Origin of the sequence: Rubrivirga litoralis, from assembly GCF_031846415.1 — a bacterium.
GTDB lineage: Bacteria > Bacteroidota > Rhodothermia > Rhodothermales > Rubricoccaceae > Rubrivirga > Rubrivirga litoralis.
The window spans coordinates 1-57671 of the sequence record NZ_JAVRHT010000006.1 but is presented as its reverse complement, the minus strand read 5'-3'; the positions used below and the strand labels follow the sequence as shown (position 1 = coordinate 57671).

General features: G+C 73.0%; 44 protein-coding genes and 1 pseudogene (1 of these 45 running past the window's edge). 18 read left to right on the top strand and 27 right to left on the bottom strand.

The annotated features are described in order from the left end of the window. The 4 genes from RM540_RS04150 to RM540_RS04135 all read right to left on the bottom strand — a co-directional run. On the bottom strand, positions 1-266 hold the 5' portion of the coding sequence (locus RM540_RS04150) for a hypothetical protein (protein WP_311662269.1). The gene continues 40 nt to the left of window position 1, outside the view; only the first 266 of its 306 coding nucleotides appear in the window; the start codon lies at positions 264-266; its stop codon lies beyond the left edge, outside the window. A gap of 179 nt (positions 267-445) precedes the next feature. After that, complete coding sequence (locus RM540_RS04145) at positions 446-2107, bottom strand: isovaleryl-CoA dehydrogenase (RefSeq protein WP_311662268.1); 1662 nt, start codon at positions 2105-2107, stop codon at positions 446-448. 348 nt (positions 2108-2455) lie between these two features. Continuing rightward, positions 2456-3562: a D-Ala-D-Ala carboxypeptidase family metallohydrolase gene (locus RM540_RS04140; protein WP_311662267.1), complete on the bottom strand. Its 1107-nt coding sequence runs from the start codon at positions 3560-3562 to the stop codon at positions 2456-2458. 12 nt (positions 3563-3574) lie between these two features. After that, on the bottom strand, positions 3575-4774 hold the full coding sequence (locus tag RM540_RS04135; protein ID WP_311662266.1) for a L,D-transpeptidase family protein: 1200 nt from the start codon (positions 4772-4774) through the stop codon (positions 3575-3577). 174 nt (positions 4775-4948) lie between these two features. On the opposite strand from RM540_RS04135, the gene RM540_RS04130 reads away from it, so the two are divergent. From RM540_RS04130 to smc, 3 genes are all read left to right on the top strand, one after another. Then, on the top strand, positions 4949-5233 hold the full coding sequence (locus RM540_RS04130) for a hypothetical protein (protein ID WP_311662265.1): 285 nt from the start codon (positions 4949-4951) through the stop codon (positions 5231-5233). A 72-nt stretch (positions 5234-5305) separates the two neighbouring features. Then, positions 5306-5830: a hypothetical protein gene (locus RM540_RS04125; RefSeq protein WP_311662264.1), complete on the top strand. Its 525-nt coding sequence runs from the start codon at positions 5306-5308 to the stop codon at positions 5828-5830. A 62-nt stretch (positions 5831-5892) separates the two neighbouring features. Continuing rightward, positions 5893-9489 carry a chromosome segregation protein SMC gene (gene smc, locus RM540_RS04120; protein WP_311662263.1) on the top strand — a complete coding sequence of 1199 codons (3597 nt, stop codon included), beginning with the start codon at positions 5893-5895 and terminating at the stop codon, positions 9487-9489. Between the two features lie 151 nt (positions 9490-9640). On the opposite strand, the gene RM540_RS04115 is transcribed toward smc, so the two are convergent. Then, the gene (locus RM540_RS04115) at positions 9641-10579 is read right to left on the bottom strand and encodes a haloalkane dehalogenase (protein WP_311662262.1); all 939 of its coding nucleotides are present in this window, start codon (positions 10577-10579) and stop codon (positions 9641-9643) included. A gap of 437 nt (positions 10580-11016) precedes the next feature. On the opposite strand from RM540_RS04115, the gene RM540_RS04110 reads away from it, so the two are divergent. The 3 genes from RM540_RS04110 to RM540_RS04100 all read left to right on the top strand — a co-directional run bounded on the left by RM540_RS04110 (position 11017) and on the right by RM540_RS04100 (position 13642). Then, positions 11017-11436, top strand: coding sequence for an HIT family protein (locus RM540_RS04110; RefSeq protein WP_311662261.1), 420 nt, complete (start codon positions 11017-11019; stop codon positions 11434-11436). A gap of 73 nt (positions 11437-11509) precedes the next feature. Beyond that, on the top strand, positions 11510-13456 hold the full coding sequence (locus RM540_RS04105; protein ID WP_311662260.1) for an ABC1 kinase family protein: 1947 nt from the start codon (positions 11510-11512) through the stop codon (positions 13454-13456). A 21-nt stretch (positions 13457-13477) separates the two neighbouring features. Beyond that, entirely contained in the window at positions 13478-13642 is a 165-nt protein-coding gene (locus tag RM540_RS04100) for a hypothetical protein (protein WP_311662259.1), read from the top strand. Here RM540_RS04100 and RM540_RS04095 read toward each other — a convergent pair. The 17 genes and pseudogenes from RM540_RS04095 to RM540_RS04020 all read right to left on the bottom strand — a co-directional run bounded on the left by RM540_RS04095 (position 13600) and on the right by RM540_RS04020 (position 39244). Then, entirely contained in the window at positions 13600-14157 is a 558-nt protein-coding gene (locus tag RM540_RS04095; protein ID WP_311662258.1) for an Fpg/Nei family DNA glycosylase, read from the bottom strand. The two genes, RM540_RS04100 and RM540_RS04095, sit on opposite strands and share 43 nt — an antisense overlap. 18 nt (positions 14158-14175) lie before the next feature. Next, on the bottom strand, positions 14176-14736 hold the full coding sequence (locus RM540_RS04090; RefSeq protein ID WP_311662257.1) for a DUF421 domain-containing protein: 561 nt from the start codon (positions 14734-14736) through the stop codon (positions 14176-14178). 84 nt (positions 14737-14820) lie between these two features. Further along, entirely contained in the window at positions 14821-15942 is a 1122-nt protein-coding gene (locus RM540_RS04085; RefSeq protein WP_311662256.1) for a DHH family phosphoesterase, read from the bottom strand. Positions 15943-16100: 158 nt separating this feature from the next. Continuing rightward, positions 16101-16375, bottom strand: a pseudogene (locus RM540_RS16480) (transposase); the annotation flags it as partial. A gap of 328 nt (positions 16376-16703) precedes the next feature. Next, the gene (locus RM540_RS04080) at positions 16704-17933 is read right to left on the bottom strand and encodes an alginate lyase family protein (protein WP_311662255.1); all 1230 of its coding nucleotides are present in this window, start codon (positions 17931-17933) and stop codon (positions 16704-16706) included. Beyond that, a complete protein-coding gene (locus RM540_RS04075) occupies positions 17930-19618 on the bottom strand; it encodes a hypothetical protein (RefSeq protein WP_311662254.1) in 1689 nt (562 codons plus the stop codon). The genes RM540_RS04080 and RM540_RS04075 overlap by 4 nt, the downstream gene beginning before the upstream one ends. 53 nt (positions 19619-19671) lie before the next feature. Beyond that, positions 19672-21507, bottom strand: coding sequence for a chondroitinase-B domain-containing protein (locus RM540_RS04070; protein ID WP_311662253.1), 1836 nt, complete (start codon positions 21505-21507; stop codon positions 19672-19674). Next, complete coding sequence (locus tag RM540_RS04065; protein WP_311662252.1) at positions 21504-23387, bottom strand: T9SS type A sorting domain-containing protein; 1884 nt, start codon at positions 23385-23387, stop codon at positions 21504-21506. The genes RM540_RS04070 and RM540_RS04065 overlap by 4 nt, the downstream gene beginning before the upstream one ends. Before the next feature lie 64 nt (positions 23388-23451). Then, positions 23452-25044, bottom strand: coding sequence for a T9SS type A sorting domain-containing protein (locus RM540_RS04060; RefSeq protein ID WP_311662251.1), 1593 nt, complete (start codon positions 25042-25044; stop codon positions 23452-23454). A 269-nt stretch (positions 25045-25313) separates the two neighbouring features. Continuing rightward, the gene (locus RM540_RS04055; RefSeq protein WP_311662250.1) at positions 25314-26996 is read right to left on the bottom strand and encodes a T9SS type A sorting domain-containing protein; all 1683 of its coding nucleotides are present in this window, start codon (positions 26994-26996) and stop codon (positions 25314-25316) included. 109 nt (positions 26997-27105) lie between these two features. Then, the gene (locus tag RM540_RS04050; RefSeq protein WP_311662249.1) at positions 27106-30171 is read right to left on the bottom strand and encodes a TonB-dependent receptor; all 3066 of its coding nucleotides are present in this window, start codon (positions 30169-30171) and stop codon (positions 27106-27108) included. 294 nt (positions 30172-30465) lie between these two features. Further along, positions 30466-32943: a glycoside hydrolase family 2 TIM barrel-domain containing protein gene (locus RM540_RS04045; protein ID WP_311662248.1), complete on the bottom strand. Its 2478-nt coding sequence runs from the start codon at positions 32941-32943 to the stop codon at positions 30466-30468. A gap of 13 nt (positions 32944-32956) precedes the next feature. Beyond that, positions 32957-35245, bottom strand: coding sequence for a DUF4861 family protein (locus RM540_RS04040; RefSeq protein ID WP_311662247.1), 2289 nt, complete (start codon positions 35243-35245; stop codon positions 32957-32959). Next, positions 35242-36033 (bottom strand): gluconate 5-dehydrogenase, encoded by a 792-nt coding sequence (locus RM540_RS04035; protein ID WP_311662246.1) that lies wholly within the window; start codon positions 36031-36033, stop codon positions 35242-35244. Before RM540_RS04035 ends, RM540_RS04040 begins: the two co-directional genes overlap by 4 nt. After that, positions 36030-37238 (bottom strand): alginate lyase family protein, encoded by a 1209-nt coding sequence (locus RM540_RS04030; protein WP_311662245.1) that lies wholly within the window; start codon positions 37236-37238, stop codon positions 36030-36032. Before RM540_RS04030 ends, RM540_RS04035 begins: the two co-directional genes overlap by 4 nt. Beyond that, the gene (gene kduI, locus RM540_RS04025; protein WP_311662244.1) at positions 37238-38080 is read right to left on the bottom strand and encodes a 5-dehydro-4-deoxy-D-glucuronate isomerase; all 843 of its coding nucleotides are present in this window, start codon (positions 38078-38080) and stop codon (positions 37238-37240) included. The genes RM540_RS04030 and kduI overlap by 1 nt, the downstream gene beginning before the upstream one ends. 114 nt (positions 38081-38194) lie before the next feature. Further along, positions 38195-39244, bottom strand: a complete 1050-nt coding sequence (locus tag RM540_RS04020) for a LacI family DNA-binding transcriptional regulator (protein WP_311662243.1) — start codon at positions 39242-39244, stop codon at positions 38195-38197. Between the two features lie 264 nt (positions 39245-39508). Between RM540_RS04020 and uxaC the strand changes: the two genes are divergently transcribed. From uxaC to RM540_RS03975, 9 genes are all read left to right on the top strand, one after another. Beyond that, on the top strand, positions 39509-41071 hold the full coding sequence (gene uxaC / locus RM540_RS04015) for a glucuronate isomerase (RefSeq protein ID WP_311662242.1): 1563 nt from the start codon (positions 39509-39511) through the stop codon (positions 41069-41071). Further along, on the top strand, positions 41068-42078 hold the full coding sequence (locus RM540_RS04010; protein ID WP_311662241.1) for a TRAP transporter substrate-binding protein: 1011 nt from the start codon (positions 41068-41070) through the stop codon (positions 42076-42078). The genes uxaC and RM540_RS04010 overlap by 4 nt, the downstream gene beginning before the upstream one ends. Beyond that, the gene (locus tag RM540_RS04005) at positions 42075-42701 is read left to right on the top strand and encodes a TRAP transporter small permease (protein ID WP_311662240.1); all 627 of its coding nucleotides are present in this window, start codon (positions 42075-42077) and stop codon (positions 42699-42701) included. Before RM540_RS04010 ends, RM540_RS04005 begins: the two co-directional genes overlap by 4 nt. After that, on the top strand, positions 42698-44041 hold the full coding sequence (locus RM540_RS04000) for a TRAP transporter large permease (RefSeq protein ID WP_311662239.1): 1344 nt from the start codon (positions 42698-42700) through the stop codon (positions 44039-44041). The genes RM540_RS04005 and RM540_RS04000 overlap by 4 nt, the downstream gene beginning before the upstream one ends. A gap of 43 nt (positions 44042-44084) precedes the next feature. Further along, complete coding sequence (locus RM540_RS03995; RefSeq protein ID WP_311662238.1) at positions 44085-44924, top strand: SDR family oxidoreductase; 840 nt, start codon at positions 44085-44087, stop codon at positions 44922-44924. A 2-nt stretch (positions 44925-44926) separates the two neighbouring features. After that, on the top strand, positions 44927-46009 hold the full coding sequence (locus tag RM540_RS03990; protein WP_311662237.1) for a mannonate dehydratase: 1083 nt from the start codon (positions 44927-44929) through the stop codon (positions 46007-46009). A 55-nt stretch (positions 46010-46064) separates the two neighbouring features. After that, a complete protein-coding gene (locus RM540_RS03985) occupies positions 46065-46739 on the top strand; it encodes a bifunctional 4-hydroxy-2-oxoglutarate aldolase/2-dehydro-3-deoxy-phosphogluconate aldolase (RefSeq protein WP_311662236.1) in 675 nt (224 codons plus the stop codon). A gap of 86 nt (positions 46740-46825) precedes the next feature. Then, the gene (locus tag RM540_RS03980) at positions 46826-47878 is read left to right on the top strand and encodes a PfkB family carbohydrate kinase (protein WP_311662235.1); all 1053 of its coding nucleotides are present in this window, start codon (positions 46826-46828) and stop codon (positions 47876-47878) included. A 131-nt stretch (positions 47879-48009) separates the two neighbouring features. Further along, complete coding sequence (locus RM540_RS03975) at positions 48010-48996, top strand: polysaccharide lyase (RefSeq protein WP_311662234.1); 987 nt, start codon at positions 48010-48012, stop codon at positions 48994-48996. A 412-nt stretch (positions 48997-49408) separates the two neighbouring features. Here the strand turns inward: RM540_RS03975 and RM540_RS03970 are convergent, their stop codons facing one another. Both RM540_RS03970 and RM540_RS03965 read right to left on the bottom strand, forming a co-directional pair. Further along, positions 49409-51190, bottom strand: a complete 1782-nt coding sequence (locus tag RM540_RS03970) for an ATP-dependent DNA ligase (protein ID WP_311662233.1) — start codon at positions 51188-51190, stop codon at positions 49409-49411. Further along, complete coding sequence (locus RM540_RS03965; protein WP_311662232.1) at positions 51183-52208, bottom strand: DNA-formamidopyrimidine glycosylase family protein; 1026 nt, start codon at positions 52206-52208, stop codon at positions 51183-51185. Before RM540_RS03965 ends, RM540_RS03970 begins: the two co-directional genes overlap by 8 nt. Before the next feature lie 254 nt (positions 52209-52462). On the opposite strand from RM540_RS03965, the gene RM540_RS03960 reads away from it, so the two are divergent. After that, positions 52463-52954 (top strand): hypothetical protein, encoded by a 492-nt coding sequence (locus RM540_RS03960; protein WP_311662231.1) that lies wholly within the window; start codon positions 52463-52465, stop codon positions 52952-52954. 127 nt (positions 52955-53081) lie between these two features. Here RM540_RS03960 and RM540_RS03955 read toward each other — a convergent pair whose 3' ends face one another. Together RM540_RS03955 and RM540_RS03950 are read right to left on the bottom strand one after the other, a co-directional pair. Beyond that, the gene (locus RM540_RS03955) at positions 53082-53801 is read right to left on the bottom strand and encodes a carboxylesterase family protein (RefSeq protein ID WP_311662230.1); all 720 of its coding nucleotides are present in this window, start codon (positions 53799-53801) and stop codon (positions 53082-53084) included. A 275-nt stretch (positions 53802-54076) separates the two neighbouring features. Then, the gene (locus RM540_RS03950; RefSeq protein ID WP_311662229.1) at positions 54077-54805 is read right to left on the bottom strand and encodes a hypothetical protein; all 729 of its coding nucleotides are present in this window, start codon (positions 54803-54805) and stop codon (positions 54077-54079) included. Between the two features lie 124 nt (positions 54806-54929). Between RM540_RS03950 and RM540_RS03945 the strand changes: the two genes are divergently transcribed. Then, positions 54930-55874 carry a diacylglycerol/lipid kinase family protein gene (locus RM540_RS03945; RefSeq protein ID WP_311662228.1) on the top strand — a complete coding sequence of 315 codons (945 nt, stop codon included), beginning with the start codon at positions 54930-54932 and terminating at the stop codon, positions 55872-55874. Positions 55875-55936: 62 nt separating this feature from the next. Continuing rightward, complete coding sequence (locus RM540_RS03940) at positions 55937-56485, top strand: 2TM domain-containing protein (RefSeq protein ID WP_311662227.1); 549 nt, start codon at positions 55937-55939, stop codon at positions 56483-56485. A gap of 24 nt (positions 56486-56509) precedes the next feature. On the opposite strand, the gene RM540_RS03935 is transcribed toward RM540_RS03940, so the two are convergent. Next, positions 56510-57499: an RsmB/NOP family class I SAM-dependent RNA methyltransferase gene (locus tag RM540_RS03935; protein ID WP_311662226.1), complete on the bottom strand. Its 990-nt coding sequence runs from the start codon at positions 57497-57499 to the stop codon at positions 56510-56512. Between the last annotated feature and the right edge of the window lie 172 nt (positions 57500-57671).

Here is a 57671-nt window from a genome sequence, read left to right as displayed (position 1 = left end):
GTCACGTCCTGGACCGCGAACCACCCCTCGCCCTCCCCGCCCGCCGAGTTCTTGTACGGGACCGGCTCGCCGTCTGCCCCCCGCCCCGGCTCGATGCCGACGACGTAGACGAGGTCTTTGCGGATGTCCCGCCCCGCCCCGTCCTGGCCCACCACGACGCCGGCCGAGGCGTCGGCCACGCGGCCCTCGATGGCGGCCAGCAGCTGCCCCTCGCGCGTGTACAGGTGGACGCGGACGCGCTTGCCGATAAAGTCGTAGTCAGACACGGGCTCGCTCGGTAGGCCGGTGAGTCAATGGGTCAGAAAGTTGGCAGGTGCCCCGCCCGTGCGTGAGGGCGGGGTGGGCGGCTCCAGGATACCCCCCGGAACGGCCCCCACCCCGCCCACGCGAGCGGGGCGGGCACGCACGGATCTAGCGGGGTCCGCTGCCCTACGAATCCACCGGCTCACGCCAATGGCGGCCACGCGCGCTCCACGACGGCGCGGGCGTCGGCCTCGGGCGGGAGCGTCCCGAAGGCGAGGCCGCCGCCGCCCAGCCGCGCCGCGCAGAAGGCGTCGGCGACGGCGGGCGGAGCGTGGCGGACGAGGAGCGAGCCCTGGAGCCCCAGCGCGAGCGCCTCGACGAGCCGCCGCGCCTGTCCCTCCGCCCCGCCCGGGTCGGCCGCCGCCGCGGCCAGGTCGCGGGCGAGGCGCCCGGCGTGGGTGTCCAGGTGCCGGTTGCCGCCGCGCGCGAGGGCGATCTCGGCGAGCGCGGCCTCGACGGCCTCGGGCGCCTTCTGCGCCGTCCGCAGCACGTCGAGGCACTGGACGTTCCCCGAGCCCTCCCAGATCGCGTTGACCGGCACGTCGCGGTACAGGCGCGGCATGCCCGACTCCTCGACGTAGCCGTTCCCGCCCAGGCACTCGACGGCCTCGGCCACGCCCGCCGCGGCCCGCTTGGTCACCCAATACTTGGCGACGGCCGTGGCGAGCCGCGTGAACGGCGCCTCGGCCTCGCCGGCGTCGAACCCGCGCGCGAGGCGGAGCGCGAACGCCGTCGCCGCCTCGCTCTCGAGCGCGAGGTCGGCGAGCACGTTCTGCATCAGCGGCTGCTCGGCGAGCGGGCGCCCGAACACGTGCCGGTGCGCCGCGTGGTGGGCCGCCTCGGCGAGCGCCCGGCGGAGCGTGGCCGCGCTGCCCAGCGCGCAGTCCAGCCGCGTGTGGCGGACCATCTCGATGATCGTCGCCACGCCCCGCCCCTCCTCGCCCACGAGCCGCGCCCACGCCCCGTGCAGCTCGACCTCGGACGACGCGTTCGAGCGGTTGCCCAGCTTGTCCTTGAGCCGCTGGAGCCGGAGCGCGTTGACCTCGCCGTCGGGCGTGAACCGGGGGAGCCAGAAGCACGAGAGGCCGCCCGGCGCCTGCGCGAGCACCAGGAAGGCGTCGCTCATGGGCGCCGAGCAGAACCACTTGTGCCCCGTGATCCGATACGCCTCGCCCGGGCCGCCCCGCCCCTCGGGCTCGGCGCGCGTGACGTTGGCGCGGACGTCGGTCCCCCCCTGCCGCTCCGTCATCGCCATGCCGACCGTCGCGCCGCGCTTGTCGGGGGCGGGGCGGAAGCGCTCGTCGTAGTCGGTCGAGAGCAGGCGCGGCTCCCATTCGTCCGCAATCTCGGGCTGGAGCCGGAGCGTGGGGACGGCCGCGAACGTCATCGTGATGGGGCAGGTCGTCCCCTCGTCGGCCTGGTGGCGGAGCATGAGGGCCGCCCCACGCGCGACGTGGGCGCCCGGGCGCGGGTCGGTCCACGGGCGGCCCGCGAGCCCGGCCCCGATGCCCAGCCGCATGAGGTCGTGGTAGGCCGGGTGGAACTCGACGGTGTCCAGCCGCGCGCCGTAGCGGTCGTGCGTGCGCAGGACCGGCGGGTGATCATTCGCGAGCCGGCCCCACGTGAGCACCTCGGCGCTCCCGCACCGGGCGCCGAACGCGTCGACCTCGCCGTCGGCCCACCCCGCCCCCTCGCGGGCGACGGCCTCGCGCAGCGCGGCGTCCTGGGCGTACGGGTTGTAGTCCTCCAGCGGCGGCGGCTGGTTGAGGACGGCGCGGACGGGGTCGGGGGCGACGACGTGCATGGCTGGATGGAGGAGGTACTCGGTACAGGGTACTCGGTACGGCCGGGGCGCACCCGCTACTCTTCGTTTCGTGCCGCGTGCGGGCGGGGCGGCTCATACCAGTTTCGGAGGTTTGTGCCTCACCTGAGCCACCCCGCCCACCCACCACCCCTAGCCCCTCCTGGCTGCGCCGACCTGACGGTTGTCCAGGAGGGGGACTCCCCGGCCGGTCTCGGCGCCCGCCCCGCCCGGCACAGTAGCGGCTTGGCAGAGCACTCAGACCGAGCCCGTAGGTCGAACGGTCTCCCCCGCCCAAGCTCACGCGCCGACGAGTAGCCCCGGCCGCCGCCCCGGCCGCCGCCCCGGCCGCTACCAGCGTACGCGGGAGCCGCGCGTGTCGAGGTGGACGAACGGGCCACGGTGCGGGGCGGGGCCGTAGATGCCCACCCCGCCCACCAAGCGCGCGTTGTGGGGCACCGCCTCGACGCCGTCGGCGAGCGCCGCGAGCCACTCGGCGTCGGCCTGGTCCACGACGCCGTCGCCGTTGAGGTCGTCCATGCGGCCGTCGCCGTCCTCGTCGACGAAGACGTCGGCGGCGTCGCCGTAGAGGTGGCGGCTGTAGACCGTCGTGTTGCCGATGGCCGCGTTGTAGGCCGGCGTCCGGTAGCCGGACATGACGGTGAGGTCGCGGGCGGGAACGCCGGCCTCGTTCACGGCCGCCAGCAGGCGCTCCATCTTGATCAGGAGGTGCGGGCTGAGCGCGACGTACTTGGGCCACCCCGACGCCTGCTTCGCCAGGAAGTCGCCCAGCGTGAAGTTCGGCGAGACGGGCACGTCGCGCGTCTCGGCCGTCACGGCCACGAACCCGAGCGGCTCGTCGTAGGCCGAGTCGCCGCCCATCGGCTCGTCCTGGTAGTCGCCGATCTCGTACGCCCCGATCCGGTCCGTGGCGTGGTCGAACGGCGTCAGCGCGAGCGCCTGGAGCACGACGGCCTCCCCGCCCGCGTCCGCCACGCGGACCTGCGAGAGGCCCGGCGTGGGCGGGGCGGTCCAGGTCCACGCGCGCGGGCCGGTCCGCCGGATGGCCCCGCCCGAGGCCGTCGCCTCGGCCTCGCCGGCGACGTAGAGCGCTTCGAGCGCGAGCGTGTCGCCGGGCAGCACGACCACGGCGAGCGTGTCGAACGGGACGACGACGTCGCCGGCACGGACGGCGAACGCCGCCCCGCTCCCCAGGAGCCCGGGCGGGGCGGGGTCGGCCGGGGCCACGCGCGCCGGCAGCGCAGGCGGCGGCGGGGACGTCAGCGCGAACGCGACGGCGACGGCCACGAGCACGGCCACGACCGCGAACGCCGGGCGGAGCCGGCTCGCACGCCCCCCGGGCGGGGTGGCCGCCCCGCCCTCGGGCCGCGTAGAGCCGTCGGGCGCCGCGGCGGCGCGCTCTGCCGTCTCGTCTCGTGTCTCCTGTTCGCGTGCCACCGGTCCCTCTCGTTAGTTGATCTCGTCGTAGACGTCCTGGGCAAAGTGGACCGCCCCGCCCGCGTCGGCCCAGACGGGCAGGTAGACGATGTAGACCGGGATCTCCTCGTCGAGCACCACCTTTTCGCGGTCGCCCGTCGTCATGTTCTCGCGGACGCGGGCCTCGTCCCAGCCCTGCGGGCCGAGCACCCAGGCGCCGAACTCGGCCGGCCTCTCCAGGCGGATGCAGCCGTGGCTGAACGCGCGGTCGGCCTCCTCGAACAGGTGGTCGGCCGGCGTGTCGTGGAGGTAGACGGCGTGCTGGTTGGGGAACATGTACTTCACGAGCCCGAGCGCGTTGTCGGGGCCGGGCGTCTGGCGGATCCGGAGCTCGCCGTCCCCGACGCGCCGGAGGTTGGCCCACGTCATGGGGTAGACCTCCGCGTCGGCGTTGTAGTTCGCGGCGATCTCGAACCCCTTGCCTTCGAGGGCCGACGGCCCCTGCGACACCAGCTCCTCGCTCGCGATCGACGCCGGAACGCCCCAGTACGGGCGGAAGATGACGTGCTCCATCTTGTCGTGGAAGAGCGGCGTCTCGCGCCCGTCGTACGACGCGCCGACGACGACCTCCATCTGGAGCGCCTCGCGGCCGCCCTCGAACGCGCGCACCCGGAACTCGGGCACGTTGACGACCACGTAGCGGGCGTCCGGCCCGGTCGGGAAGGCGGGGAGCTCGTCCCACCGCGCGAGCGTGGACTGGATCTGCTCGACGCGCCGGTCCGCGCTCTCGTTGAGGGCCGCGCGCGTGTTGCCACCGAGGAGGCTGTCGACCGCGAGCCCGTGCGTCGCCTGGAACCGGGCGAGCGCGCCGACGAGGGCGCCGTCGTAGACGTCGCCGGCCGGGTCCGCCCCGCCCAACTCGCCCGACGCCGCGAGCCGGTCGCGGAGCGCCTGCACCTGCGTCGCCGCCGTGTCGCCGGGCTCGACGAGGTCGCCGTCGGGGACGGTCGACCAGCCGCCGCCCTGGGCGACCTGCTGGTACCGCGCGAGCGCCTCTTCGAGCCGCTGCCGGGCGGGAACGGTCGAGTCGGCCGGCGCCCCGCTCGCGGGCGCCGCCGTCGCCGGGGGCGGGGTGGCGGCGTAGGCCGGGTCGCCGCAGGCGACGAGGAGCAGGGTGAGGACGAGGACAGAGACGGCGGTGAGGCCGAAGAGCGTGAGTGACAGTCGGTTCATGTGGGGACGGAGGGGTGAGCCGCAGAGACAACGCAAACGGCGCGCCACGGATTGGCCCGGCGGGGGCACCCAGGGTTTCCCCCATGCCCCGCCCCCGCCCCGCCCCCGCCCGAACCCGAGCGGGCGGGGCGGGTTGGACCGGCCTCCCCTCCCGCCCCGCCCGACGCTCCCGCCATGCCCGCCGACGCCACCCCGCCCGACCCCAACCGCCGCCCGTCCGACGAGTCGCGCGCGCCCGAGGCCCGCGAGCCCGAAGCCGACCAGCAGGTGGAGGGCGTGGACCTGGAGCGCGACGCGGCCCCGGCCGCGACCGAGGTCGACGACGGCGAGGCCCGCGTCGCCGAGGCTGGCAACGCCTACGTCGGCCGACAGATGTCGGACCGCCTCAAGGCCAACCCCCGCGTCGAGGACGGCGACGAGGCGGTCGACGAGGACCCATCCACGCCAGAAGACGACTGACCGGGTAGTCCTCCTGCACCAGGGAGGCCGCGGGGCGGGGCGGTACGATGCGGCCCCTCTTCCACCCCGCCCGTGCCTGCTCCGCTGCTCCGCCCCGCCCCCGCCGGCCTCCTGGTTTTCGCCGTGTGCGCCCTCGCCGGGTGCACCCACATCCAGCCCGCCCCGCTCGCGTCCGCCGGCGGGCGGTCCGACGTCAACGACCGCGCCCGGACGGCAGACGCCACGGTCATCCTCGCGGGCGGGGAGCGCGTACGGGCGCGGGCGCTCCACCTCGCCCCCGACCTCGCCACGTGGACCGATCCCCAGACCGGGGCCGCCCGCTCGGCGCCCACGGCCGACCTCCTCTCCGTCCGCTTTGTTGACCGGGCGCGGGGCGGGGCGGAGGGGGCCGGGCTCGGCCTGCTCGCGGGCGCGGGCGTCGGGCTCGCCCTGAGCGCGCTCGTCGTCGCGAGCGGCGACACGGGTCCCCTCGAACCGGCCGAGGGGACGGCCCTGATCACGTCCGCCTTCGGCCTGATCGGCGCCGGCGTGGGCGCGGTCGGTGGCCTCGACCGAGGCTCGCAGGCGGTGTACCGCCCGGTTCCGGGCGCCGACTGACGCCGCCCACGGCGGGCAGGGCGGGGCGGTCGGTATCTTTGGGCTCCCCCCGACGCGCCCGCATGTACCTCAGCCGGCTCGAGCTCCACGGCTTCAAGAGCTTCGCCCAGAAGACGGCCGTGTCGTTCTCGCCGGGCGTGACGGCGATCGTCGGGCCGAACGGGTGTGGAAAGTCGAACGTGATCGACGCCGTGCGGTGGGTGCTCGGCGAGCAGCGCGCGCGGCTCCTGCGCAGCGAGTCGATGTCGGGCGTCATCTTCAACGGGGCCGCCGAGAAGCGGGCGCTCGGGATGGCCGAGGTCTCGCTGACGGTCGAGAACAACCGCGGTGTGCTCCCGACCGAGTACGCCGAGGTGACGGTCACGCGGCGGCTCTACCGCAACGGCGACTCGGACTACCTCCTCAACGGGACCGTCGTCCGCCTCCGCGACGTGCTCGACCTGTTCATGGACACGGGCATGGGCGCCGGGGCGTACTCGGTCATCGAGCTCTCGATGGTCGAGGACATCCTGAGCGAGAACGCCGACGACCGGCGACGGCTGTTCGAGGAGGCCGCCGGCGTGACCAAGTACAAGCGCCGCCGCGCCCAGGCCCTCCGCCGCCTCGACGCCACGCGCGCCGACCTCACGCGGCTGGACGACATCGTGGAGGAGGTCGAGAAGCAGGTCCGCTCGCTCTCGCGCCAGGCGCAGAAGGCGGCCCGCCACGAGCGGCTGGCGGGGCGGCTCCGGCGGATCGAGCTGGCGCTCGCCGCCCACGACGTGGCCCGCCTCCAGACCGAGCGCGACGCGCTCGACGCCAGCACGCGCGCCCAGCGAACCGAGGCCGAGGGGCTCGGCGCCCAGCTCGCTGGGGGCGAGGCCGACCTCGAAGCGGCCCGCGCCGCCCTCGTCGACCGCGAGGGCGAGATGGCCGACCGCGCCCGGGCGCTCCAGTCCCACGCCGAGACGGTGCAGCGGCTGGAGGCCGAGGCGCGCGTCGCCGCCGAGCGCCGTGACGCCGCCCGCCGTGCGCTCGACCGGATCGCCCGCGAACGCGAGGCCGACAAAACGCGCGCCCGCAACCTGGACGCCGAGCGTGAGCGGGCCGCCGCTCAGATCGAGGCCGCCGAGGGCGGGGTGGTCCAGACGCAGGCGGCCCTCGACGCCGCCCAGGCCGCCCGCGCCGAGGCCGCCGACCGGGCCGCCGCCGCGCGGCAGGCGCTCCAGTCCGCCCGCGCCGACGCCGGCGACGCCGCCCGCGCGCTCCGCGAGGCGCAGTCCGCCCGCGACCGCGCCGCCGACCGCCGCGCGTTTTTGGAGGCCGACCGCGAGCGTGCCCAGTCCGCCCGCGCCGCGCTCGCCGCCCCGCCCGCCGACGGCGCCGCCCCGCCCGAGGCCGCCCCGCCCGAGGCCGCCCCGCCCACCCCGCCCGATGACCTGGAGGCGGCCGAGGCGGAGCTTGAACGAGCCGGCGCCACGCTCGCCGAGCGCGTGGGTGCCCGGGACGCCGCGCGGGCCGCGTTCGACGCCGCGCAGGGCGCGCTCCAGGAGGCGCGCACGGCCCGCAACACGGCGCGCGCCGAGCTTGACCTGCTCCGCGCGTTCGTCGCCTCGGGCGAGGGCGCGGGCGGGGCGGTCGCCTTCCTGCGCGCGCAGGCGGGGTGGACGGCCCCGACCGTCGCCGACGTGGTCGGGGCGGACGAGGCCGACCGGCCCGCGCTCGACGCCGCGCTCGGCGCCTACGCCGACGCGCTCGTCGTCGGCACCGCCCGCGAGGCCGAGGCCGCCGTCCGCGCGCTCCGCGACGCCGACGAGGGCCGCGCCACGTTTTTCGTGCTGGACCGCGTAAAGGCGCCCGCCCCGCCCGCCGCCCCGCCCGGCGCGGTGCGGCTCCTCGACCGCGTCCGCGTGTCGGAGACCCGGTTCGAGCCACTCCTCGCCGCGCTCCTGGGCGACGTGTTCCTCGTCGACGCGCTCCCCGAGCGGGCGCCGCGGGCGGGGCGGCTCGTCACGCCGGACGGGGCGTGGGCCGATGGCCGGGCCGTCCACGGGGGGAGCCCGGCGACGCAGGAGGGGGCGGGGCGGTTCGGGGCGCGCGAGCGCCAGGACCGGGCAGCCGAGGCGCTGGACGCGGCCGAACGCGCCCTGGCGTCCGCCGAGTCCGCCGCGGCCGACGCCCGCGACGCGCGCGACCGCGCCGAGGCCGACCGAGCGGACGCCGAGCGCGCCCGCGACGCGGCGCGCGAGGACCGGGACGCGGCGCGCAGTGTCCGCGCCCGCGCCGCCGCCGCCGAGGCGGCGCGCGAGGCCGAGGCCGCCGCGCGGCGCGCCGAGGCCGCCCGCCTCGACCAGCGCGTGCAGGAGATCACGGACGCCCTCGGTGCGCTCCCCGCCCCGCCCGCCCTGGACGCGGCCGTCGCCGAGGCCGAGGGCGGGGCGGAAACGGCCGAGGCCGCGCGTGCCCGCGCCGAGGCGGCGGCCGACGACGCCGCGCGCGAGGGCGCCGCGGCCGAGGCGGCGTGGAGCGACGCCCGCCTCGCCCACGCCCGCGCGCAGTCGGCCGTCGAGGCGGCGCGCGCCGACCGCGACCGGGCCGCGCGGTCGCTGGACGAGGTCGCCCGGCGCCAGGCCGAGCGGGCCGCCGAGGCCGAGCGGCTGGAGGCGGGGCTCGCCACGGGCGACGCCGACGACGGCGGGCGGGGCGAGCGGATCGGCGCGCTCCGCCGCGAGACGGACGCGCTCCAGACCGCCGCGGCGGACGCCGAGAGGGCCGTGCTCGACGCCCGCGCCCGGATCGCCGACGGCGAGCGCGCGCTCCGCGACCTCCGCGCCGCCCGCGAGCGCGTGACGACGGCGCTCGCGGACGCCGAGCGGCGCCTCGTCGAGATCGCGACGCGGCAGGAGACGACGCTCGAACGGCTGGCCGACGAGCACGGCACGACGCTAGACGACGCCACGGACGAGCTCGACCGGCTGGGCGAGGAGGCCCCGTTCGAGCCAGCGGCGGCGCGCGCCGAGGTGCCCACGCTAAAGGAGAAAATCCGGGCGCTCGGGGCCGTCAACTCGCTCGCGCTCGAGAGCTACGAGGAGGAGCAGGACCGGCTCGAAACGCTGACCGCGCAGCGGGCCGACCTCGCCGGCGCCGAGGCGTCGCTGCTGGAGACGATCCGCGAGATCAACGAGACGGCGCGGCGCCGGTTCGACGAGACGTTCGGGGCCGTCCGCGAGGCGTTCCAGAAGATCTTTGCCGACCTCTTCGGCGGCGACGCGGCGGCCGACGTCCGCCTCGACGGCGACGACCCGCTGGAGGCGCCGGTCGCCATCACGGCGCGGCCGAAGGGGAAGCGGCCGGTCTCGCTGGCCCAGCTCTCGGGCGGCGAGAAGACGCTGACGGCGACGGCGCTCCTGTTCGCGATCTACCTCGTCAAGCCGTCCCCGTTCTGCATCCTCGACGAGGTCGACGCCCCGCTCGACGACGCCAACGTGGGCCGCTTTATGCGCCTCATCCGCTCGTTCGCGGACTCGACCCAGTTCATCCTCGTCACCCACAACAAGCTGACGATGGAGGCCGCCGACCGCATGTACGGCGTGACCATGCCGACGCCGGGCGTGAGCCGCCTCGTCGGCGTCCGCTTCGACGGCGGCGACGGGGCCGAGGTCGAGGCGGAGCCGGCGTGAGTCGGTGAGTCGGTAGGTCGAAAGATGCCCACCCCGCCCGCGCGGCACTGGGGGCGGGGCGGGGCGTTGTCCGATCGTTGTCCACCCCGCCCTCGCCCGCTGCGGGCGGGGCGGCGCTCTGGACCGGCCGACGCCCGGCGCCCCCGGTGCGTTACGTCGGCCTGCCCGGCCGGGTCTGCTCCATGAACCGGAGGACGTAGCCTGCGATCTCCGCCCCGCTCTTGTCCTGGAGAAAGTGCCCGCCCCGGACCTCAACGGCCGGGCCAGCGGTCGGGATCAAACGTTCAAAATGGCGAGCCACCCCGCCCAGGATCGGGTCCTGCGGCGACCACACGAGGAGCGCCGGCTTGTCCCACCGCGAGAGCGCCTCGCGCGCCGCCGTCATGTGGGCCGCCACTGGCCTTCCGGGCTCGGTGGGCACGAGGAGCGGCCACGCGACGGCACCGGCCTTCGAGGCGCGCGTCGGGAACGGGGCTGTGTACGCCGGGACGAACCGGCGCTGGCTGGCTGGCAGCGCGAGGCGCATGAGCGGCCCAACGGGCAGCCACGTCCGCACGACGCCCACGCCCGCTTTCCACGCGCGGAACGCCAGCGACGGCGTCTCCTCGCCGGTCGGCAGGAACGTGTTCATCACGACGAGCCGGGCCACGCGGTCGGGCACGTCGAGCGCGGCGGTTGGCAGCCCCACCAGCCCGCCCCAGTCTTGAACCACGAGCGTGACGCCGCGGAGGTCGAGCGCCTCCATCACGCCGAGCAGCGTCCGCCGGTGGAGCTCGTAGGTGTAGGCGCCGACGCTGGTCAGCTTGTCGCTCCGCCCGAACCCGACGAAGTCGAACGCGACCACCCGGTGCCCGGCGGCCACGAGCGGCGGGATCATCCGGCGGTAGAGGTAGCTCCACGAGGGCTCGCCGTGGAGCAGGAGGACGGTCTCGGCCGCGTCGCGCGGCCCCTCGTCGACGACGTGGATCGAGAGCGGGATGGGCGCGCCGGGCAAGCCGTCTAGCGTGAGGTACGTCGGAGTGAACGGCCACTCGGGGAGCCCAGCGAACCGGGCATCGGGCGTGCGGACGACGGGGGCGGGGTGGGGCATCGGGAAGGCGGAAGGCGGAAGGCGGAAGGCGGAAGGCGGAAGGCGGAAGGCGGAAGGCGGAAGGCAAGATGCGCCACCCCGCCGGCGACGTGGGCGGGGCGGGCACCGTAGGGGCGACCGGCGGTCGCCTGTCCGGGCACGGCGCGTGATGCTGGGCGAGGCGGCATCGGGCGGGGCGGTGGCATCCCGGACCGTCCCGCCCTCGTCGTCCACCACCCCTATCCCCTCCTGGCTGCGCCGACGCTGCGCGGTGGCCAGGAGGGGGACTGCCGCCGCTCGCGGCCCGCGTCGGCGTCCACTTCCACCGCCCCGCCCAGGTATAAACGGGCGGGGCGGAACAAATCCAGCGCCACCCCGCCCACTTTCCACTTTCCACTTTCCACTTTCCACTTTCCACTTTCCACTTTCCACTTTCCACTTTCCACTTTCCACTTTCCATGCCCGACACCATCTTCGACCAGATCGTCCGCGGCGAGGCGCCGGCCCACCGCGTGTGGGAGGACGACGGCTTCCTCGCATTCCTCGACACGCGGCCCTCGCGGCCCGGCCACGTCCTGCTGATCCCGAAAGAGGTCCCCGACGACGGGGGCGACGACGTGTTCGCGCTCCCGCCCGACGTCTACGCGGCGCTGTGGGAGCGGGCGCGGCGCCTCGCCGGCCCGATCCGCGAGGCGATGGACGCCCGCCGCGTCGGGGCCGTCGTCGAGGGGTTCGGCGTGGCCCACGCGCACGTTCACCTGATCCCGCTCGACGACGTGGGCGACTTGGCGCCGCAGGCGGAGGAGCCGGTCTCGCACGGCGAGCTGGCAGCGGTCGCGGCGAGACTCCGGGCGGCCGTCGAGGCGGCGGGCGTGTAACACGACGGGCGGGCTGTCGGGGCCAAGAGTCTGCGGGGGCGGCACCCGAGCGCGCGCCGCCCGTTCCGGCCCCATGCTCGCCAAGACCGCCGCCCCGCCCCCGAACGCCTCTCCCGGCGCCATCCCCGTCGCCCGGCCGGCGCGGCGGCGGTTCCGCCAGACGCGGGCGTACGCGGCGGCGCTCCGCGTGGCCCTCAGCTACCTCTGGTTCGACGCCGTCGCCCGCGTCCGCGGACCGCGGTGGGCGGGGCGGCGTCGGACCGCGCTCCACCGGCGGAACGGGCGCCGCGTGCGCGAGGCCGTCCTGCGGCTGCGGGGCCTGTTCATCAAGGCGGGCCAGCTGGCGAGCGTGCTCACGCAGCTTCTCCCCGAGCCCTTCCGCGAGGAGCTGGAGGGGCTGCAGGACCGGGTGCCCGCCGGACCGCCCGACGCCGTGCGCGCGCGCATCCGCGAGGAGCTGGGGGACGAGCCCGAGGCGCTGTTCGCGTCGTTTGGCGACGCGCCCGTTGCGAGCGCGTCGCTCGCCCAGGTCCACCGCGCGCGGATGCCGGACGGGCGCGACGTGGCCGTCAAGGTCCAGCACGTCGACATCGAGGCGATCGCCCGGATCGACTTGAAGGCCATCGAGACGATCCTGCGCGTCGTCGGGCGGTGGTTCGGGGTCCGCGGGCTCCGCGAGCAGTTCCGGGAGATCGAGTCGGCAGTCCTGGCCGAGCTCGACTTTGAGCAGGAGGCGGCGTCGGCCGAGGCCATCGGCGCCGTGCTCGGGCCGGGCGTCTCGGTGCCGGCCGTCGTCCGTGAGCGGTCGACGCGGCGCGTGCTGACGACCGAGTATGTGGACGCCGTCAAGGCTGGCGACCTGGCAGCGCTCGACGCGGCCGGCGTCGACCGTGCGGCGCTCGCCGAGCGGATCCTCGACGCCTACGGCGGGATGATCTTCCGCGACGGGCTCTACCACGCCGACCCGCACCCGGGTAACCTCCTGGTCCAGCCCCTCCCCGCCCCGCCCGCGAGCGACCAAGCTGACGCCACCCCGCCCGACGCCGCCCCGCCCTCGGGCGACGGATCGGCGGGCGACGCACCGGGTCCGCTCTCCCCCACCCCGCCCCCGGCCGGCGAGCGGGGAGGCGAGGCGCCCAGCCCCCTCCCGGCCGACCCGCCCGCTGTCGGCGAGGGAGACGCGGGCGGGGCGGCCTCGTCGGGGGCGGGGCGGCCCTTCGAGCTCGTGTTCCTCGACTTCGGCGCCGTCGCCCGGCTCACGCCCGAGATGCGGAGCGGGTTGGCGGAGATGATCGCGGGCGTCCTGGCCCGCGACGCGGGCCGCGTGACGGCGGCGCTCGGGCTCATGGGGTTCGTGGCCGAGCGCGGGCGGGGCGGGGCGGCCGACGCCGCCGTGCTCGCCCTCGTCGAGCGGGTCCACGAGCGCGTGCTCCAGGGCGTCGACCCCGACGCGTTCCGCCTGGGCGACCTCACGCTCGAGTTCGCGATGGAGACCCACGCCGACACGTTCGGCGACATGGCCGACCTCGGCGTCTCGGTCGGCGACCTCGCCAGCGCCTTCCGCGTGCCGCGCGACTGGATCCTGCTGGAGCGGACGGCGCTCCTCCTCATCGGCCTGTGCACGACGCTGGACCCGGACGCCAACCCGCTCCGCGTGCTCCGCCCCCACATCGAGCCGCTCGTCGGAGACCTCGACGTGGGCGGGGTGGCGGCCGACCGCGCGCAGAGCGCCCTGCGGACGGCGCTCGCCCTCCCCGCCCGCCTCGACCGCGTGCTCACGGCGGCCGAGGCCGGCACGCTCGCCGTCCGCGCGCCCGACGCGCTCCGGGCGGCGGACCGCGTCTACGCCGGGCTCCGCCAGGTGGCCTACGCCGTCGGCGCGACGGGCGCGGGCGGGGTGGCGTACGCGGCGCACGTCGGGGGCGAGGGCGGCCTCGCGCTGGGGCTCGGCGTCCTGAGCGGGGCGTGCGCGCTCGGCGCGCTGGGCTCGGCGCTGAGGGAGCGCCGGCGGGCGGGGTGAGGCAACGGCGGCGTCCCGACCGTGTCTTGGAAGGACCACCCCGCCCCGCTCGCCATGCTCCTCGTTCCCTTTTCCGTGCTCCTCGTTGTGATCGCCGCGGCCGCCGTCGTTGCCAGCCCCGCCCTCCGGCAGCCGCGGCGGCCCTACGCCTGGCAGACGGGGCAGAGGTACGTCGCCCGGTCATAGGGCGGCAGGCGCACGAGCTCGACCGGCGTCCCGCACACGAGGCACGGCTTCCCCTTCCGCTGGTACACCCAGTGCGTCTCGCCCCGCTCCTGCATCGCGGGCGGGGTGGTCTGCGTCCGCCCCCACCGCGTCGTCCCGTCCCACATCATCGGGTGGACCGTGCCCCACAGGGCGCCGAGCTCGGCGTCGGTCACGCTCTGGGCGGGGCGGCACGGGTCGACGCCGGCCAGGAACAGGCCCTCGCTCGCGTAGATGTTGCCGACGCCAGCCACCATCGTCTGGTCCAGGATCACCGGATTGACGGGATCCCCGCCCCGCCCGCGGATGCGGCGCGCGGCCTCGGCGCGGTCGAAGGTCCCGCCCCGCTCCAGGGCGTCGGTCGGCGCCATGATGTCGGGGCCGAGCGCGTTCAGCCGCTCGTGGTGCTCCAGCTCGTCCAGCGCGAGCAGCCCGACTTCGGCATCTGGACGTGCACGAGCGGCCGGCCCACGGGCGGGGCCAGCCGGCGCGCCCACCGGATGACGGCGTGGCCCTCAGCCACCGCCCCGCCCGCCGCGCTCGACGGTCGCCACGCGGTCGGCGTCGCGGACGCCGCGCAGGAGGCCGGCTTCGAGCGCTGGCCCGTCGGGGTCGCCGTGGAGCACCGAGATGTCGCCGGTCGTCTCGAAGACGACGGCCCGGACCTGGTCGAGCGTGAGCACGTTCGCCTCGCGGAGCTTGCCCCGGAGGTCGGCCTTGGTCACGCGCGCCCGCTTGAGGTTGTCCTCCAGGACTTCGGCGCCGGCCATGAGCACGAGCGGCTCGTTGTCGAGGACCGAGAGCCCATGCCGGCGGCCCCACGACACGGCCGCCTGGAGCGCGAACAGCGCCGCGAGCGCGACGACGCCCTGGAGCAGCGGCGGGCTCTGGTTGAGGAGCGTCGACGCGAGCACGGCGCCGGTCGTGATCGTGAGCGCGAAGTCCACGCTCGTCATCTTCGAGAAGCTCCGGAGTCCCACGAGCCGGACGAGCACCACGAGCGCGACGTAGACGCCAAGCGTCGAGAGCACGACGGCGAGGAGGCTCTGGGGGGAGGCGACGAACCAATCGGCCATGCGGGGCGGGGAGGCAAAGCGGGCGGGGAGGCCGGAGGGTACCACCGCCCCGCCCGCGTTTGGCGGGCGGGGCGGGGCGGGGGGCTACGCGTCCGGGACGTGGGCGTCGGGCTCGAACCCGAGCGCGTCGAGGACGCCGTTGAACACGTCCGGCGGGAGGTGGCCGCCCGAGGCCTGGTCGTGGCCGTGGCCCCAGCGCCCGTTCCACGCGCCCGTGTCGATGGCCTGGTACACCTCGGGGAGCGAGACGTCGGTCCGCGACGACCGGGTCGAGAACGCGACGAGCCCGTCGAGGTAGCCCGTGTTCGCGCAGATCACGGGGTACCCCTTCAGCCGCCCCCGCCACTGCTGCGCGATGAGCGGGTGGACCTGCGCCGGGCTGTGCACGCGGACGAGCGCGAACCGGAGGTCGTCGGGCGCCACCCCGCCCTGGGCGGGGCGGTCCGAGAAGACGGGCGCCGCCTTGCGGGCCTCGGCGACCTCAGCCTTGACCACGTCGCGGGCCTCGCGGAGCCGCTCGGCCTCGGGCGTCTCGGCCGTCGCCAGCGCCTTCGGCCCGTCGAACGTCATGAGCGCGTCGAGCGCCGCCTGCGCGTCGAACGTGGGCGCGCGGCGGGCGGCGTTCACGAGGACGACGGTCTCCTTCAGCCACTTGGCCGTGTGGCGCGTTTTGGCGTCGGCCAGGAGCGGCCACGGCGCCTTCTCGCCCAGGTCCGAGATCACGCCGACGGCGGCGATCCAGTCCAGCTCGCGGAACTCGTCGACGTCCGGCGCGGCCCCCTCCAGCAGCTCGTAGGCCAGCCACGCCGAGCACGGGATGGGGTCCCAGTCGTAGCCGCTCACGACCGCCCCGCCCTCAGGCTCGCCGCTCGGCCGGTGGTGGTCGACGTAGAGGACGGGCACGCCGTCGGCCTCCAGCGTGCCCCGCTCGTTCACGCCCAGGTCGGTCACGACGAGCGCGTCGGGCGCGAGAGCGCGGAGCCGGTCGCGGGCCTCGTCCGAGAACGCCGACTCGCTCCGCCCCGACGGCACGACCACCACGTCCTCGAACCCGAGCAGCGGGAGGCCGCGCCCGAAGAGCGCGCCGGCGCCCAGCCCGTCGGCGTCGAAGTGGCAGAACACAACGGTCCGCCCCGCCCGGTCGACGCGGCCGAGCCAGTCCCGGAACGTGGTCTGGGCGGCGGCGAGTTGTTGGTCGAACGTCATGGGCGGGGCGGCGGTGGGCGGGGCGGTCGTCACGGGGCCTCCGTCTACCTCTCAAGGCCGGACCGGCTCCGGCCTTCCGGCACTGGGTGGCTCCCGGTCAAGTAGCGAGTCCTGCGGGTTGGTGAAACAGGGCGTGGAGGGGGTCCATGTTCAGGTACCAGCGGCCCAGTCCTCCGAGACTCGGTGAGGGACAGCATCTCGCGCACTCGGGAAATGCGGATCTGCTCGATGTGATCGGCGGTGGTCGTGAGCGCGCAGCCGTAGTGGCCGTCCCGCTCGCCGCGTCGGCGCTCGGTCCGCTCGCGGTGCTCGGCTCGGAGCTGGGTCGTCATCTCCTCTTCCATGACCTGCTCCAGCACGTCCTTGAGGCGTCGCGGACGCGGCCTTCGAGGGAGGCGGTGGCCTCGTTGGCGAAGTCGTCGTGGGCCATCATCGGCTGGGATGGCTGAACCCACAAGACTCGCCACGCCACCTCCAGAATCGGCCCTCGCGGCTCGGAGAGATTTTTTGGAGAGACCTACCCGCCCTGTCGACTGCCTGCGCTTCGCTACGACCAGATCGTCTCGAAGCGGTTCGTCAAGCGTTAGCAGATGCAACGGGCGCGGCGCAGAACGCACCTGTTCTTGCAGACACGGACGCGGGTGCTCGACGGAGAGCTCGCACTGCGCTTCCGCGAGTGGTACTCCCGCTTCTCGGTCGACGAGCTGAGCGGAACCATGCTCCGGCTGGCCGCCTGATCGACCGACAGTCTTCCGTGCTCTCTACCCTTGAGAAGTCGCGGGCAATGGCAGCCTCGGCGGCTCCCACAGGAGCGGCTGCCGGACCGGGAAGTTGCGGACCACCTCGGCCTCCGTCGGGTCCGCCTCCAGCGTCGTCCACAGCGCGACGTACGCCGGCTCGTCCAGGGCTAGCCCGCCGAACAGGAGGGCGGGGTGGCGGACCGGCCACGCATCATCGTACATGACGTCCGGCGGGAGCGGCCACGCGGACTTGTCGGCGACGTAGGGCGCCATGTAGTCCAGCGCCCGCTCCATGCCCCGGCCGTCCGGGAGCGCGAACGTCCACAGGTCGTCGTCCGGTGTCGAGGCGATCTCGGCGACCATTCCCAGCATGTCGAGGTTGAAGAGCGCGTAGCCGTAGGGCTTGGTCCGCTCCATCTCCTGCGGGAAGCTCCCGTCCGCCGCCATCTGGTCCGGCAGGAGGACCGTCTTGAACCGGCGCCGGACGTCGGCCAGCACCGCCTCGTCGGCGACGAGGCGCGCGAACGCCGCCGCCTGGAGCGCCCACGCGCTGCTGTGGTTGTTGCCGTGGTCGCGCTCGTCGGTCCCGTACTCGTGCGTCGTCATCCAGTCGAGGTAGTCCGCGAACCACGCCTTGACGGGCCGTGCGGCCTCGGCGTCCACCCCGCCCTCCGCCTCCAGCACGCGGACGGCCTGGGCGACTTCCACAAGGTGGACCGTGTCGATGATGCCGATGCCCCGCCCCGTCACGCGGCCGCTGATGGCCTGGGCGTAGAGGAGGTTCGGGGTCATCCGCGTCGATTCGTCCACGAACCAGGCGTCGAGGTGGCGGCGGGCGTGGGCGGCGTAGCGGTCGTCGCCCGTGAGGCGGTACGCGGCCGCGAGCGCCGGCACGATCACGCTCAGCCGCCGCATGGCGTCGCGGTGGGCGACGAAGTTGTCCGGGTTCGTGAGCCCGTCGCGGCGGACGTACGGGCCGCCGGGGTCGTCCGGGTTGGGCCACCAGTAGTCGCCCTCGGAGTAGAAGTCGTGGCGCCCGCCCGCGCTCCGCTCCGCGACGGCCGCCGTGACCGTCACCGGCGGCTCGTCCAGGTACGCGTCGGCGGCGGACAGGACACGCTCGCGCTCCAGGTCGGCGAGCGTCACCGCCCCGCCCGCCTCAACGGACGCCGCCCCGCCCGGCGCGCAGCCGGCGAGGGCCAGCACGAGGGCGAGCCCAACAGAAAGGGCGGGGCGGGGCGGGGTGGTCATGGCGTGGAGCGGTCGGCCGCCTCGTGCGCGAGGCGCCGGCGGAGCTGGTACTCGTAGAGCGACGGGACGGCGATCTCGGGCCGGTTCAGCCCCTCGACGTAGGCGTCCGGGCCGTAGCTCAGGGTGATCGGGCGGTTCGCGCGTAGGCCGACGATCCGGGCCGCCGGCCCGTCGTCGAGGCCCTCGACGGCGACCGCCCCACCCCCGGAGTAGAGGGGCTCGGGGTAGAGGAACTCGAAGCGGACGTTCCACAACACCGGGTAGGCCGCGTGCGACGGCTTCCAGTAGCTCGCCCCGCCCCCCGTGATCGGGCCGTGCTCCGGGTCGTCGAGGTAGAGGACGAGGTCGTCGAACAGGTTCTGGTAGTTGAGCCCGCTGTGCTGGTCGAGCACCGGGCCGTCGGTGGCCGTCGAGTGCGTGTAGACGCACATCCGCGAGCCCGTGTTGAACGTGAACGTGTGGACGACCGGCGCCGCCACGTACACGTCGCGCGCGAGGACGTTGTAGCAGTCGCCCATGTGGACGCCGTAGTGGTACGTCCGCCCGTAGACGCCGACGTCCTCGATCGTCACGTTCGAGCACACGTCGGTCAAGATCCCGCTGTCGCCGTTGACGACGTCCACGTCGCGGACCCACGAGTGGGCCGTGTTGGTGAGGTAGACGGCGTTGTTACCCGGCTCGACGTGGTGGACGTTGTACTCGTCGTAGAGGAACTCGAACCGGATGCCCTCGATGCCCACCTCGGTGATCGGCTCCCACGCCGTGAGCGTCGGCGTCCACGCCGGCCGGAGGTCGTGGAGGAGCGGCTCCTTGATCGTCACCCGGTCCCCGTCGACGGCCAGTACCGTCACCTCCTGGCGCGTCAGCGGCATGTCGGGGCTCTCCCAGTGGCGCTCGCCGATCGCCAGGTCGCCGGCGCGGCCGGCGTAGAGGTAGTCGAGGAGCGACCCGTCCGGCCCCTCCCGGTTGAACCAGTTGACCTGGATGATCTGGCCCGGCGCGACGTCCGCCCCGCCCTCGGCCGTGACCACGTGGGTGCCGCGCGCGCCGCTCAGCCCGGTCGCGAGCGTGGCCGGCTCGCGGTCGTAGCGGGCGAGGTACGGCTTGCCGCGCCCGCCCGGCGTGTTCGTCCAGATGTAGCCGCCCGACCACGAGTAGAGCGAGTAGGGCTCGTCGATGCCGCGGTCCCGCTCGCGCTGGCGCTTGTCGTTCGAGACCAGGTACTCTTCGAGCTCGGCCATCGGCGCCGGCGTGGGGAGCGCGCCGAGCGGGGCGGGCATGTAGAGCGTCGTGCCGTCCGCCCCGCCCCCGGCGCCCTGGAGCACGAAGTCGCTCCGCTCGATGTACAGGATGTCCGTGAGCACGAGCCGCCCCGCCGGGAGGCGCACGAGCACCGGCCCGTCCGTGTCGTGGGCCGCCGCGAACGCCGCCCGCAGCGACGCTGTGTCGTCGTCGCCGTCGTCAGGGACCGCGCCGTAGGCGGCCGCGTCGAGGACGGCGTGGCCGTCGAACCGCTCGGGCAGCGGCTCCTCGCCCCAGCGGTAGCCGGCATAGGAGAAGTCGGGGAGGTAGTGCTCGTCCTGGACGGCGTCCGACAGGATCTCGGGCGTCCACGCCTCCTGCGCGGCGGCGCTCGACGTCAGCGCGACCAGGAGAACGGCGGCGAGCGGGGCGGGGCGGGTCATGGTACAGGGGGGTCTGGGACCACCCCGCCCTACCTGGGCGGGGCGGGGCGGCGTCAGTCGCGGCGACCGGCCACGACGACGGCCCGGCGGGCGACGTCGGCGCCGGCCTGCGCGACGACGAGGTAGCGGCCGGCGGGCACGCGCGCGGCGTCCCATGCGAGGCGGTGCTCACCGGCGGCGACCGGGCCGTCGACGAGCACGGCCACCTCGCGGCCGAGCACGTCGTACACGCGCACGGCAACGTGGCCGGCCGCGGCGAGCCGGACCGGCACCGTCGCCCGTCCCAGCGTCGGGTTCGGGTAGGGGAGGCCGAGCGCGAGGGCCGCCCCGCCCGCCGGGTCCTCCCCGCTCGCCGTCGGTCCCGACCCGCCGCCGGACGACGGGCGCTCGCGCGGCCCGACGTCCTCGGCCGTGAGGGGCCGGCGGAGGACCGGCGCGTCCGAGCGCTCGTCGGCCCCGATGTCGGGCGTGGCGTCGCGCGGCTGGCCGTCCACGTCCAGGGCCACCGCGAAGGCCGGGTCGGCGGCGTCGAGGAGCGGGCTCCCCGCCGCAGGCCGGAGGAGGCCGTCGTCGCCGGCCACGAGCTCCGGGTCGGCCACCGTCACCCCGCCCGGGTTCTCGATCCCCAGCGACCCGCCGTAGGCGACGTTCGCCTCCCAGACCATGTCGACGGGCTCGTCGTCCTGGCGGATGATGGAGCCGCCGATCGAGGTGAGGACGTTGTTGGCGAACGTCACGTTCTCGGGCGGGAGCGTCCGCTCCGAGTTCTCGCCCGCTCCGATCACGAGCGGGGCGGTGCTCTCGACGACCGTGTTGTGCGCGATGACGACGTTCTTGACCTGGAAGTAGCGGTTGAGCGGCGAGTTCGGGACGCCGTTCATGATCGAGATCCCCGCCCGGAACCCGCTCCCGCGCAGGTTCTCGAGGTAGTTGTTGACGACCACGTGGTCCTCCCCGATCACGCGGATGCCGCCGGTGTCGGGGAGCCGGTTGCCGAGGAAGAAGTTGCCCTCGACCCGCGCGCCGTTCCCGTGGCGGAGCGTCAGCGAGCCCCTCGTCGAGAGGAAGGTGTTGGAGCGGAAGACGTTCTTGCCTGACTTGTTCGAGATCGTCTCGATCTCGCCGTCGCACTTTTCGAACAGGTTGTACTCGACGGTCGTCTCGGAGTCCTGCATGGAGCGCGCGCTCGTCCCGATCCGGATCGTCTCGCCGCCGTTCTCACCGAGCGGCGGGCGCGGCCCGAAGTGGTTGTGGTCGATCCGGTGGCGGTTCGGCTCGTGGTCGGGCTCGTCCTCCAGCCACACCACGAGCGTGGTCCCCGCGTGCGTCTTGCCCGCGAAGTAGTTGTGGTCGACGCGGTTGTCCGTCCCGTAGAGCGAGACCCACTTGTAGTCCGTCGACGTCGAGGGCGGGTTGTAATCGACGATGGTCGTGTTCGTCAGCCGGCTGTGGTGGGCGGGGCTGGACGAGTTGGCGCGGAACTCGATCACGCTGCCGCCTCCGATCGCCCCGCCCTCGAACCGGAGCCCGTCGACCACGAGGTAGTCGCCGCCGATGCGGAGCCGCGAGGAGCCGTCGAGGATCACCCCGCCCGGCGTCTCGGCCTGGAGCCGGATCGAGTCGCCCTCGACGCCGTTCGCGGAGAACGAGATGATGGTGTCCGTCCACCGCTGGTCCGCCATCGTGATGACGTCGCCCGGCTGGGACTGCGAGATGGCCGTCGCCAGCTCGAACCTCGTGGTTACGTAGCGCTCGGTCGGCTGCGCGCTGAGCGGGGCCGCCCCGCCCACGGCGAGGGCGGCGAGGGCCAGCCACCACCCCGCCCGCCGCGCAGGCGGGGCGGACGGCGGCGGGGCGGGGCGGAGACGGCGGGCGGGGCGGGAGGTCATCGGACGACGGTGAGTGGCTGCGTGGCGGTGGTGGCTCCGGCCGCGGTCGCCACGTCGAGGCGGGCGAGGTAGAGGCCGGCGGGGAGGGCGCGGGCGTCGAGCATAGCCTCGTGCCGCCCCGCCCCGAGCGCGCGGTCCACGAGCACGGCCACCTCGCGGCCGAGCACGTCGTAGACCGCGAGGCGGGCGTCCCCCGGCGTTGCGATCTCGAAGCGTAGCCGGCTCCGGCCTGTCGCCGGGTTGGGCGCGGCCGGGAACAGGCGGAGGACCGCTGCGGCGGGCGCCGGCTCGCCCGCGACGGCGAGGCCGCGGTCCTGGAGTTGGCGGAGGTAGAGCGAGCGGGGGGCGAGGGCGGGGCGGTTCGTGCCCTCGATGTAGGCCGGCGTCCGCACAAAGAAGGGACCCCGGTTCGTCACGTAGCCCTGCGTCCCGATGGCGTAGTTCTGGGCCGTCGGCGGCTTCTCGACGATGACGAGGCTCCCGTTCATCTCGGCGTTCCACACCACGCAGTTCGCGCACGACCACCCGTGGGCGGTCCCAAAGTCGCCCCGGTTGCCCAGGTGGATCCGCCGGTCGGAAATCTCCACGCCGCGCGACCCGATTTCGGTGTGGTTGTCGAAGAGGAAGCCCGTCGCCCATCGCCGGTGCGCCTCGCTCGACGTTGAGGCGTCGCGTGACGTGTTGTCCAGGAAGACGACCCCCGAGTCCAGCGTCTCCCCGTTGCCGACGTAAGCGTGACGGGCCTCCGACGCTTCGTTCCCCTGAAATAGGACGAGCTGCGACCGGGCCACCTCGAAGTTGTACCGCCGCCCGCCCGTGACCTGCGAGTGCGGGTCGAGCGCCCGCGAGTCCCGGACCGTCACGTAGCGCGAGTTCTGCACGGAGACCCCGGCGTGCCAGAAGTGGAGCGCTGTCACGCCGCGCACCCACCCGTTCTCGACCAGGTGGAACTCGACGGCGTTCTCGGCCTGCGTCTCGTCCGTCTCCGACGCGGTCTCAATGTCGATCCGCAGCCCTTCGACGCCGACCTCTTCGATCACGTCGTCCCGGTCCCGCAGGTAGATGTACGACGGAGAGACGCTCTTGACGAGCCGCGCGAACACGGGCGCGTCGACCGTCACCGTCGCGCCGTCGACGGCCTCGACCGTCCGCGCGTACCCGATGGGCATTTCTGAAACGGCCCACGGCGGGTCGTCGGCCGTCCCGCCCCCGTCGACCGACTGAATCCAGGCCGCCGTGGCGGGGTGGTAGACCACGACCGGGTCGCCCGCGCGGTACCGCTCCGGCCGGTCCACGCTGAACGAACGCGCCCCGATGGGCACCACGTCGTCGGTGATCGTCGCCGCCCCCCGCGCGTCGTCACGGCGGATGATCGCGTCGCCGCGGCTCCGGCTCCGGCCCACCCGGACGACCGGCGCCGTGTTCTCCCCGCTCCGGCGGAGGACCGTGTTCGAGGCCGGGTCCTCACCGTCGCCGGCGCCCCGGAGCACCACCCCGCCCACGCGAAGCGCGAGGGTCCCGGCGACCTCGTAGGTGCCCGCTTCGAGCACGACCGCGCCGCGGACGCCGTCGGCGTCGGGCGTCCGAGCACCGACCGCGTCGATGGCCGCCTGGATCGAGGCCGTGTCGTCGCCCTCGACGGGCGCGACGGTCTGGACCGCCGGCACGTCAGGCAGCGCCACCCCGCCCCCCCGGTACCCCGCCCGCGAAAAGTCGGGGACCCGGTTGCCCTCGTCGTCGGAGACGTACACGAGCTGGCCGTCGGCGCCCTCATAGACGATGTCCGACTCCCACGCCTCCTGCGCACGGGCGGGGTGGGCGAGGAGGAGGGCGCAGGCGAGCGCGACCCCGACGAACGAGGCCTGTAGCGGATGGTTCATGCGAGGTCGGGTCGAACCTCCGCCCCGCCCGTGGTGGGGCGGGGCGGTCTGGAAGCGGGGGCGCTCAGCGCGCGAGCGTGAGCCGGCCGGTCTGCGACCGGAGCGAGCCTCCGGTCTCGGCCGTCACCCGGTACAGGTATAGGCCCGCCGGGAGGGCCGAGGCGTCGAGAGAGACCAACTGCCCCGCCCCCGCACTCACCGCCTGGGGCGGGGAGGACAGCACCTCGCGGCCGAGCAGGTCGAACACCCGCGCCGACACCGTCCCCGGCGCGTCGAGGTCGAAGCGGACCGTGACGGCCCCCGCCGAGGGGTTCGGGTACGTCCCGTGCAGGGCGAACCCGCTCGCGTCCGGTCCGCCCTCCGTCGGGACAGCCCCGCCGCCGGCCTCCCACGCCGCCTTGCGCTCCGGGAACCAGTTGAGGTCGCCGACGGGGAAGCCGCCCTCGGCCGCCGTGTAGGCCGGGCTGTCCGTCCCGTACGAGAGGTCCTCGGGGAGCGGCTGCTCCGCGGGGAACAGAGCGTTGTCCGAGCCGAACGCCCACGTCGGCGGCTCGGCCGCACCGTCGCGGATGGCGGCGAGCCACGCGATATAGTCCTCCAGCGAGGGCGGGGCCGCAAAGCTTACCGGGACGTTGATGTTGTCGGTCGCCGTCGCGACGTTGGACCCCTCGATAAAGTCCTGCGACGAAGGCTGGATAAGCTGGAACGGGACGAGCGGATCGCCGGCCTGCCCTCGTTCCTCATAGAAGTCCAGGAGGTCCTGCGACGTGAACAGGTCGTTGTTCGCAATCGTGATCTGCCGGTCGGCTTCGAAAAACCCCGAGCCCTCGAACGCGTTGACGCTCAGGATCCCGTCCGGCCGCTCCGCAGGCGCCTGCCCTGGAGCGTGCACGTTCACGAACAGGTTGTTCGTCACCTCGTACTCCACGACCCGCGTACCGAGCGAGCTCGTCGTGACCTCGTTGCTCGTCGTGTGAACCGTGTTGTGGTTGAAGACGAAGCGCTCGATGACCGGACCGTCGTACCGTACGATGTACCCATTTATCCCGAGGAACGACGTGTTCTCGATCAGGAGCGTTTTGGCGCTTTTGTCTCGGTAGTCGAAGGCGCGACCATTCGAGCTCAAGATCTCCGTCCGAATAAAGTTGCGAAACTGGCTGTTCCGAACGTAGACCCTGGTGTCCGCCGCGTCGATCTCGAAAAACCGCGACCTCGCCCCCTCGAACACCGAGTCGTCGATGTCGAGGCGCTGCCCCTCTCCCTGGACGGCGATGGGGATGCCGGACACCGCCCCGCTCTCCCTCACGCCGAGGACGTAGAGGCCGTCGAACGAGGCGTCACCGAGGAGCCGGAAAAAGCGGCTGCCCTGTTCGGGGCCGGGGTAGATCACGGGGCGGGGACCTTCGCCGTCCGCTGCGCGCAGCCGGAGGACGAAGCCCTCGTTGGTGATCTCGCCGGTCACGGCGTAGGAGCCGCCCCGCTCGAGCACGTAGACGCGGTCGGCGGGGCGGTCGATGTCGCCCGCAATGGTCTCGTTGAGCGTCCCGACGCCCGGTGCGACAGCGAGCTCGGACTGCGCGACGGCGAGCGGGGCGGCCAGGAGGGCGAACAGCGCGATGAGGACGCGTCCGCTTCGGCAGGAGAAAAAGTCAGGCATGGCAACGTGCATAAGGTGGGGGGAGCGGGAACGCTCCGGGTGCCCACCCCGCCCTCGCGAGCGGGGTGGGCGACAGAGTCTTGTGAGGAGACGAGGCGGTAAAGCCCAGCGCGGAGAGCCGTCGGCGCTCTCGGCCAGCGACGCAGCGTGGGGCGGCGCGAAGCGCGGGGCGGGGCGGCGAAGTGGGACCTCGCTTGCCACACCCGTTTTGAGACGCGGGCACCGCCGGGACACCCTCGTCCCGGCGGCACTCGGAGGCGTCTGGGCCGCTAGCGGACGATGGTCATCCGCGAGGTCACGACGGCGTCGCCGGCCTGGAGCCGAACGACGTACACGCCGGACGCCAGCGCCTGACCGGCCGCGCCGTCCCAGCGGAGCGTGTGCGTCCCGGCCTGCTGCATCTGGCGCGGCGTGAGCGTGGCGACCGTCTGCCCGATCATGTTCACGAGCGTGACCTCGACCTCGACTGGCCGGTCGAGCGAGTACGTCACCGTGGCGCTGCCGCGCGTCGGGTTCGGCGCCGTCGGGAACAGACGAACGGCACCCGTGACCTGGCCCGGCCCGCTCTCGTTGGCAACGCTGAACGTGCACGCGTCGTAGCGCGTCGGGAACCAGTTGAGGTCGCCCACCGGGCATCCGCCCGTCGCGGCCGTGTACGCGTTCGCCGACGCCGGGTACGAGGCGTCAAAGTCCCCGGACTCCAGGTAGTAAGCCAGCGTCTTCCGGTCGTAGTCGTCGGTAGCGGGGTCGAACGTCTCGGTGGCCTTGGTGCGCCTGGCCTCCGTCCGGTACCACTCGCCCAGGTTCACCATCGGCGCCGGCCGGTTGACCAGCTCAAAGTCCCCCTCGACAAAGGCGGCCGCGTCGTTCTCGATCCGGTCCAGGATAAAGTCCGTGAGCTTCGTCCCTTCGTCGAGGATGTCGTTGTCGCCGTCGGTCCCGTTGTCCGGGTTGCCGTCGTTGCCCATGCCGTCGCCGAACCTGTCGTAGAAGGCCTCGACCTCCGGCGAGATCACGTAGACGTTGTTGGCGATTTCGAACTCGGCGTTCCCGCTGGGCTCGGTAAAGACCCAAAACATCTCGGGCTGCCCGTTCGAGGCGTACACCTCGCCGGACTCGTCGAACTCGCTCTGGCGCACGACGTCGCTCGTGTCGCCGCCGGCCACGAAGGGGTCCACGAACAGGTTGTTCGTGATCTGGATCTTATCACCGACCTGCCCGAGCGCCATCATCCCGTGGTACGAGAACGCGTTGATGATCGTGTTGTGGTCGAAGATCATCGTGCGGATCGGCCCCGTGCTCCCGCGGTGCCGGATGATCCGGTCCGTGTAGTTGGCGAACGTCGTGTTGCGGATCACGAGCGAGTCGATGGACCCGTCGCGCAGGTCAATCGCCTTGCCAACACCGAGGTTGCCGCCGCTCGGCCCGTTGTAGCCGCTGTTGACCCAGACGCTGTTGGTCAGGAACAGCGCCTTCAGCGCAGACTCCGCCCGCACAAAGCGGTTGCGCGTGTTCGACCACACCGTCCCGTCGATCGTGAGCGTGAACCCCGGCTGCTCCACTCGGACGACGCCCGCCGGGATGATGGTGAGGCCGTCCGGGTTAAGAACGGGGTCCTCGATGATCCCGCTGAAGGCGAAGTCCCGGAAGGTCACGTCCCCCTCCTGCCGAACCCAATCGCCGGGGACGTTGCCGCTGTTCTGGTTTACCGTGGCATAAACCTGCGGGAGCGGGCCGTCGCCAGGAGCGCCGAACACGCGGAGGTGGTACCCCGAGTTGCGGACGTTGCCGTCGTAGAGGTAGATGGCGTCACGAGCGAGTTGGTACACCCGGTCCTCCCGTGCACGCTCTCCGGTCACCGTGGTATCCCGGTTGATGACCCGGTTGAGAAGCTGCCCGTTCTCGACAGCGCAGACGGCCTGATCGGCCGGACAGGTTTGGGTCTGCGCCACCGCTGTATCTGCCGTGACAAAAGCAGCGAGTATGAACGTCGAAGAAAGTAGAAGATGGCGCATGGGAGGGTGGGGTTGTAAGAGACAACAGGCGTAGGCGCATCAGCGCCTACAGATCGACCCGGAGGCCGAAATCGATGGTAGTGCCGTAGATCTGACTGTCGTTGAGGAGGGTCCGGCCGATTACGTCGTTGATGCGCAAGCGCGTCTCCTCCACGCCCGTCAGGTTGTTGACGTTGAGGAGAAGCATGACGCCAGGCCTGACCGCCTGCTTGACGGCGAGGTCCCAGCGCGTAAAGCCACCCCGGGCAGCCGCATCTCGATTGGCGCCGTCGCCGAACCGGGTGAAGTACTCGCCCTGATGAGCCATCGAAACGCGGGCCGAGAAGGACCTGTAGTCGTAGCCGAGAGCCACGTTGGCGATAAAGTCCGGCTGCTCCTGGAGCTTCTGATCCGTCTCGACGGGCGTGTACGTGATCTGCGGGACCGGCGGGAAAGGAGGGCGCTCGATAAAGGTGGTCTCGATGTTCACGGCCGGCACGACCGTCTCCGAGTGGAGGAGCGTCCCGTTGTAGCTGACGACGAAGCCCGAAAGCAATCCGGGCAGGAACCCGAGGCTCGTCTGGTGCTCCACCTCGATGCCGTAGACCGTCGTAGCACGTGGCGAGTTGAACGGGGCCGTGAGAACAAAGCGGTTCCCCCCAAACGGAGTCTGGTAGTCGATGCCGATCTCTTCGAATATCTCGTTTCCGTTGTACGGGATGTTGTTGATCGTCTGGTAGTAGTCAGAGATCGACTTGTAAAACGCCGAGACGGAGAAGAGACCGATTCGCGGCCCGTAGAAGGACGTATTGATCTCGTAGTTCCATGCTCTTGCCGACCGCAGGTTGGGGTTTCCCAGCGTGACACTGTTGCCGGGAAAGAACGTGCTCGTCTGCCGGCCCACGACTGTCGCCAGCCGCTGATTAAAGTCCGGCCGCGCAAGCGCTCGGTACGCCGCTAGACGGACGTTCATGAAGTCTGTCGCCTCAATCAGGAGGTGCGTGTTCGGGAGCCACACAGTCTCGCTAAACGTGGACGACGTGTCTCGGATGGAACTGGTCGACGGGACCGGAAAGCCGGTGAGCTGGGTCGGCGAGTAGCGGCTGCCGTAGTCATTGTTCTCGTGCTCCATGCGGAGACCGGCGATCCACGTCACGCGCTCCCCAATGTTGAGCGTGTTCATCACGTAGCCAGCCGACACACGCTCCGCGATGTCGTAGAAAAAGATGCGCGCCTCGTCGTTGACCTCGTACTCCGGATCGCGTCCGGCGGCGTCGGAGACTCCGTTCTGGTTGAGCTCCCACCACGCACGGACGGCGTCGCGGTCGAGGACCGGGTTCAGCGTGAACCGGCTGCCGTAGAGGTCCTCAGTAAAACGATCCGCCTCAATAAAGTTGGTGGCGAAGATCCGGCTGCCCGACCGCTGAAGGCCATCGAACATCGTCCCCGCAAAGTCTTTGGGCACGACCGACCCGTCGGCGAGTTGGACGTAGCCGGGGAACGCCTCGACGTAGTAGGGCGAGATCACCTCGCTCTGGTCCCGCGTCCGGCTCTTGTCGCGGTACTTGCCGCCCACCTTGATCTGCCCCCCGATCGACGACCCGAAGGTGTAGTCCCGCCGGAGGTTGAGGTACGCGGAGAGGTCAGTGTCCGAGCTCTCCTCCTCCTGAAAAAAGGCGCCGTAGAGGTAAGCGCTCTCGAAGTTGTTGACTGCGAACGGGATGAGGTCCTCCGGATCCCCCTCGCGGACGTCCTTCGGGACGACCTGCGTCCCGGCGATCACGTTGCCGTCGGAGTCCGTCGCCGATGGCTCGGTAAAGACGAGCTCGTAGTCGAACGGGTTGTCCGTGGACGACCGGGCGTAAGACAGGCCCCACGTCGATTCGAGGCCGAGAAAATAGGTCTCGCCCGTCAACGCCCCCGTCAGGAGGCTGATCGTCTGCTCCCGGTCGCGGGCCGAGTAGAACAACTCGTCCGCCCCGCTCGCGGGGTAGTTGCGCGACGAGACGATAAAGTCGCGGGAGGTGTGATTGTAGAGCGTGCTCAGCTTGACGAACCCGCCGTCCGGCGTGTCGACGTCGAGGATGGCCCCGGCCCCGCGCCGCCGCCGCGTCTCGTCGGTGTAGGACAGGTCGAGGTCGTCGAGCAAGTACGTCGTCGTCCCCTCCTCGTTGACGTCCTTGTCATAGCCGACGTCGTACTCCTCGTTGCTCCGGTTCCGCCGCTCCAGGTTGGCCGTGATCTGGACGCCCAGACGGTCCCCCCAAAAGCGCTCGCCGTAGCGGACGTCCGTGTCGTACTGGCCGACATCGCTCGCCAACCCGTTGTACGACCCAAGCGCGTTCACCCGGATCTGCCGGTCACGCGGCGCGCGCCGCGTGACGAGGTTGACGCTCCCCGCGATGGCGTCGGCGTCCTTGTCCGGCGTGAGCGCCTTAAAGAGCTCGATGCCTGAGAGCGTCCCCTGCGAGATCGCACTAAGGTCGACGCTCCGCGACTCGGTACCCGTTGCCGCGACCGAGATGCCGTCGACGGTCACGTTTGTAAACGCCCCGCTGAGCCCACGCAGGACGATCTGGTTCGCCTCCCCGCCCGAGCGCTGAACCGACACGCCTGGCAACCGGCCAATGGACTCGGCGGCGTTGGCGTCGGGGAGCTCCTGGATTTTCTCCTCCGACACCACGTTGACGATGGTGTTGGACGAGAGCTGCTGGTTGATGGCCGCCTGTTGCCCCTCGGCCTGGCCCGACACGACGACTTCCCCAAGCCCCCCGCTCAACTGGAGCGCCACGTCCAGCATCACCGTCTGCCCATCAGCGATTGAGACGGGGACAAAGCGGGTCTCATACCCGACGTACGAGAACCGAACCGTGTAGTCGCCCGCTGGGATATTGCTGACTCGGTACGTCCCTTCGATGTCCGTGGCCGCTCCAAGCGCTGTGCCCTGGACGAGTACGTTCGCTCCTGGAAGTGTGCCCCCGCTCAGCGAGTCGATCACGGTGCCCCGCAGAACACTCTGAGCATAGGCCGATTGGACGCCGAACAGAGCAACGGCGCAGAACGCCAGCGCACACGCTCCCCGAAGCCGGAAGCGCTTCGGGATGGGGATGAGGCTCAGTACAGGATGAAGCATCTAAAGGGGGCGGAACGGCAGAACGCGTGAACGCTTATGAACGTTCAGTGCCTTGTCAAGGCCTTCATGGTAGGGCTTCCAAAAGAGGAAGTCAAGGCGATCCGGGGCATTTATATGTCCCACCTCTACCTGAAACGATCCTTTCCACCCTTAATATTTCAGTGAACGTTTCATTTTGATGCAGACAGGAGCCGCCCCGCCCGCCGACTATGCCTCGGCTCTTCTCCGCTGTCTCTGCTCGCAAGACGCGTCCAGATAGAGAAAGCCATCGGCCACCCCGCTCCCGAGGCCAGATTAGGGACTCTGGACGGACTCCATTTCAGAAGCCGGGACCACGAGGTAGGTCCCCTTGAAGTCCTGGTTCAGCACGCTCACGACCGCCCGGCCGCCAGTCGTCGGGACGAACTCGATGGCCGCCCGCCCGTTCGCCATCGACACGCGCTGGCTGCGCGTGGGCGTCCCCCAGTCGACGAGGATCTCGCCGTCGCCGTCGTGGCTGAAGTAGACCGGCTCCTCGTAGTCGAGCACGCGGCGCCCCTCGGCGTCGAGCATCGTCGCCACGACGAGCACGTTCCCGTTTGCGAGCGGGGCGGTCGAGAGCACGAGGTCGCTGGCCGTCCCGGGCGGGGTGGTCGCGTACGACACCGCGAGCGAGTCGCGCGTGACCTCCGCCCCGCCCACGAAGCCGACCGCCACCAACTCGTTCGGGCCTTCCACGAACGGGACCTGCCACGAGAGGCCCGACGCCGGGAAAGCGGCGATGTCCTTCTCATGCATGCCCAGGCTCTCCCCGTTCAGATAGAGGTGTGCGGCGTCCGTGTTGCAGTAGACGCTGGTCTCGCGCGGCTCGCCCACCGGCCCCGTCCGCTCGGTCCACGTCGGGGATTCGATGTAGCAGAACGGATCGTCGCCCTCGACCGCCGAGGTCCAGTAGCTCTTGAACACGTAGTAGGCGTCCTTCGGCCGCCCCGCCCGGTCCACGAGCCCTTTCTGGTTTACGAACGGGAGGTCGTTCTCGGGGCGGAGCGGGGTCCCGAAGTCCTTGAACGCCCACTGCGCATTGCCCGAGAACGTCGGCATGGTTTCTGAGACGCGGAGGTGCCAGTCGAACAGGTCCACGATGTAGTTCTCGCTCCAGTCCCCGTTCTGGGCGATGTTCGCGACGGCCACCTGGTTCACGGCCTCGCTGAACTCGTCGGGGTCCACGAGCCCCTCGCCGTCGATGGGCGTCTCGGTGTGACGGCCGACGTGGCTGGACCCGCCGTACTCCATGTGGAGGAGGTGCGGGTACTCGGCCTGGGCCTTTTCGATGGCCTCGGCGTACTTCGTGTAGACGCCCGAGTACCACCCCGCCCAGATCGACGGCGAGAACACGTCGACGAGGTCGTCGCCGTCGTAGTACTTCCGCATGGCCGTCATTCGCGACGGGTCGAGCGCGTGGGCGACGGAGTCGAGGTGCGCGACCGTCGCGCGCAGGAGGTCCGGGTCGTCGCCGCCGGGGACGTCGGGGAGCCAGTAGATCTCGTTCCCGAGCGACCAGAACAGGATGCTCGGGTGGTTCAGGTTCTGGTCGATCTGCTCGCGGAGCAGGCGCTCGGTGTTGGCCTGCCACGCCGCCCCGCCCGCGCCGCCACGGTTCCACGGGAGCTCGTCCCAGAGGATGATCCCGAGGCTGTCGGCGGCCTGGTACACGACCGGGTCCTGCGGGTAGTGGCCCAGGCGCACAAAGTTGGCGCCGACCTCCTTCATCATCTCCATGTCGCGCCGGTGGAGCGCGTTGGGCATGGCCGAGGCGTAGCCGGCGTGCTCCTCGTGGCGGTGCGTCCCGCGCAGCAGGAGCCGCTCGCCGTTGAGGAAAAACGCGCCGCCGGGCTCGAACGAGAACCACCGGAACCCGAGCGGCTCCGTCACCGAGTCGATGGTCTCCCCGCCCCGCATCAGGTCCACCTCGACCGAGTAGAGGGCGGGGCGGTCGGGCGACCACAGGGCGGGGCGGGCGACCGTGTCGAACGCGAGGTCCACCACCCCGCCCGCGGCCGGGGCCTGCGCCGTATCGACGGTCCGGCCGTCCGGGTCGACGAGGCGCGCGGCGGCGGTGAGGCCGGCCGCCCCGCCCCCGGCGAGGCGCACGCGGACCGTAGCCTCGGCCTCCTCGGCGCTCACCGTCGGCGTGAGGACGTGGGCGCGGTCGATGTAGGTCTCCGGCACACTCTTAAGCCAGACGTCGCGCGTCAGCCCCCCGAACAGGAAATAGTCGGCCTTCTGGGACGGGATGAGGTCGGGGTCATAGGCGTTCGACACGCGGACCATCACCTCGTGCTCGGCGCCCGGCGTGACGTGGTCGGTAAGGTCGACGTCGAACCCGACGTAGCCGCCGACGTGGCCGCCCGCGTACGCGCCGTCGACGTAGACGTCGGCCGTCATGGCGGCGCCCTCGAAGTACAGGATCGTCCGGCGGTCCGCTCCGGGCGGGGCGGTGATCGTGCGGCGGTACCAACTCGCGTCGCGGCGATAGCCGGGGACGATGTCGGTCGTGTCCCACACGTTCCAGCTGTGGGGGAGCGAGATGGGCTCCCAGCCGTCGGCCGCCAGAGCGTCCGCTACGTCCGCGTGGGCCTCCTCGAGGTAGTCCCAGTCGGCGTTGACGTTCGTCACCACGCGCTGGGCCTGGGCGTCTGACAGGACGAGGAACGCCAGGGCCACCGCCACGAGGGCGGAGCGGAACCGCAGGGTCGTCAGCACGGGCGAGAGGCGGGCAGGGGAAACGGACATGGGCGGGGTGGGATCAGCGGGCGCCGAGGGCGGGGCGGCCCTCGTCGAGGCGCAGCCGGCGCTGGAGGGCCTCGACGTAGTAGTAGTCGGCGTAGACGATGGGGACGTCGACCTCGAACTGGTCGGGCACGCTGCCCACGCTGTGGTCGAGCAGGAACGGCTGGTCGTAGTCGTCGGCGACGCGGTAGTCGGTCGCGAGGCTGGTCAGGATGCGGTCGGCGGCGGCCACGTAGCGCCCGCGCTCGGGCTCGGGCACGAACCCGGCCAGCTCGTACAGCCCCGACGCGAGGACGGCGGCGGCCGAGGCGTCGCGCGGCTCGTCGGGGAGGGCCGGCGCGTCGAAGTCCCAGTACGGGACGCCGTCGCCCGGGAGCTGCGGGTGCGCCAGGACGTAGTCGGCGATGCGCTGGGCCTGGGCGAGAAAGTCAGCCTCCCCGCTCTTGCGGTAGGCCATCGCGAACCCGTAGAGCCCCCACGCTTGGCCCCGGCTCCACGCGGACGCGTCGCTGAACCCCTGGTGCGTGCCCTTGTAGAGCACCTCCCCGCCCAGCGAGTCGTACTGGACGACGTGGTACGAGGAGTCGTCGGGACGGAAGTGGTTGGCTAGAGTCGTCCGCGCGTGCTCGGTCGCGGCGCGGGCAAACTTGTCGTCGCCCGTCAGCTCGGAAGCGGCGTAGAGCAGCTCCAGGTTCATCATGTTGTCGATGATGACCGGGAATTTCCAGTTCCCCCAGTCCCACGAGCGCGTGGCGCCCACGTTCGCGTCGAACCGCGTCAGGAGCGTCTCGGCCGCCTCGACCACGACGTCGCGGTAGTCGTCGTCGCCCGTCAGGCGGAGGCCGGCGCCGGCCGTGGGGTAGATCTTGAAGCCCATGTCGTGCGTCCCCGCGTTCGTCTTCTCGGGCTCGACGACGGCGGTCCACCGGCGCGCCGCGTCCTCAAAGGCCGGGTCGCCGGTGGCGTCGTAGAGCTCCCAGAGCGTGCCGGCGTAGAACCCGCTCGTCCACTCGCGCGAGGGCGACACGTCGAGCGCGCCGTCGGCGTCGATCGAGCGCGGGATCTCGTCCGCGCGGGCGGGGCGGTCGAGGAACGGCCGCAGCCGCTCGGCGGCGGCGTCGAGCGCAGCCTGGGCGTCGAGGGCGTCGTCGGGGAACGAGACGCGGAGCGGGTGCGCCAGCCGCTCGGCGGCGTCGTCGAGCGTCGCCCACCACTCTTCCACCCCGCCCACGTCGTTCGCCGTCCACCCCGCCCCGACGTAGGCGACGAACGGCGTGCCCGGCTCGGCCTCGGTCACGAGCAGGCTGTGGTCCTCGGCCTCGGCGTGCTCCGCCACGCGGTCTGTGCGGACCAGGACGGCCGTGCCCAGGTCGCCGTGGCCCTCGTTGCCGACCGGCCCCCAGCCGCTCAGCCACGTCCACCGCCCCGCCCCGCGCGTCGACGTGACCATGCCAGGGCGGTGGACGAGCCCGACGACCGTCTGAAGCGGCGCCTCGCCGTCGGACTCGAATACGCTCTCCTGCCGGTAGACCGGCTGCCCGGCGTCGACCGTGATCCGGCGCGTTTCGGTCACCGCGCGCCCGGCGGCGTCCCAGGTCGGGTACGTGAGTTCGGCGACGGCGCGGAGCGGGCCGTCGGCCAGGATCCGGTGGGCGGTAAAGTTGGGGGCGGGGTGGAGCGCGCCGCCCGCCCAGACGGCGGTTCCGCCGGCGCCGAGCGAGCGGCCGACCGAGAAAAAGTCGGCGCCCTCGCCGGTGTCGGTGTGGTAGTCGCCCTCGGCGTACCAGCGGTCGGCCACGAGGGCGTCGGTCCGCTTGGTCCACACGTCGACGCCGCTGCTGACGAGGTCTTCGAGCGCGCTCAGGCCGGCGCCGTACGTGCGGAAGGCGACGCGGTCGTTTTCCCAGGCGAGGTCGTCGCGCCGGGCGTCGCGCAGGACGTGCGCGCGCGCCTCGACGGGCGCGGGCGGGGCGGCCTCGACCGTGAACGTGCGCGCCTGGCCGGGCCAGAAGGGGGCGAGAAACAGGAGCGCGTCCGGCGTCCCGTCGCCGTCGTCATCGAGGACTTGCGACGGCGCCTCCCCGCCCTCGGCGTCGAGCACGCGGACGCGCCCGGCGCGGGCCGCGGGGAGCCGGCGCTGCAACGCCTCCCAGTCGACGCTTACGATCTCGTCCGGCCGCTCGGTCGCGGCCGGATTTTCCACGCGGAGGGACACCTGCGCCGCCCCGCCCTGCGCCGCGACGGGCGGGGCGGCGGCGAGGAGCAACGTGAGAGCGAAGAGGAGTGGGGCGGGGCGGAGCGTCATGCGTCTTGGGGGCGGCCGATCGTGGCAAGGATGCCGCCGTCGACGTAGAGGACGTGGCCGGTCACGAAGTCGCTCGCGGCAGAGGCGAGAAAGACGGCGGCGCCCTGCAAGTCGCTCGGGTCGCCCCAGCGGCCGGCCGGCGTGCGGCTCACGATCCACTCGTTGAACGGGTGGCCCGGCTCGCGGAGCGGGGCGGTCTGGGTCGTGGCGAAGTAGCCCGGCCCGATCCCGTTGACCTGGATGTTGTGGCGGCCCCACTCGGTCGCCATCGACTGCGTGAGCATCTTGAGCCCGCCCTTCGCGGCGGCGTAGGCGCCGACCGAGTCGCGGCCGAGCTCGCTCATCATCGAGCAGATGTTGACGACCTTGCCGCCGCCCCGCTCGACCATCCGGCGGGCCACGGGCTGCGTCATCACGAACACGCCCGTGAGGTCCGTGCCGACGACCTTCTCCCACGCCTCGACGCTCATGTCGAGGAGCGGGACGCGGTCGATCACGGCCGCGTTGTTGACCAGGATGTCGATGGGTCCGACCTCGGACTCGATCCGCTCGACGGCGGCCTCGACCTCGTCGGATTTCGTGACGTCGAACAGGTAGCCGTGCGCCTCGATGCCGTCCTCGCCGTAGCTCTCGACGGCCCGGTCGATCTTCTCCTGCGACGAGTGCCCGTTGATGACCAGCGTGGCGCCGGCCCGCCCGAGCCCGCGCGCCATGGCCATGCCGAGCCCGTGTGTGGCGCCGGTCACGAGCGCGCGCGTGCCGGTCAGGTCAAAGAGGGTCGTGCTCATCGGGCGGGGTGGGGAAACAGCAAGTGGTAGCGGGCAGTCGGGTCCGGGTCGAGCCGCTCGCGGGCGGCCTCGTAGGCCGGCGCGTCGTAGGCAAGGGCCGCCCGGCGGAGGAGCGCGGCGAGCCGCCGTTCGCCGTCGTCCCAGGCGTTCGGGAGCTGGGGGAACGCCCAGTTGTCTCGGCCCTCCACGACGGGGACGAGGTAGTCGAGCGCGCGGCGCAGGCTCCGGCCCTCGACCGACTCGTAACCGAACAGGTCGACGCCGACGCGCGGCGCGAGCGCCGCGGCATTGAAGGCGTGGAGGAGGTTGGAGGCCGAGTACCCGAACGACTTCGTCCGCGCGGCCTCCTGGGGCTGGATGCCACCCGGCTCGATCTGGCGGTCGATCCGGCGCGCGGGGAACGCCGCCAGCACCTCGCGGGCAGTCTCGTCCTGGCCTAGGTACAGCGCGATCGCCGCGACCTGGGCGTCGTAGGCCGTCGCGTGGTTGTTGAGCCAGTTCGACTCCGCGATCCCAAGCTCGCTCGTGCGGAGCCAGACGAGATAGTCGGCGAGCCAAGCGTCGACCCCGCCCCAGTCGGCAGCCGAGAGGGCGGGACCCGTCTTGAGCACGGCGAGAGCGTCGACGACCTCAGGCATCTCCGACGTCTCGATGATCCCGAACTTCCGCCCGTCGCTCCGGCCCCGGATGCCCTGGGCATACGTGAGGTTGGGGTTCATCCGCGTGGCGGGGTCCACGAACCAGAGGCGGAGCAGGTCGCCGGCCTTGGCGGCGTAGCGGTCGTCGCCCGAGAAGTACCACGCCCACGCGAGCGTCGGGACCGCGTCGAGGACAGCCGAGAGCGCCCGGTCATCGAGCGCCCGCGCCTCGGGGTTCCGCTCGCCGTCGCGGCGGACGTAGGGGAGCCCGTCCGGCGTGTCTGGGTCGGGCCACCAGTAGGGGGCCAGGCTGTAGTAGTCCTGCGGGTCCCCGCTCGGCGCCGTCGCGTCCTTGTCCAAAATCGAGGCGAACGCCGTGCCGACCGCCTCGTCGGCCTCCGCCAGAAGGCGCTCGTACGCCGGCCGGAGCGCGGCGTCGCCGTCGCGGACGCGCTCTCGGACGGCCTCCACCCCGCCCCGCCCGTCCCCACGCACCCCCTGCGCCGACGCGGAGGCGACGACGAAGAGCCCGAGGGCAACCAGGAGGGCGGGGCGGGGCGGGCGCACTAGCGGAGGTCGGCGACGTCCACGACGTCCATGTCGCCGTAGTCCAGGTTCTCGCCGGCCATGCCCCAGATGAACGTGTAGCTGCCCGTGCCGGCACCGGCGTGGACCGACCACGGCGGCGAGATCACGGCCTGCTGGTCGTGGACCCACAGGTGGCGCGTCTCGTCCGGCGGCCCCATAAAGTGGCACACGGCTTGGCCCTCGGCCACGTCGAAGTAGAAGTAGACCTCCATCCGGCGGTCGTGGGTGTGGGCCGGCATCGTGTTCCAGACGCTCCCCGAGGCCAGCTCGGTCATCCCCATCTGGAGCTGGCACACGTCGACCACGCTCGACACGAGGAGCTTGCGGATCGTTCGCTTGTTGCTCGTCTCCGCCGCGCCGGCCTCGACGACCTCGGCGTCGTCGGCCGTCACCTTTTTCGTCGGGTAGGCCGCGTGCGCCGGCGCCGAGTTGAGGTAGAACCGGGCGGGGCGGTCGGCGGCGTCGCTGGCGAACGAGACGTCGCGGGCGCCGCGCCCAACGTAGAGCGCCTCCTTGTGGCCGATGGCGTAGGCCTCGCCGTCGACCGTGACGGTCCCCGCCCCGCCCACGTTGATGACGCCGAGCTCGCGGCGCTCCAGGAAGAAGTCCGCCTTGAGCGGGTCGATGGCCTCGAGCGTCAGGGCCGAGCCCGTCGGGACCGCCCCGCCCGCGACAAAGCGGTCGTAGTGCGTGTACGTCAGGCGGATCTCGCCCTCGGTCATGAGGTCCGGGATGAGGAACTCGTCCCTCAAGCGCTGGGTGTCGTACGCCTTGACGGCGTCGGGGCTGGCGGCGTAGCGGGATTCGTAGGAGGTGGGCACAGAAGGGGCGGGGTAGGGAGAACGTCGCGGATTACTGGTCACTCGCCGCCTCGACCGATGCGGGCGTGCCGCGAGCGCCGAAGACCGAACAGGCGAATGAAACGGGACGAGCGGCTACAGAGAACGGGTCGAGGCCCGCTCGACGAGCTCGGCGTCGAGGACCACGCGCTCGGGCGGGGCGGGCGCGTCCGACGAAAGCTGGAGGTCGAGGAGGGCGGCGGCGCGCCGGCCCATCTCGCGCGTCGGCACGCGGACGGTCGTGAGCGGGGTGGCGAGGTAGGCCGCCATCTGGATGTCGTCGTAGCCGACGACCGAGACGTCGCCGGGCACGCTCAGGCCGAGCTCGGCGAGCGCCCGGAGCGCGCCCATCGCGACGAGGTCGTTGAAGCAGGTGATGGCCGTGGGCCGCTCGCCGCCCCGCCCCGCGTCGCCGCCGAACACGTCGAGCGCCACGCGGTAGCCGTCTTCCAGGCGCGCGCCGCCGGGGACCACGACGTCGTCGTGGAACTGGAGCGGCGACTCGCTGAACGCCTCCTTGACGCCGGCCACGCGGTCCCGGCTGTGCTGCGAGTACTGCGGCCCCGAGACGTGAACGATCCGCTCGTGCCCGCCCTCGATCAGATGCCGCACGGCCGCCTTCGACGCCTTGACGTTGTCGACCGTCACGCTCGCGGCCTGGAGCCCGTGGACGTCGCCGAGCAGGACGAAGGGGAACCCGGTCCGCCGGAGCGTGAACAGGTGCGAAAGGTCGACGTGCTCGTCCAGGACCGGCGCCACGATGACGCCGTCGGCGTGGCGCTCGCGGAACGCCTGGATCAGCCGGCCCTCCTCCTCGAAGCTGCCCTCCGACGTCCCGAGCAGGAGGTGCGCCCCGCTCTCCTCCAACGCGGCCCGGACGCCGAGCAGCACGTCGGCGTAGAACGGGTTGTCGGCCTCCTTGATGATGACGCCGACGCTCCGCGGCCGCTCGGCCCCGTCCTCGGACGCGCGGCGCGCGAGCGGGGAGGACCGCGGCAGGCGGTACTCGAGGTCCCGGATCGCGTCCATCACCTGCTGCCGCGTCGTGTCGCGGACCGAGCTCCGGGCGTTGATGACCGCCGAGACGGTCCCCGTGGAGACGCCGGCGGCCTCGGCCACGTCGAGGACGGTCACACGCTTGGCCATGCTTGAACGTTTCAGGTTTTGAGAGAATCAGCCGGACGATGTCGCCTCGGATTTCAATCGGAGGATAGACGCGCGGCCGAGACGTGTCAAGGAAAGACGGGCGGCCTCGGAAGGGATTTTTTGAAGCCTGGGCTCGTATTCCCTCTGGACTGTCCTTACCCTTGCGGTGGCCCTGGCCCGCCACCCCGCTCCCAGATTGAACAGGACGGCGCGTCATGTCAGAAAGTTGAAACCGTCAAGTTGTCCCCATCCGCCGCCCCACCCGTGGCTGACGCCCTCCGTCTCCACCCCGACCGCTTTTTCCCACCTGATCGGGCGGAGCGGGACGCCGCGCGCGCCGTCTACGACGAGACGGCCGGGCTCCCCATCGTGAGCCCGCACGGCCACGTCGACCCGGCGCTGCTCGCCGAGGACCGCCCGTTCCCCGAGCCGGCCGAGCTCCTCATCACGCCGGACCACTACGTGTTCCGGATGCTCCACAGCCAGGGCGTCCCGCTCGACGCGCTCGGCGTCCCCCGCGCCGACGGCTCGCGCGCTGACGTCGCCCCCCGCGAGGTGTGGCGCCTGTTCTGCGCCCACTGGCACGCGTTCGCCGGGACGCCCACGCGGGCGTGGATGGAGTACGAGCTCCACGAGCTGTTCAGCGTCGAAGTCGCCCCGAGCGCCGACACGGCGGACCGGATCTACGACCAAATCGCCGAGCGCCTGGCCTCGCCCGAGTACCGGCCGCGCGTTCTGTTCGAGCGGTTCGGGATCGAGACGCTCGCAACGACCGACGCGGCCTCTAGCGCGCTGGAGCACCACCGGGCGCTCGATGCCGACGACTGGAACCGCCCCACCCCGCCCAACGGCGCCGCCGACGGTAGCGCAGGCGCTCGCCGCGTGATCCCGACGTTCCGGCCCGACGCGCTCGTCCAGATCGCGCGGGCGGGGTGGTCCGACCACGTCCAGCGGCTTGGAGAACTCGCGGGCGGGGCGATCGAGGACTACGACTCGTTCGCCGCCGCGCTCCGCCGGCGCCGCGCCGACTTCGCCGCGCTCGGGGCCGTCGCCACGGACCACGGCGCCGAGACGGCGCGGACGGGCTGGCTCCCGGAGGCCGAGCGCGACGCGGTCTTCGCGCGCGCCCTGGGCGGGGCGGCGACGGCCGAGGACGAGGCGGCGTTCACGGCCCACATGCTCATGGCGTTCGCCGAGATGAGCGCCGACGACGGGCTCGTGATGCAGCTCCACGTCGGCGCCCTCCGCAACCACGACCGGCCCCTGTTCGAGCGGTTCGGCGCGGACAAGGGCGCCGACATCCCCGTCGCCACGGAGTTCACGCGCGCGCTCCGCCCGCTCCTCTCCGAGTTCGCGGGCGGGACGGACCGCGACACGGCGGCCGCGGACGGGGCGGGGCGGCCGCCGTTCCGCCTGATCGCGTTCACGCTCGACGAGAGCACTTACGCCCGCGAGCTCGCCCCGCTCGCCGGCTACTACCCGGGCCTCGTCCTCGGGCCGGCATGGTGGTTCCACGACTCGGTCGAGGGCATGCTCCGCTACCGCGAGCGGACGACCGAGACGGCCGGGTTCTACAACACGGCCGGGTTCAACGACGACACGCGCGCGTTCTGCTCGATCCCCGCCCGCCACGACCTTGCCCGGCGCGTCGACGCCCACTACCTCGGGCGGCTCGTCGCCCGCCACCAGCTCGGGCTGTCCGAGGCCCGTGAGGTCGGCCGCGCGCTCGCCTACGACCTCCCACGGCGGGCGTACCGGCTCGACCGCCCCGCCCCCGCCACAGCGGGCGGGGCGGCGCACGCGCGCACCGACGGGGTGCTCGCGTGAGGTGGGTCCTCCTCCTCGCGCTCGTCGGCGGGTGTGCCTCCGGGCCCACGGGCGGGGAGGGCACGCGCGTGCTCCGGCTCGGCCATGGGCTGAGCACGGACCACCCGGTCCATCTCGCCATGACGGCGATGGCCGCGCACGTCGACTCTGCGAGCGGCGGGAGCCTCCAGCTCGCCATCTACCCGTCGGGCCAGTTGGGGAGCGAGCGCGAGTGCCTGGAGCTGCTCCAGATCGGGTCGCTCGCGATGACGAAGGTGTCGGCGAGCGTGCTCGAAGGGTTCGCGCCCGAGTTCGCCGTGTTCTCGCTCCCCTACCTGTTCCGCGACGAGGCCCACCGGCTGGCGTTCTTCCACAGCGACGTCGGGGCCGACGTGCTCGACTCGACCGAGCCGTTCCGCTTCCGCGGCCTCACCTACTACGACGCCGGCGCCCGGAGCTACTACACCGTCGAGCGGCCGGTGCGGACGCCAGACGACCTCCGGGGCCTCAAGATCCGCGTGCAGGAGAGCCCGACGTCCATGCGGATGGTCCGCGCGATGGGCGGGAGCCCGACGCCGATCTCGTGGGGCGAGCTCTACACGGCGCTCCAGCAGGGCGTCGTCGACGGGGCCGAGAACAACCCGCCGAGCTACCACCTGTCGCGGCACTACGAGGTGGCCCCGTACTTCGTGCTCAACGAGCACACGGCGGTCCCGGACGTGCTGGTCATCGGGGCGCCCATCTGGGACGAGCTCTCGGAGCAGGAAAAGCGGTGGGTCGAGGAGGCCGCCGAGGCCAGCGCGAGGCTGGAGGAGCGGCTCTGGCGCGCGTCGACGGCCGAGGCGCTCGCGGCCGTCCGCGAGGCCGGGGCCGAGGTGATCGAGATGAGCGCCGAGGACCGGGTCCCGTTCTCCGACCTCGTCGCCGCCATGCTCACCGAGGTCGACGCGCCGACGCGCGCGCTCATCGAGGAGATCCAGGCCGTCGAGTCCCGCCCCGCCCCGCCCGCGAGCCCCGAGGCCGAGTGAGCGCGCCCCTCCTCCGCGCCACCACCGCGGGCGGTCTGAAAGGGACCGTCGACCGCGTGCTCGCGTGGGCCTGCGTCGTGCTCATGGGCGCGAGCGTGATCAACGTGACGTGGCAGGTCGTGACCCGGTTCGTCTTGGGCAGCCCGAGCGGGTTCACCGACGAGCTGGCCCGGTTCCTCCTCGTCTGGCTCGGCCTCCTCGGCGCGGCCTACGCCGTGGGCCAGCGGATGCACCTCGCCATCGACCTCCTCCCGCGCGCGCTCGACGCGAGGCCAAAGGCGCGGGCCTCGCTCGGGGTCGTGCTCCAGGGCTGCGTCTTGGCATTCGCCGTCGGCGTGATGCTCTACGGCGGCGGCAACCTCGTTCGCCTGACGACGCTGCTGGGGCAGCGCTCGGCCGCACTCGGCGTGTCGCTGGGCGCCGTCTACACCGTGCTCCCGCTCGCAGGCGCCGTCATCGGCTTCTACGCGCTCCACGCCATCGGCCTCTACGTCGCCGTGCTGCGCGGGCACGGGCGGGGTGGCCCCGACCCGGACGGGTCGAGCGCGGAGGCGTTCGCCGCCGCCAGCCGGCCCGACGCGACGCCGGGGTCCGAGCTCCCCATCCGCGAGGACGACCGATGACGTGGGCGCTCCTCCAGGCCGCCCCCGAGGCGTCGGCCGCCCTCGCTGCGGACGGCACGGCCATCGCCGTGCTCGTGGGCGTGTTCGTGGTGCTGCTCGCGCTCGGCGTCCGCGTGGCGTTCGCGATCGGGCTGGCGACGGTCGCGACCATGATGCTGTCGATCGGCCCGACGGCCGCGCTCACGACCGTCGCCCAGCGGATGGCGACGGGCCTCGACAGCTTCACGCTGCTCGCCATCCCGTTCTTCATCCTGGCCGGCCAGCTCATGAACCAGGGCGGGATCGCAGCCCGGCTCATCGACTTCGCCAAAGCCCTCCTCGGCCCGCTCCCGGGCGGGTTGGCGTTCGTGAACGTGCTCGCGTCGATGCTCTTCGGCGCCATCTCGGGGAGCGCCGTCGCCGCCGCCTCCGCCATCGGCGCGACGGTCGGGCCGCGCATGGTGGACGAGGGCTACGACCGCGACTTTGCCGCCGCCGTCAACATCACGAGCGCGACAACGGGGCTCATCATTCCGCCGTCGAACGTGCTCATCGTGTACTCACTGGCGAGCGGAGGGGCGTCGATCGCGGCGCTCTTCCTGGCCGGCTACGTGCCGGGCCTGCTCGTGGGCGGGATGCTCATGGCCGTGGCCGGCGTCACGGCGTGGCGGCGCGGCTACCCGACCGGCGAGTGGTCGGCGTTCGGCGAGATCGTACGCCGGTTCGTAGCGGCGCTGCCCAGCCTGTTCCTGCTCGTCGTCGTGATCGGCGGGATCGTGGGCGGCGTGTTCACGGCGACCGAGGCGGCGGCCGTGGCCGTCCTCTACGCCGGCGCGCTCGCGTTCGCCTACCGCGGCATCACGCTCCGCGACCTCCCCCAGATCCTGCTCGACGCCACGGCGACGACGGCGATTGTCCTGCTCCTGATCGCGGTGAGCATCGCGATGTCGTGGATCATGGCCTACGTGAACCTGCCGCAGGCGATCGCCAGCGCGGTCACGGCCGTCGAGAACCCGATCGCCGTGTTCCTGATCATCAACGTCGTGCTCCTGTTCGTCGGCGTGTTCATGGACATGACACCGGCCATCCTCATCTTCACGCCCATCTTCCTGCCGGTCGTGGTCGAGTTGGGGATGGACCCGGTCCACTTCGGGATCGTGATGGTGCTCAACCTGTGCATCGGGCTGTGCACGCCGCCCGTCGGGAGCGTGCTGTTCGTGGGCGTCGGCGTGGCCGAGACGACGATCGCGCGCGTGGTCCGGCCGCTGCTCCCGCTGTTTATCGCCATGCTCATCGCCCTCGCCCTCGTGACGGCGTTCCCCGGGTTGTCGCTCTGGCTCCCGTCTCTCCTCGGCTACTAGCGCCGCCCTGCCCGCGCGTCGCCCCTCCCCCACCCCGCCCCGAATGCCCACCCCGCCCTCCCCTTCCTTCCGCCTGGACGACCGCGTCGTCGTCGTGACCGGCGGCTACGGCACGCTCGGCAGCGGGATGTCGCGCGGCCTGCTCGCCGCCGGCGCCCGCGTCGTCCTCCTCGGGCTCGACGCCGACGAGGCGCAGGCCGCGGCGCGCGAGATGGACCCGACCGGCGAGCGGGCGCTCGGCGTCGAGGCCAACGTGCTCGAGGTCGACGCCCTCGAGCGCGCCCGCGACGCCGTCCTCGACCGCTTTGGCCGCGTCGACGCGCTCGTGAACACGGCCGGCGGCAACGTGGCCGGCGCGACGCTGGCGCCGGGCGACAGCCCGTTCCGCCTCGACCCGGAGGCCTGGCGGGGCGTGGTCGACCTCAACCTGCTCGGGACCGTGCTCCCGACCCAGACCTTCGGCGAGGCGATCGCCGAGCACGTGACCGAGCCCGGGGGCGGGGCAGTCGTCAACGTGTCGTCGATGACGTCCACGCGCGTGATCTCGCGCGTCGTCGGCTACTCGACGGCGAAGGCGGCCGTGGACCAGTACACGCGCTGGATGGCCGTCGACCTCGCCAAAGAGACCGAGGGCCGGGTCCGCGTCAACGCGGTCGCCCCGGGCTTTTTCGTGGCTGACCAGAACCGCGACCTCCTCCTCAACGCCGACGGCTCGCTCACCGAGCGCGGGGCCGACATCGTCGCGCACACGCCGGCCGGCCGCTTTGGCGAGCCGGACGAGGTGGCCGGCGCCGTCGTCTTCCTGTGCTCGCCCGCCGCCCGCTTTATCACCGGCGCCGTCCTCCCCATCGACGGCGGATTCGCAGCCTACGGGGGCTTTTAGACATGAACCTTTCTTTCCGCTGGTACGGCGAGTCCGACCCCGTCACGCTGGACGCCATCCGCCAGATCCCGGGCGTCGGGGGCATCGTGAGCGCGCTCTACGACGTCGCGCCCGGCGTGGCGTGGACCGCCGACGCCGTGACGTCGCTCCGCGAGCGCGTCGAGGACGCCGGCCTCGCGCTGACCTGCATCGAGTCGATCCCGGTCCCCGAGGGCGTCAAGCTGGGGACTGACGACCGCGACCGACTGGCCGACGCCTGGTGCGCGTCGGTCGAGGCCGTGGGCGGGGCGGGCGTGCCGGTCGTGTGCTACAACTTTATGCCCGTGTTCGACTGGACGCGGACGGACCTCCACCGCCCGCTCCCCGACGGGTCCGAAGCGCTGGCCTACTTCGAGGGCGAGTTGGCCGAGGTCGAGACGGCGCTGGCGTCCGGCGGCCTTCCGGGCTGGATGGACGCGCACTCGCCCGACGACCTCCGCCGGCTGTTCGCGGCCTACGCCGAGGTCGACACGGAGCGGATGTGGGACCACCTCGGGTGGTTCCTGGAGCGGGCCGTGCCCGCCGCCGAGGCGGCCGGCGTCAAGCTCGCGATCCACCCCGACGATCCGCCGTGGCCTCTTTTCGGGTTGCCGCGCGTGGTCACGAGCGCCGCCGCCTTCGGCCGCGTCTGCGACCTCGTGGACAGCCCGGCGAACGGGGTCACGTTCTGCACCGGCTCGCTCGGCGCCGACCCGCAGCAGGCGCCGGGGCTGGCCGCCGACGCCGCGCGGCTGGCGGGGCGGGGCCGGCTCCACTTTGCCCACCTCCGCAACGTCGCCCACGTCCCCACGCCGGGCGGGGCGGACGGGGCGGGGCGGGACTTTACCGAGACCCCCCACCCCGACGGCGACGTCGACCTGGCCGCCGTCGTCGCCGCGCTCAAGAGCGCCGGCTTCGACGGTCCGCTCCGGCCCGACCACGGGCGCCAGATCTGGACCGAGCGCGACAACTCCGACGTGCGCCCCGGCTACGGCCTCTACGACCGCGCCCTCGGCGCCACCTACCTCCGCGGCCTCTGGGACGCGGCCACCCCGCCCCGCTCGTAACCCGCGGCCATTCCGCCCCGCCCACCGTGCGGGGCCGCCCCGCCGACGTACCGATATGCCGATCAACCCTGCCACCGACCGCCCCACCGCCGCCACGCGCGCCGACGTCGTCCGCTGGATCGAGCGCGACCGAGCCGTCGCCGTCGTCCGCACCGACGAGCCCGAGAAGCTCGTCCAGATCGCCCAGGCGCTCCAGGTGGGCGGGGTGGTCTGCTTCGAGGTCACGATGACGGTCCCCAACGCCATCGAGGGCATCCGGGCCGTCACCGAGGCCATGAGCGGGTCGGTCCTCGTCGGCGCCGGGTCGGTGACCGACGCCGAGACCGCGCGGGCGGCCATCGAGGCCGGGGCGCGCTACGTCGTCAGCCCCGTGTTTCGGCGCGAGGTGATCGAGGCGGCCCACGACCTCGACGCCGCGGCCATGCCCGGGTGCTTTACGCCGACCGAGATCTACGAGGCGACCGAGGCCGGGGCCGACGTGGCCAAGGTGTTCCCGGCCGGCGCGCTCGGGCCGGGGTTCATCCGCGGCGTGCTCGCCCCGCTCCCCCACCTCAAGCTCATGCCGACCGGCGGCGTCTCGCTCGACAACGCGTCCGAGTGGCTCCGGGCCGGGGCCGTCGCGGTCGGGGCCGGGTCGGCGCTCGTCGAGACCGACGCCGTGGCCGCCGGCGACTGGGCGCGGCTGACCGCCAACGCCAAGCGCCTCCGCGCCTCCGTCGACGCCGCCTGACCACCCCGCCCCCGCCTCCGGGCATGTCCCCGCGCAGGCGGGGGCGGGGCGGTTCCTCTGTTTCCCTCTTCTCTGTCTCTGTCCCTATGTCTACTGTCGTCACGTTTGGCGAGATCATGCTCCGGCTCTCGACGCCGGGGTTCACCCGCATCACCCAGGCCCAACGCTTCGACGCGACCTACGGGGGCGGGGAGGCCAACGTCGCCGTCTCGCTCGCCCACTTCGGCCACGACGCCCGGTTCGTGTGCAAGCTCCCTGAGCACGAGGTCGGGCAGGCGGCGGTCAACCAGCTCCGCCGGTTCGGCGTCGACACGCGGTTCGTCGTGCGCGGCGGGGACCGGGTGGGGATCTACTTTTTGGAGACCGGCGCGAGCCAGCGGCCGTCGAAGGTGGTCTACGACCGAGCGCACTCGGCGGTGAGCGAGATGGACCCGGACGAGGTCGACTGGGACGCCGCGTTCGACGGGGCCGACTGGTTCCACTGGACCGGGATCACGCCGGCGCTCGGGGCCAAGCCGAAGGCGGCCGTCGAGCGGGCGTGCCGGGCCGCCAAGGCGGCCGGGGCGACGGTCTCGTGCGACCTCAACTTCCGCTCGAAGCTGTGGACGACGGACGAGGCCCAGGCGACGATGCGGCCGCTCATGGAGCACGTCGACGTCTGCATCGCCAACGAGGAGGACGCCGACCGCTCGCTCGGCGTGACGACGGAGGGTTCGGGCGCCGAAGCGGCCGAGGACGCCGAGCTCGACGAGGCCGGCTACGCCCAGCTCGCCGAGAAGCTCAAGGCCGACTTCGGGTTCGACGCCGTCGCCATCACGCTCCGCGAATCGATCTCGGCGTCCGACAACGGGTGGAGCGCGATGCTCCTGGGCGGGGCGGGGCGGGCCGCCCCGCTCGCGGAGGCGAAGCGGTCGCGCCGGTACGACCTCCGGCTCGTCGACCGCGTGGGCGGGGGCGACTCGTTCGCGGCCGGGCTCGTCCACGGGCTGCTCACGAAGACGGACGCCGAGGAGGCGTTGAACTTCGCCGTGGCCGCGAGCGCGCTGAAGCAGACGATCCCCGGCGACCTCAACCTCTCGACGGCGGCCGAGGTCGAGGCGCTCGCGGGCGGGGCGGGGTCCGGCCGCGTCCAGCGCTAGCCCCGCCCGTCACCACGACCGAGGGCGGGTCCCTCGCCTCGACCAGATCCGACGTCCTGCGTCTGTCGCCGAGACCTGGGGCGGAACTTGACTCTCCCGCGTGCCACGTGCCGTCCCCCCCTCTCGCTCTCATGACGCGCTCTACTGGTAACCTCCGGCTTCTCGCTTCGGCGCTGCTCGCCTCCGCGTTCGTCCTCACGTCGTGCGACACGACGGCTCCCGACGTCTCAGCCTCCTCGGCCAGCGCTCTCGCAGCGGCCGGCGAGCGCCCCGAGTGCGGCCCCGCCCGCCCAGCCAGCGCTCTCGGGGCGGCCGCTGGGAGCCGGCTCTACGTCGACTTCGACGACTACAGCGACGGCCAGCGGTACCGCGAGAGCGACGCGGAGAGCGACTTCGGCTCCGGCCTCTCGTGGACCCGCAGCAACGACTGGACCTCCAGGGGTAACCTTTTGGAGGTCCACGACGGCGCCCTCCGCTTCCGGCTCCCTCCCGGTATCCACGGCAATGGGACCGGCGGCAAGATTCGCGTGCCGATCCGTCCGCGCTCCGGCTACTACATCCAGTACCGTGTCCAGTTCGAGACGGGGTTCGACTTCACCCCGCCCCCCAAGGGCTCGAACGGTGGCAAGCTGCCCGGAATGGCGGGCGGCGACGGCAACACCGGCGGCGATCCGGGCTGGGACGGCAAGGGCTGGAGCGCGCGCATGATGTGGCGCGGCGACCGGACGTCGAGCCCCAACACGGCTCGCCTCTACGCGTACATCTACCACAAGGGCCAGCTCAGCTGCACCGGCGAGTACGTGGACACCGGGTTCGACGTCACGGCTGGCAAACAGTACGTGGTCCGGATCTACGTCGGCATGAACACCAAGGCCAATAACGACGGCCGTCTCAAGGTGTGGCTGAAGGAGAACGACGACCCGGCTGGGTTTGGCAACTCGAAGGCCAGCAGGGGCGACATCCTGTGGATGGACAACAACCACACGATAGACGAGGCGCTGATCCAGGTCTTCAACGGTGGCGGCACGTCGAAGTGGGACCTGAGCACCACGTCGTTCATCCGGATCGACGACATCGCCACCTGCCACACGTCCGCCGAGTGCGACGGCCTACTGTAGAGGCTGTCTGACGGAGCGGCCCGAGGCGGTATGGCGTCGGCCGGAGCGCGCTAGACGGGGCGGTCGCTTCGCTGGCAGCGGTCGGGGCATGTAGGCATTCGTCTCCCGTCAACGACCTCCGCGTTTGGCGCGGCCCCGGAACTCGCGGCGCCCCTTCCATCGGAAAGGGCGCCACGGGAGACCGACGCTCCTGGCGCTGAACCCAAGCCGTCGCTCCTCGACTCCGGCAAACCCGGGGCGGTTCAACGAGGCGGTACGGACAAGACGAGACGCGGAGGGACGAGTGGGAGGACCTTCCCCAGCCCTCCCGCCCCACCACCATCGGCGGCGGAGGCGGGGCCGTCCCCCCCGCGGAGGCGACGTTTTCGGGCGCAACCAGGGGAAGCAGGCGAGATAGTACCGCCGCTCCCACTCACCGCCCCGCCCCGCCCGCCAGCGCGGCGACGGTCTCGATCGTGTCGATCTCCCCGACCGGCTTGTCGTCCCGCAGGCGGACGATGCGCGGGAAGCGGAGCGCGTAGCCGCCCTTATGCCGCTTCGAGACCTGCACGTTGTCGAACGCGACCTCGACCACGACCTCGGGCTCGACCGTCCGCACCTTGCCGTGGGCGAACGTTTCGAGCGTGTGGGCCTTAAACCACTCGGTCAGCGCGGCCAGTTCGGCGTCGGTGAGGCCGGAGTACGCCTTGCCCACATTGAGGAGCGTGCCGTCGCTCTCGCTCCGGCGGACGGCGAACGTGAAGTCGGAGAGCAGGTGGCGCCGCCCGCCGCTCCCCACCTCGACGGCCGTGACGACGACGTCGAGCGTGGCCAGCGCCTTTTTGACCTTGAGCCAGTCGCGCCCGCGCCGGCCCGGCACGTACGGCGCGTCGAGCGCCTTCACCATGAGCCCCTCGTTGCCGCGCGCCCGCGCCGCGTCGAACCGCTCGTCCAGCGTGTCCGGGTCCTCGACCGTCTGGACGGCCGAGCGGCGGACCGCCCCGCCCGCGCCGAGCCCGAGCCGGTCGAGGAGGGCCTGGCGCTCGCGGTAGCCCCGATCGAGGACGGGCTCGCCGTCCCACGCGAGCACGTCGTAGACCACGTAGCCCACGGGCGCCTCGTCCCGAAGCGCCTGCGGCACCCGCTTGCGCCCGAGCCGCTTCTGCAACGTCTGGAACGGCGCGAGCCGGCCGCCCTCGCCCAGCGGCACGACCTCGCCGTCCAGGACGAGGCCGCCCGGCACGTCCGCGGCGAGGGCGGCGAGGGCGGCCGTCAGGTCGGGGAACGAGCGCGTGACGGCGTCGAGCGTCCGCGAAAAGAGGGCGACGCGGACCGCCGCCCCGCCCGCGTCCACGACCTCGCCGTGGAGGGCGGGGCGGTCCACGCCGGGCGCGTCGGCGGCCTCGGCCTGCGCCTCGGGCTCGACGTGGGCCTGCGCGCGGATGCCGTCGAACTTGTCCTCGACAGCGAAGGGCGGTGCGATCTGGCGGGCGACCTCCTCGGCCAGCGTCCGCTCGTCGGTCTCCTCGGCGGCGGTCGCGAGCATGAACTTGATCGGGTGGAACAGCCGCAGGGCCGCCGTGCCCAGCCGGTCGTGCCGCGCGAGGACCGCCGTCTCGCCGACGTCGCCCGTGAGCATGTTGGCGCGCTTGACGGCGCCGAGGTCGCGCTCGTACAGCCGCGCGAGCGCGTTCTCCACCCCGCCCTCCAGCATCCCGATGCGGAGGTCGCCGGCGAGCAGCTTCACGAGGTAGCGGGCCTCCTCCGGCCCGACGCGCCCGAGCACGTCGGCCACGGCCTCGGTCTTGGCGCCCGACCCGCGGGTGCCGGCGAGCCCCTCGAAAAACGCCTCCGCCCCGCCCAGCGTCAGCGGCTCGGGCGGGGCGGCGTGCTCGGCGAGCGCCTCGGCGGCCACGTCGCCCGGGTCGCCCAGGCGGACGAGCGCGGCCTGGAGCGCGTCGTCGTCCGCCCCGCTCGCGGCGGCGACGGCCTTGCGGATCGCGGCGAACCCGACGCTGACGGTCCGCTGGTCGCTCAGCGGGAACACGCGGCCGGCGGCCCACCGCGCGGCGCGCGCGAGGTCGTCGTCGTCGAGGTCGGCGAGGAGCGCGCCGAGCCGGTCGGCCTTGTCGTTGCGGCCGGAGAGCTCGGCGACGTCGCCGAGCGCCTGGGCGAAGGCGCCGAACGCGGCGGGCGGGGCGGGGCGGTCAGGCATCGATGCCCTCGGGGTCGGTCTCCTCGTCGGGCGCGGCCCACTCCGAATCCGGCGGCCGGCGGTCCTTGTGCGGGCGGGGCGGCTTGAGCGCGAGGCGCGTGCCCTGGCAGGTCGGGCAAAAGTAGATGATCCGCTTTTTCTCGACCGTCTCGCCCGTCTCGTCGTCCGTCCACTCGCGCGTGAGCTGGTGCTTTTGGCGGACGTAGTCGTCGCACGTCAGGCACGGGAGGTTCGTCCGGCGGAACACCCAGTGCCGCGTGTTCCAGGCGTGGGCGTGCGGCGAGTAGCGGAGGTCGCGGTCAGCCGCCTGCCGCTCGCGAGCGGCGTCGGGGACGGTCTGGCCGCCCCGCTCGTAGGCCAGCCGGCACAGACGGGGCACCTCGAGCACGAGGCACGCGCGCTCGGCGTCGTCGAGCTCGCCCACGAGCCGCCACGGGTCCATGCGGCACGCGTAGAGGATCTCGGCGCGGAGGTAGTTGCCGATGCCCGCGGCCACGGTCTGGTCGAGGAGCGCGGCGCCGATCGTCCGGTCGGGGTCGAGGGCCAGGCGGCGGAGGAACTCGTCGGCGTCGAAGGCCGCCCCGGCGGTCTGCGCCCCGCCCTCGGGGAGCACGTCGGGACCGAGCCGCGGGAGGGCGGGGAGGACGTCGTACGGGTCGCCGCGGCCGACGTCGAACTGGGGCGCCGAGTAGAGGAGCGCCGCCGCGTCGTCGGTCACGATCCGCCCGCGCTCGCGGCGGTCGCGCGTCTCGACGGCCGGGTCGTCCGGGGCGACGACGTGCCACCGGCCCCACATGAGGAAGTGCGAGTGGAAAAAGAGGTCGCCCTCGACGGTGCCCAGGAGGTGCTTGCCGTGGGCCGTCACGCGCTCGACGCGGCGGCCGACGAAGGCGTCGGGGTGCTCCTCCAGCCACGCCTTCGCCGCCTTCGTCCGGGCGCCGATGGCGCGGATCTCGCGACCGGCGAGGGCGTCGTGGAGGCGGTCGGCGGCGCGCTGGACTTCGGGGCCTTCGGGCATAGGGGCCGGATGCGTCGGGGCGGGGCGGCAGGCTCCGGGCACCGCCCCGCCCCGCCCGCGGTTTCCTCGGCGGCCGCGCTCGGGGAAGACCTGGGGGCGGGGCGGCCGCTTTGGCGGCGCCGTGCCTGGGCGGAGACGCTCCACCGCGGCGTCTCTACGGGCGGGGCGGGCGCAACGAGCGGGGTGGTGGGGCGGGCGCTATCCTCGGGCCGCCCCGCCCCTTAGTCCGCCCTCTGGGGTCCGCCCTCCTGCTTGTGGATCGGCTCACCGTCCTCTTCCCGTTCGTCGGCATCCTCGTCGGGCTCGGGCTCGCCGACCTCGTGTTCAGCGTGCACCGCTCGATCCGGGCGGGGCGGCGGTGGCACGGGCTGCCGGCTGCGTGGGTCGCGTTCACGTTCCTGTTCGTCGTCCTCTACTGGTGGATCTTCACTGAGATCGGCGGCTACGACACGTTCCGCTCGCTCTGGCGGTTCGCGTTCCACCTCGTCACGCCGCTCCTGCTGGTCCTCGTGTGCGCGGCGGCCCTGCCTGACGCCGACGCCAACGAGCCGGACCTGCTGGCGTACTACGTCGGCAACCGGCGATATTTTTCGGCCTCTGGACGCTGCTGTTCGTCCACATCGCCCTGGACTACGGGTTCAACTACGGCTCGTGGGAGCGGCCGCCGCCGTGGGTCATGCTCGCCTTCGCCCTCGCGACGGCGTCGCTCGTCGTTTCCGAGCAGGAATGGCTTCACACTATCGTGACGGCGTCGCTCTTCACGTTCCTGGCGATGATAATGGCGGGGTACTCGCTCCAGGTGTAAATGCCCGCCCCGCCCCGCAACGTGGGCGGGGTGGTTTGTTCTGGCGTCACTGACCTGCTCCGCTCGGCCTACCGCCCCGTCCGGTCGCTGATCCGGTGCTGCAACAGCCACTCGTAAACCGCCGGGTTGGCGTAGGTCTCCGTCCACGCATCGTGGCCGGCGTCGGGGTAGACCGTGAACCGGACCGCCCCGCCCGCCTCACGGAGCGCGCGGACCATCTCGACCGACGCGCCGATGGGCACGACCGTGTCCATGGCCCCATGAAACGCCCACACCGGCACGTCGCGGGCGGCCCCGATGCCGAGCCGGTTGCCGCCGCCGCACACGGGCACGGCCGCCGCGAACCGCTCGGGCACCTTCTCGATGGCCTCCCACGTCCCGTACCCGCCCATCGACAAGCCCGTGAGGTAGACGCGGTCGGCGTCGACGCGGTAGCGGTCGAGCGCGTCGTCGAGCGCCGCGACCACGCGGCCGGTCGTCCACCGCTGGCCCTCGGGCACCTGCGGCGCGACGACGACAAAGGGGAGGTCCCGCCCCGCCCGCCGCTCCTTGAGCGGCCCGTGGACGCCGACGACGGCGAGGCTGTCGCCCCGCTCGCCGGCCCCGTGGAGGAACAGGAGGAGCGGCCACCGCGCCTCGGGGTCGGCGTCGTAGCCGTCGGGGAGGGCGACGAGCGCCTCGCCGGCGGCCCGCTCGGTCCACCCGCCGTCGTAGGCGAGCGTCTCGGTCTGGGCGCGGGCGCCGGTGGCGAGCAGGGCGAGGAGCACGAGGGCGGGGAGGCGTGGCATGGGACGTGCAGGCGGGCGAGTCAAGCTACGGGCCGCTCCCGCCGGCTCTCCCGCCGTCCCAGAAACGCGACGGGCGCCGCCGCTGATGGACGCGCCCGCCGCCCCGCCCGATTCCTCCTCTCCGTTCCCCCCGCCCGTCATGGCCGCGTCCACCCCGCCCGTCACCCCGTCCCCGTGGCCGGTCGCCCCGCGCCCGTCGTTCGCCGACTGGGCGCCCCCGCCCCGCCCTGCCACTCCGCCGGCGGACGGAGCGGGGCGGCCCGTTGAGCGGCCCGCTACGCCGCCCGACGCGCCGGGCGGGGCGGCCGAGCCGGCGCCGCCCGCCGCGCGTCGGTAAGCGCGAGGAGCCGGTCGAACTGGGCTTCGGAAATCTGGGGCGGCGTCCGCGTGTTGGGCACGCCGCCGAACACGGCGAGCCAGTCGTCCTGCGTAACGGCGGGCGGGTCGTAGAGGCCGAGGAGCCGGGTCCGGCAGGCGAGGACGACGCCGCACGCCGCCGCGCGCTCGCGGCACACGGCGTCCCACCCTCCGTCGTGGACGCGGCCGTGGTGGAGCGTGAGCGGGGCGGGCAGCGGCGGGTTCCCGTCGACGACGAGGTTGCCGGGCGGGCGGAGGCCGGCGGCCTGGTACCACGCGGCGGCCTCGGCGTGCGTCCCGAAGCGGTCGGTCACCTCGAGCACGGCGACGAGCCGCCAGTGCGCGCCGGCGCCCCCGCCCCACCGCCCCTTCGTCGTCGTGAACACGACGGCGTCGCCGACGGACAGGCGCGGGACGAACCCGCGGCCGCGGCTCGACGACGTGAGGGCGGGGCGGGCGTGCTCGAAGTCGGGCTCGCGGCGGCTCATCCCGTTCGCGTACGGCGGGAGCCCGTACGCCTCGACGGCCCGGCGCCCGCCGAGCGTCTTGACGAGCGGCCAGTACGAGCACAGAAAAAAGCGGCCGGGCGCGGGTGAGGCGGCTTCGGGAGACGCAGTCTGGAGCGGGGCGGCGGAGCGGCGGGTCATGCCCGCAACGTCGGGCGGGGCGGTGCCAGAGGGCCGTCACCCGCCCCGCCCCCGGAGCGGGGTGGCGGGGCGCCGGCACCTCGGAGCGCCCGCGACGTTCACCCGCTTCACCCCACCCCGCCCCATGCTCGTCCTCTACAACTCGAACGCCGGCAGCGCGCCCGGAGCCGACGTCGACGCGCTGCGGACGTACCGCGGCGTCGAGCTCGTGGCCTGCGAGAACCCCGACGACACGATCGCCGCCGCCGCCGACGCCGCCCGCACCGGGCACGACGTGGTCGTCGCCGCCGGCGGCGACGGGACGATCCACCTCGTCGCGAACGGGCTCATGGAGGCCGGCGGCTCGGCCGAGGACCGCCCCGCCCTCGGCGTGCTCCCGCTGGGCACCGGCAACGACTTTGCGCGGACGCTCGGGCTCCCGCTGAAACAGCCGGTCGGCGCCGCCGTCGAGGCGCTCGGCCACGCGCCCACGCGGACGCTCGACCTGATCCGCGTGTCGCATCCCGACGGGGAGGGTCAGACGCAGTACGCCGTCAACGCGTGCGCCGGCGGGTTCAGCGGGGCCGTCGACGAGATCCTGACCGACGACCTCAAGGCGACGTGGGGGCCGCTGGCCTACCTCGTCGGCGGCGTGAAGGCCCTCCCCGCCCTCGACGGCTACCGCACGCACGTGACCTGGGGCGGCGGCCCGGCCGAGACCGTCGACGCCTTCAACATCGTCGTCGCCAACGGGCGGACGGCCGGGGGCGGGCGTCCCGTGGCCCCGCGCGCGAGCCCCGAGGACGGGCTCCTCGACGTGGTCCTGGTCCGGTCCGGGACCGGCCTCGACGTCGCCCGGCTCCTCGCGCGCGCCGCCGCCGGCGACTACCTCGACGACGACGGCATCGTGTTTGACCAGGTCGAGCGCGTGGCCGTCACCTCGACGCCCGGCATGTGGTTCAACGTCGACGGCGAGCTCAGGACGAACGACCCGATCACGTTCGAGGTGGTCCCCGCTGCGCTCCGCGTGCTCGTCGGGCCGGGCTACCAGGCCGCCCCGCCCGAGCCGGGCGCCACGTCGCCCGTGTGAGGGCGGGGTGAAACCTCGGGGGCGGGGCGGGCCGTACGCGCACGGCCACCGCCTACCCCGCTATGCCCACGGACCTTGCCGAGACCGACGCCCGCCGGCAGGCCCGCAGAGAGCGGGCGTTCTACGCGCACCTGGCCAAGTTCGCCGTCACGATGGCCGTGCTCGTGACGGTCAACCTGCTGACCTCGCCGGGGTACCTGTGGTTTTTCTGGCCGCTCCTGGGCTGGGGCTTCGGGCTCACGAAGCACGCCGCGAGCGTGTTCGGGACGCACACCGGCCAGGCGTGGGTCGACCGCCGAACGCGCGAGCTGATGGGAGAGGAAGCCACCGACGCCCGGCTGCGGACGCTCCTCGACGAGACGCTCGACGCCCGCGCCCTCCCGCCGGGGGCGCCCCAAGACCTCGCGCGGCTCCAGCGTCGGATCGAGCACCTCGAAGCCATCGTCACGGCGACCGACGACCCGCTCGCGGCCGAGACCGCCCCGCCCCGCCCCGACCGGATCGGCCATAGGATCAACCTGGACCTGGACGGACTCGACGCGGACCGGCTCGACCCCGCCCCGCCCGTGCGGAATCGTGGGCGGGGCGGGGCGGCGCCGCTCGGACGGTAGCGCGGCGCGTGCGGGCGGGGCGGCTTAGCTGTGCCCGTTCTGCCCGTTCTGGTCGACCGTCGAGGCGTGCTTGGCGATCCGGGCCACGAAGAACCCTTCGAGCAGGCCGTTCGGGAGCACGCGCCGCGTGTTCGCGGCGGCCTCGGGGAACGGCCGCCCGCGCCACTCGGTGAGCCCGGGGACCGCCTGCGCCGCGACCGGGCCGGTCGTCGGCAGGCCGGCGTCGACGACCTCGATGGCATCGCCGAACGTGCGGAGCGCCTTGGCGACGACGCCCTCGTTCTCCTCGGGCGAGAACGTGCACGTCGAGTAGACGAGCGTGCCGCCGGGCTTGAGCGCCTGGATGCCGGCCCACAGCAGCTTGACCTGCTTCGACCGCATCTCCTTCACCTTGCGCGGGCTCCAGTACGCCGTCGTCTCCGGGTCGTGCGTGCGGAACCGGCCCTCGGTCGAGCACGGCGCGTCGACGAGCACGCGGTCGAACGCCTCGGGCTCGCGGCGCCAGTAGACGGCCCCGTTCCCCATCCACGGGAGCACGTTCGTCGCGCCCTGGGCGTAGACGTTGGCCTTCAGCTTGTAGAACCGGGGCCGCACCTTCTCGACAGCCGTCACCTCGCCTTCGGCGCCGACGAGCGCCGAGAGCTGGCCCGTCTTCGAGCCCGGCGCCGCGCACAGGTCGAGGACGCGGTCGCCCTCGCGGGCGGCGAGCGCGTGGGGCGGCAGCTGGCTCGACACGTTCTGGACGTAGACGTGGCCCTCGGCGTAGGGCCGCGACGCGAGCAGCGCCGCGCGGCCCTCCGACGGGACGGCGTACGCGCCGGGCACGCCGGCGACGGCCTCGACCGGGACGCTCTCGCCGCGGAGCGCCTCGACGGTCTCGTCCTCGGGCACGAGGAGCGTGTTGACGCGGAAGCCCGTCGAGACGGGCGCCTCGAACGAGGCGAGGACCGCGTCGAAGCGGCCGGCGGGGACGATCTGCTCGAGGCGTTCGACGAAGGGGGCGGGGAGCGGCACGGGCGCGGGGCGGGCTGCGGAGGGAGCGGGACCCCCTAAGGTGAACCCTGGGCGCCCGGCGTCAAGCGAGGCGTCGGGGAAATCGGAGAGGAGAGCGGGAAGAGCGGGAAGAGCGGGAAGAGCGGGAAGAGCGGGAAGAGCAAGGTGCCCACCCCGCCCCGCTCACGCCACC

Coding starts and splice junctions, on each gene's coding strand:
- RM540_RS03940 (WP_311662227.1), top strand. CDS start 55,937: ATGCCCACGGACCTTGCCGAGACCGACGCCCGCCGGCAGGCCCGCAGA.
- RM540_RS04035 (WP_311662246.1), bottom strand. CDS start 36,033: ATGAGCACGACCCTCTTTGACCTGACCGGCACGCGCGCGCTCGTGACC.
- RM540_RS04075 (WP_311662254.1), bottom strand. CDS start 19,618: ATGACCCGCCCCGCCCCGCTCGCCGCCGTTCTCCTGGTCGCGCTGACG.
- RM540_RS04105 (WP_311662260.1), top strand. CDS start 11,510: ATGCTCGCCAAGACCGCCGCCCCGCCCCCGAACGCCTCTCCCGGCGCC.
- RM540_RS03965 (WP_311662232.1), bottom strand. CDS start 52,208: ATGCCCGAAGGCCCCGAAGTCCAGCGCGCCGCCGACCGCCTCCACGAC.
- RM540_RS03985 (WP_311662236.1), top strand. CDS start 46,065: ATGCCGATCAACCCTGCCACCGACCGCCCCACCGCCGCCACGCGCGCC.
- RM540_RS04115 (WP_311662262.1), bottom strand. CDS start 10,579: ATGCCCCACCCCGCCCCCGTCGTCCGCACGCCCGATGCCCGGTTCGCT.
- RM540_RS04070 (WP_311662253.1), bottom strand. CDS start 21,507: ATGACCTCCCGCCCCGCCCGCCGTCTCCGCCCCGCCCCGCCGCCGTCC.
- RM540_RS03990 (WP_311662237.1), top strand. CDS start 44,927: ATGAACCTTTCTTTCCGCTGGTACGGCGAGTCCGACCCCGTCACGCTG.
- RM540_RS04050 (WP_311662249.1), bottom strand. CDS start 30,171: ATGCTTCATCCTGTACTGAGCCTCATCCCCATCCCGAAGCGCTTCCGG.
- RM540_RS04090 (WP_311662257.1), bottom strand. CDS start 14,736: ATGGCCGATTGGTTCGTCGCCTCCCCCCAGAGCCTCCTCGCCGTCGTG.
- RM540_RS04080 (WP_311662255.1), bottom strand. CDS start 17,933: ATGACCACCCCGCCCCGCCCCGCCCTTTCTGTTGGGCTCGCCCTCGTG.
- RM540_RS03950 (WP_311662229.1), bottom strand. CDS start 54,805: ATGACCCGCCGCTCCGCCGCCCCGCTCCAGACTGCGTCTCCCGAAGCC.
- RM540_RS04020 (WP_311662243.1), bottom strand. CDS start 39,244: ATGGCCAAGCGTGTGACCGTCCTCGACGTGGCCGAGGCCGCCGGCGTC.
- smc (WP_311662263.1), top strand. CDS start 5,893: ATGTACCTCAGCCGGCTCGAGCTCCACGGCTTCAAGAGCTTCGCCCAG.
- RM540_RS04145 (WP_311662268.1), bottom strand. CDS start 2,107: ATGCACGTCGTCGCCCCCGACCCCGTCCGCGCCGTCCTCAACCAGCCG.
- RM540_RS04135 (WP_311662266.1), bottom strand. CDS start 4,774: ATGAACCGACTGTCACTCACGCTCTTCGGCCTCACCGCCGTCTCTGTC.
- RM540_RS04000 (WP_311662239.1), top strand. CDS start 42,698: ATGACGTGGGCGCTCCTCCAGGCCGCCCCCGAGGCGTCGGCCGCCCTC.
- RM540_RS04130 (WP_311662265.1), top strand. CDS start 4,949: ATGCCCGCCGACGCCACCCCGCCCGACCCCAACCGCCGCCCGTCCGAC.
- RM540_RS04110 (WP_311662261.1), top strand. CDS start 11,017: ATGCCCGACACCATCTTCGACCAGATCGTCCGCGGCGAGGCGCCGGCC.
- RM540_RS03945 (WP_311662228.1), top strand. CDS start 54,930: ATGCTCGTCCTCTACAACTCGAACGCCGGCAGCGCGCCCGGAGCCGAC.
- RM540_RS04085 (WP_311662256.1), bottom strand. CDS start 15,942: ATGACGTTCGACCAACAACTCGCCGCCGCCCAGACCACGTTCCGGGAC.
- RM540_RS04045 (WP_311662248.1), bottom strand. CDS start 32,943: ATGTCCGTTTCCCCTGCCCGCCTCTCGCCCGTGCTGACGACCCTGCGG.
- RM540_RS03970 (WP_311662233.1), bottom strand. CDS start 51,190: ATGCCTGACCGCCCCGCCCCGCCCGCCGCGTTCGGCGCCTTCGCCCAG.
- RM540_RS03955 (WP_311662230.1), bottom strand. CDS start 53,801: ATGCCACGCCTCCCCGCCCTCGTGCTCCTCGCCCTGCTCGCCACCGGC.
- RM540_RS03980 (WP_311662235.1), top strand. CDS start 46,826: ATGTCTACTGTCGTCACGTTTGGCGAGATCATGCTCCGGCTCTCGACG.
- RM540_RS03995 (WP_311662238.1), top strand. CDS start 44,085: ATGCCCACCCCGCCCTCCCCTTCCTTCCGCCTGGACGACCGCGTCGTC.
- RM540_RS04065 (WP_311662252.1), bottom strand. CDS start 23,387: ATGAACCATCCGCTACAGGCCTCGTTCGTCGGGGTCGCGCTCGCCTGC.
- RM540_RS03975 (WP_311662234.1), top strand. CDS start 48,010: ATGACGCGCTCTACTGGTAACCTCCGGCTTCTCGCTTCGGCGCTGCTC.
- RM540_RS04040 (WP_311662247.1), bottom strand. CDS start 35,245: ATGACGCTCCGCCCCGCCCCACTCCTCTTCGCTCTCACGTTGCTCCTC.
- RM540_RS04060 (WP_311662251.1), bottom strand. CDS start 25,044: ATGCCTGACTTTTTCTCCTGCCGAAGCGGACGCGTCCTCATCGCGCTG.